Annotated in this window: 55 protein-coding genes and 1 tRNA gene (2 of these 56 cut by a window edge); 36 read left to right on the plus strand and 20 right to left on the minus strand. The window is 66.6% G+C overall.

From position 1 onward, the window contains the following. A protein-coding gene (locus AEB_RS14495) for a phosphoenolpyruvate carboxykinase (RefSeq protein ID WP_119084661.1) crosses the window boundary here: on the minus strand, positions 1–1,369 show its 5' portion. It extends 227 nt beyond the left edge of the window; the window shows 1,369 of its 1,596 coding nt (coding positions 1–1,369); the start codon lies at positions 1,367–1,369; its stop codon lies off the left edge, out of view. A 260-nt stretch (positions 1,370–1,629) separates the two neighbouring features. On the opposite strand from AEB_RS14495, the gene AEB_RS14500 reads away from it, so the two are divergent. From AEB_RS14500 to AEB_RS14530, 7 genes are all read left to right on the plus strand, one after another. After that, positions 1,630–2,379 carry a response regulator transcription factor gene (locus AEB_RS14500; protein ID WP_119083775.1) on the plus strand — a complete coding sequence of 250 codons (750 nt, stop codon included), beginning with the start codon at positions 1,630–1,632 and terminating at the stop codon, positions 2,377–2,379. Then, entirely contained in the window at positions 2,372–3,928 is a 1,557-nt protein-coding gene (locus tag AEB_RS14505; protein WP_119083776.1) for an ATP-binding protein, read from the plus strand. Before AEB_RS14500 ends, AEB_RS14505 begins: the two co-directional genes overlap by 8 nt. Further along, entirely contained in the window at positions 3,925–4,344 is a 420-nt protein-coding gene (locus tag AEB_RS14510; protein WP_119083777.1) for an HPr kinase/phosphorylase, read from the plus strand. The genes AEB_RS14505 and AEB_RS14510 overlap by 4 nt, the downstream gene beginning before the upstream one ends. A gap of 43 nt (positions 4,345–4,387) precedes the next feature. Next, the gene (rapZ, locus tag AEB_RS14515; protein ID WP_119083778.1) at positions 4,388–5,296 is read left to right on the plus strand and encodes an RNase adapter RapZ; all 909 of its coding nucleotides are present in this window, start codon (positions 4,388–4,390) and stop codon (positions 5,294–5,296) included. An 85-nt stretch (positions 5,297–5,381) separates the two neighbouring features. Further along, positions 5,382–5,786, plus strand: a complete 405-nt coding sequence (locus AEB_RS14520; RefSeq protein ID WP_119083779.1) for a PTS sugar transporter subunit IIA — start codon at positions 5,382–5,384, stop codon at positions 5,784–5,786. 17 nt (positions 5,787–5,803) lie between these two features. Then, positions 5,804–6,079 carry an HPr family phosphocarrier protein gene (locus tag AEB_RS14525; RefSeq protein WP_119083780.1) on the plus strand — a complete coding sequence of 92 codons (276 nt, stop codon included), beginning with the start codon at positions 5,804–5,806 and terminating at the stop codon, positions 6,077–6,079. Between the two features lie 31 nt (positions 6,080–6,110). After that, on the plus strand, positions 6,111–6,926 hold the full coding sequence (locus tag AEB_RS14530) for a TrmH family RNA methyltransferase (protein WP_119083781.1): 816 nt from the start codon (positions 6,111–6,113) through the stop codon (positions 6,924–6,926). Positions 6,927–7,081: 155 nt separating this feature from the next. On the opposite strand, the gene AEB_RS14535 is transcribed toward AEB_RS14530, so the two are convergent. Further along, the gene (locus AEB_RS14535; RefSeq protein WP_119083782.1) at positions 7,082–7,789 is read right to left on the minus strand and encodes a hypothetical protein; all 708 of its coding nucleotides are present in this window, start codon (positions 7,787–7,789) and stop codon (positions 7,082–7,084) included. Further along, entirely contained in the window at positions 7,786–9,228 is a 1,443-nt protein-coding gene (gene rmuC, locus AEB_RS14540; RefSeq protein ID WP_119083783.1) for a DNA recombination protein RmuC, read from the minus strand. Before rmuC ends, AEB_RS14535 begins: the two co-directional genes overlap by 4 nt. A 246-nt stretch (positions 9,229–9,474) precedes the next feature. On the opposite strand from rmuC, the gene AEB_RS14545 reads away from it, so the two are divergent. After that, positions 9,475–11,139 carry a formate--tetrahydrofolate ligase gene (locus tag AEB_RS14545; RefSeq protein WP_119083784.1) on the plus strand — a complete coding sequence of 555 codons (1,665 nt, stop codon included), beginning with the start codon at positions 9,475–9,477 and terminating at the stop codon, positions 11,137–11,139. Positions 11,140–11,206: 67 nt separating this feature from the next. Here the strand turns inward: AEB_RS14545 and AEB_RS14550 are convergent, their stop codons facing one another. Next, positions 11,207–11,584 (minus strand): DUF1622 domain-containing protein, encoded by a 378-nt coding sequence (locus AEB_RS14550; RefSeq protein WP_231958754.1) that lies wholly within the window; start codon positions 11,582–11,584, stop codon positions 11,207–11,209. 108 nt (positions 11,585–11,692) lie between these two features. Between AEB_RS14550 and AEB_RS14555 the strand changes: the two genes are divergently transcribed. Continuing rightward, positions 11,693–12,103 carry a four-helix bundle copper-binding protein gene (locus AEB_RS14555; RefSeq protein ID WP_119083785.1) on the plus strand — a complete coding sequence of 137 codons (411 nt, stop codon included), beginning with the start codon at positions 11,693–11,695 and terminating at the stop codon, positions 12,101–12,103. Between the two features lie 30 nt (positions 12,104–12,133). Here the strand turns inward: AEB_RS14555 and AEB_RS14560 are convergent, their stop codons facing one another. Together AEB_RS14560 and recR are read right to left on the minus strand one after the other, a co-directional pair. Next, positions 12,134–12,700 (minus strand): peptide deformylase, encoded by a 567-nt coding sequence (locus tag AEB_RS14560; RefSeq protein ID WP_119084663.1) that lies wholly within the window; start codon positions 12,698–12,700, stop codon positions 12,134–12,136. Between the two features lie 101 nt (positions 12,701–12,801). Further along, positions 12,802–13,398, minus strand: a complete 597-nt coding sequence (gene recR / locus AEB_RS14565) for a recombination mediator RecR (protein WP_119083786.1) — start codon at positions 13,396–13,398, stop codon at positions 12,802–12,804. A 46-nt stretch (positions 13,399–13,444) separates the two neighbouring features. On the opposite strand from recR, the gene fmt reads away from it, so the two are divergent. The 3 genes from fmt to truA all read left to right on the plus strand — a co-directional run bounded on the left by fmt (position 13,445) and on the right by truA (position 19,250). Beyond that, positions 13,445–14,353 carry a methionyl-tRNA formyltransferase gene (gene fmt, locus AEB_RS14570; protein WP_119083787.1) on the plus strand — a complete coding sequence of 303 codons (909 nt, stop codon included), beginning with the start codon at positions 13,445–13,447 and terminating at the stop codon, positions 14,351–14,353. A 127-nt stretch (positions 14,354–14,480) separates the two neighbouring features. Further along, positions 14,481–18,416 (plus strand): autotransporter-associated beta strand repeat-containing protein, encoded by a 3,936-nt coding sequence (locus tag AEB_RS14575; protein WP_119083788.1) that lies wholly within the window; start codon positions 14,481–14,483, stop codon positions 18,414–18,416. A gap of 72 nt (positions 18,417–18,488) precedes the next feature. Then, positions 18,489–19,250 (plus strand): tRNA pseudouridine(38-40) synthase TruA, encoded by a 762-nt coding sequence (truA, locus tag AEB_RS14580; protein ID WP_119084664.1) that lies wholly within the window; start codon positions 18,489–18,491, stop codon positions 19,248–19,250. Here truA and AEB_RS14585 read toward each other — a convergent pair. The 3 genes from AEB_RS14585 to AEB_RS14595 form a co-directional block, all read right to left on the minus strand. Then, the gene (locus AEB_RS14585; protein WP_119084665.1) at positions 19,247–21,367 is read right to left on the minus strand and encodes a transglycosylase domain-containing protein; all 2,121 of its coding nucleotides are present in this window, start codon (positions 21,365–21,367) and stop codon (positions 19,247–19,249) included. The two genes, truA and AEB_RS14585, sit on opposite strands and share 4 nt — an antisense overlap. A 56-nt stretch (positions 21,368–21,423) precedes the next feature. Beyond that, entirely contained in the window at positions 21,424–22,419 is a 996-nt protein-coding gene (cobS, locus tag AEB_RS14590) for a cobaltochelatase subunit CobS (protein WP_172593114.1), read from the minus strand. Between the two features lie 61 nt (positions 22,420–22,480). Then, complete coding sequence (locus AEB_RS14595) at positions 22,481–23,194, minus strand: winged helix-turn-helix transcriptional regulator (protein WP_119083789.1); 714 nt, start codon at positions 23,192–23,194, stop codon at positions 22,481–22,483. An 84-nt stretch (positions 23,195–23,278) separates the two neighbouring features. Between AEB_RS14595 and AEB_RS14600 the strand changes: the two genes are divergently transcribed. From AEB_RS14600 to AEB_RS14630, 7 genes are all read left to right on the plus strand, one after another. Continuing rightward, the gene (locus AEB_RS14600; RefSeq protein WP_119084667.1) at positions 23,279–23,710 is read left to right on the plus strand and encodes a VOC family protein; all 432 of its coding nucleotides are present in this window, start codon (positions 23,279–23,281) and stop codon (positions 23,708–23,710) included. A gap of 22 nt (positions 23,711–23,732) precedes the next feature. After that, positions 23,733–24,407 (plus strand): glutathione S-transferase family protein, encoded by a 675-nt coding sequence (locus AEB_RS14605; protein WP_119083790.1) that lies wholly within the window; start codon positions 23,733–23,735, stop codon positions 24,405–24,407. Continuing rightward, positions 24,404–24,769 (plus strand): DUF1428 domain-containing protein, encoded by a 366-nt coding sequence (locus AEB_RS14610; RefSeq protein WP_231958756.1) that lies wholly within the window; start codon positions 24,404–24,406, stop codon positions 24,767–24,769. Before AEB_RS14605 ends, AEB_RS14610 begins: the two co-directional genes overlap by 4 nt. Positions 24,770–24,800: 31 nt before the next feature. After that, entirely contained in the window at positions 24,801–25,280 is a 480-nt protein-coding gene (locus tag AEB_RS14615) for a VOC family protein (RefSeq protein WP_119083792.1), read from the plus strand. Next, entirely contained in the window at positions 25,277–25,933 is a 657-nt protein-coding gene (locus tag AEB_RS14620; protein ID WP_119083793.1) for a glutathione S-transferase family protein, read from the plus strand. Before AEB_RS14615 ends, AEB_RS14620 begins: the two co-directional genes overlap by 4 nt. A gap of 18 nt (positions 25,934–25,951) precedes the next feature. Next, positions 25,952–26,401 carry an SRPBCC domain-containing protein gene (locus AEB_RS14625; RefSeq protein ID WP_119083794.1) on the plus strand — a complete coding sequence of 150 codons (450 nt, stop codon included), beginning with the start codon at positions 25,952–25,954 and terminating at the stop codon, positions 26,399–26,401. A 61-nt stretch (positions 26,402–26,462) separates the two neighbouring features. Beyond that, positions 26,463–27,104 (plus strand): glutathione S-transferase family protein, encoded by a 642-nt coding sequence (locus AEB_RS14630; protein WP_119083795.1) that lies wholly within the window; start codon positions 26,463–26,465, stop codon positions 27,102–27,104. A gap of 507 nt (positions 27,105–27,611) precedes the next feature. On the opposite strand, the gene AEB_RS14635 is transcribed toward AEB_RS14630, so the two are convergent. Next, positions 27,612–28,199 carry a J domain-containing protein gene (locus AEB_RS14635; protein WP_119083796.1) on the minus strand — a complete coding sequence of 196 codons (588 nt, stop codon included), beginning with the start codon at positions 28,197–28,199 and terminating at the stop codon, positions 27,612–27,614. 65 nt (positions 28,200–28,264) lie between these two features. Here AEB_RS14635 and AEB_RS14640 point away from each other — a divergent pair, with 65 nt between their 5' ends. The 3 genes from AEB_RS14640 to AEB_RS14650 are packed head-to-tail and all read left to right on the plus strand — an operon-like array spanning position 28,265 to position 30,128. Continuing rightward, complete coding sequence (locus AEB_RS14640) at positions 28,265–28,543, plus strand: BolA family protein (RefSeq protein ID WP_119084668.1); 279 nt, start codon at positions 28,265–28,267, stop codon at positions 28,541–28,543. Further along, positions 28,540–29,247 carry a glutathione S-transferase gene (locus AEB_RS14645; RefSeq protein WP_119083797.1) on the plus strand — a complete coding sequence of 236 codons (708 nt, stop codon included), beginning with the start codon at positions 28,540–28,542 and terminating at the stop codon, positions 29,245–29,247. Before AEB_RS14640 ends, AEB_RS14645 begins: the two co-directional genes overlap by 4 nt. Continuing rightward, entirely contained in the window at positions 29,244–30,128 is an 885-nt protein-coding gene (locus AEB_RS14650; RefSeq protein WP_119083798.1) for a pirin family protein, read from the plus strand. The genes AEB_RS14645 and AEB_RS14650 overlap by 4 nt, the downstream gene beginning before the upstream one ends. A 61-nt stretch (positions 30,129–30,189) precedes the next feature. Here the strand turns inward: AEB_RS14650 and AEB_RS14655 are convergent, their stop codons facing one another. Then, complete coding sequence (locus AEB_RS14655; protein WP_231958758.1) at positions 30,190–30,498, minus strand: UrcA family protein; 309 nt, start codon at positions 30,496–30,498, stop codon at positions 30,190–30,192. Positions 30,499–30,667: 169 nt separating this feature from the next. Continuing rightward, positions 30,668–31,732, minus strand: coding sequence for a DUF2332 domain-containing protein (locus AEB_RS14660; protein WP_119083800.1), 1,065 nt, complete (start codon positions 31,730–31,732; stop codon positions 30,668–30,670). Between the two features lie 42 nt (positions 31,733–31,774). On the opposite strand from AEB_RS14660, the gene hisG reads away from it, so the two are divergent. The 3 genes from hisG to nusB are packed head-to-tail and all read left to right on the plus strand — an operon-like array spanning position 31,775 to position 34,181. Then, positions 31,775–32,443 (plus strand): ATP phosphoribosyltransferase, encoded by a 669-nt coding sequence (hisG, locus tag AEB_RS14665; RefSeq protein WP_119083801.1) that lies wholly within the window; start codon positions 31,775–31,777, stop codon positions 32,441–32,443. Then, positions 32,443–33,732 (plus strand): histidinol dehydrogenase, encoded by a 1,290-nt coding sequence (gene hisD / locus AEB_RS14670; protein ID WP_119083802.1) that lies wholly within the window; start codon positions 32,443–32,445, stop codon positions 33,730–33,732. The genes hisG and hisD overlap by 1 nt, the downstream gene beginning before the upstream one ends. Continuing rightward, on the plus strand, positions 33,729–34,181 hold the full coding sequence (nusB, locus tag AEB_RS14675; protein ID WP_231958759.1) for a transcription antitermination factor NusB: 453 nt from the start codon (positions 33,729–33,731) through the stop codon (positions 34,179–34,181). Before hisD ends, nusB begins: the two co-directional genes overlap by 4 nt. Before the next feature lie 25 nt (positions 34,182–34,206). On the opposite strand, the gene AEB_RS14680 is transcribed toward nusB, so the two are convergent. After that, complete coding sequence (locus AEB_RS14680; protein WP_119083804.1) at positions 34,207–35,034, minus strand: S1/P1 nuclease; 828 nt, start codon at positions 35,032–35,034, stop codon at positions 34,207–34,209. Between the two features lie 53 nt (positions 35,035–35,087). Between AEB_RS14680 and thiL the strand changes: the two genes are divergently transcribed. The 5 genes from thiL (at position 35,088) to AEB_RS14705 (ending at position 41,477) form a co-directional block, all read left to right on the plus strand. Then, entirely contained in the window at positions 35,088–35,963 is an 876-nt protein-coding gene (gene thiL, locus AEB_RS14685) for a thiamine-phosphate kinase (protein ID WP_119084669.1), read from the plus strand. Between the two features lie 277 nt (positions 35,964–36,240). After that, positions 36,241–38,331 carry a sodium-translocating pyrophosphatase gene (locus tag AEB_RS14690; RefSeq protein WP_119083805.1) on the plus strand — a complete coding sequence of 697 codons (2,091 nt, stop codon included), beginning with the start codon at positions 36,241–36,243 and terminating at the stop codon, positions 38,329–38,331. A 152-nt stretch (positions 38,332–38,483) separates the two neighbouring features. Continuing rightward, the gene (locus AEB_RS14695; protein ID WP_231958760.1) at positions 38,484–39,656 is read left to right on the plus strand and encodes a GNAT family N-acetyltransferase; all 1,173 of its coding nucleotides are present in this window, start codon (positions 38,484–38,486) and stop codon (positions 39,654–39,656) included. Next, positions 39,653–40,537, plus strand: coding sequence for a cupin-like domain-containing protein (locus AEB_RS14700; protein ID WP_119083806.1), 885 nt, complete (start codon positions 39,653–39,655; stop codon positions 40,535–40,537). The genes AEB_RS14695 and AEB_RS14700 overlap by 4 nt, the downstream gene beginning before the upstream one ends. A gap of 34 nt (positions 40,538–40,571) precedes the next feature. Further along, positions 40,572–41,477, plus strand: coding sequence for an acyl-CoA thioesterase (locus AEB_RS14705; protein ID WP_119083807.1), 906 nt, complete (start codon positions 40,572–40,574; stop codon positions 41,475–41,477). 32 nt (positions 41,478–41,509) lie between these two features. Here AEB_RS14705 and uvrC read toward each other — a convergent pair whose 3' ends face one another. Both uvrC and AEB_RS14715 read right to left on the minus strand, forming a co-directional pair. Then, positions 41,510–43,453 carry an excinuclease ABC subunit UvrC gene (gene uvrC, locus AEB_RS14710; protein ID WP_119083808.1) on the minus strand — a complete coding sequence of 648 codons (1,944 nt, stop codon included), beginning with the start codon at positions 43,451–43,453 and terminating at the stop codon, positions 41,510–41,512. Positions 43,454–43,505: 52 nt separating this feature from the next. Beyond that, positions 43,506–46,364, minus strand: a complete 2,859-nt coding sequence (locus AEB_RS14715) for a TonB-dependent receptor plug domain-containing protein (RefSeq protein ID WP_119083809.1) — start codon at positions 46,362–46,364, stop codon at positions 43,506–43,508. A gap of 212 nt (positions 46,365–46,576) precedes the next feature. Between AEB_RS14715 and infA the strand changes: the two genes are divergently transcribed. The 6 genes from infA (at position 46,577) to AEB_RS14745 (ending at position 50,031) form a co-directional block, all read left to right on the plus strand. Continuing rightward, positions 46,577–46,822, plus strand: coding sequence for a translation initiation factor IF-1 (gene infA / locus AEB_RS14720; protein ID WP_055920719.1), 246 nt, complete (start codon positions 46,577–46,579; stop codon positions 46,820–46,822). A 27-nt stretch (positions 46,823–46,849) separates the two neighbouring features. Then, entirely contained in the window at positions 46,850–47,422 is a 573-nt protein-coding gene (locus AEB_RS14725; RefSeq protein WP_119083810.1) for a Maf family protein, read from the plus strand. Then, positions 47,415–48,389, plus strand: coding sequence for a ribonuclease (locus AEB_RS14730; protein ID WP_119083811.1), 975 nt, complete (start codon positions 47,415–47,417; stop codon positions 48,387–48,389). Before AEB_RS14725 ends, AEB_RS14730 begins: the two co-directional genes overlap by 8 nt. Further along, positions 48,386–48,550, plus strand: coding sequence for a DNA gyrase inhibitor YacG (locus tag AEB_RS14735; RefSeq protein WP_119083812.1), 165 nt, complete (start codon positions 48,386–48,388; stop codon positions 48,548–48,550). Before AEB_RS14730 ends, AEB_RS14735 begins: the two co-directional genes overlap by 4 nt. Before the next feature lie 84 nt (positions 48,551–48,634). Beyond that, a tRNA-Phe gene (locus AEB_RS14740) sits at positions 48,635–48,710 on the plus strand. 112 nt (positions 48,711–48,822) lie between these two features. Beyond that, positions 48,823–50,031 carry a potassium/proton antiporter gene (locus AEB_RS14745; RefSeq protein WP_119083813.1) on the plus strand — a complete coding sequence of 403 codons (1,209 nt, stop codon included), beginning with the start codon at positions 48,823–48,825 and terminating at the stop codon, positions 50,029–50,031. Positions 50,032–50,118: 87 nt separating this feature from the next. On the opposite strand, the gene AEB_RS14750 is transcribed toward AEB_RS14745, so the two are convergent. The 5 genes in view from AEB_RS14750 to AEB_RS14770 are tightly spaced (at most 5 nt apart) and all read right to left on the minus strand, a layout consistent with a single transcriptional unit that may run on beyond the window. Next, positions 50,119–52,224, minus strand: coding sequence for a PQQ-dependent dehydrogenase, methanol/ethanol family (locus AEB_RS14750; protein ID WP_119083814.1), 2,106 nt, complete (start codon positions 52,222–52,224; stop codon positions 50,119–50,121). A gap of 5 nt (positions 52,225–52,229) precedes the next feature. Then, positions 52,230–53,024, minus strand: a complete 795-nt coding sequence (locus AEB_RS14755) for a nuclear transport factor 2 family protein (RefSeq protein WP_119083815.1) — start codon at positions 53,022–53,024, stop codon at positions 52,230–52,232. Beyond that, the gene (locus AEB_RS14760) at positions 53,024–53,743 is read right to left on the minus strand and encodes a nuclear transport factor 2 family protein (protein WP_119083816.1); all 720 of its coding nucleotides are present in this window, start codon (positions 53,741–53,743) and stop codon (positions 53,024–53,026) included. The genes AEB_RS14755 and AEB_RS14760 overlap by 1 nt, the downstream gene beginning before the upstream one ends. Next, the gene (locus AEB_RS14765; RefSeq protein ID WP_119083817.1) at positions 53,740–54,438 is read right to left on the minus strand and encodes a nuclear transport factor 2 family protein; all 699 of its coding nucleotides are present in this window, start codon (positions 54,436–54,438) and stop codon (positions 53,740–53,742) included. Before AEB_RS14765 ends, AEB_RS14760 begins: the two co-directional genes overlap by 4 nt. Further along, positions 54,438–55,348 carry the 3' portion of an SMP-30/gluconolactonase/LRE family protein gene (locus AEB_RS14770; protein ID WP_172593115.1) on the minus strand. It continues 67 nt past the right edge of the window, so the window shows 911 of its 978 coding nt (coding positions 68–978); its start codon lies beyond the right edge, outside the window; the stop codon is at positions 54,438–54,440. Before AEB_RS14770 ends, AEB_RS14765 begins: the two co-directional genes overlap by 1 nt.

Raw genomic sequence — 55,348 nt, forward strand, 5'->3', positions numbered from 1 at the left:
AGCCGTCCAGCGCCGCATTCAGCAGCGCGCGGGTGGCCTTGATCGGCATGCGGCTGCCCGTGCCGTACTTGCCGCCCGTCCAGCCGGTGTTGACCAGCCAGCAGGACACGCCGCCCTTGGCGATCCGCTCCTTCAGCAGATTGCCATAGACGCTGGGGTGGCGCGGCATGAAGGGCGCACCGAAGCAGGTGGAGAAGGTCGCTTCCGGCTCCGTCACGCCGATTTCCGTGCCCGCCACCTTCGCGGTATAGCCGGACAGGAAATGGTACATCGCCTGATCGGGCGTCAGCCGCGCGATCGGCGGCAGCACGGCAAAGGCATCCGCCGTCAGCATGATGACATTGGACGGCACCGGACCGAGGTTCTCTTCCGAAGCGTTCGGAATGAAGTCGATCGGATAGGCACCACGGCTGTTTTCGGCGAGCGAGTTGTCGTCGAAATCCAGCTCCCGCGTATCCTCGTCCATCACCACGTTTTCCAGCACCGTGCCGAACATGCGGCTGGTGGCGTAGATCTCCGGCTCCGCTTCCGCGGAAAGACGGATCATCTTGGCGTAGCAGCCGCCTTCGAAGTTGAAGACCGCCGTGTCGGACCAGCCATGCTCGTCATCGCCGATCAGCGTGCGGCTGGCATCGGCGGACAGCGTGGTCTTGCCGGTGCCGGACAGGCCGAAGAACACCGCCGTCTTGCCGTCCGCGCCGATGTTGGCGGAACAATGCATCGGCATCACGCCCTGCGTGGGCAGCAGGTAGTTGAGGATGCCGAAGACGCTCTTCTTCATCTCCCCGGCATATTTCGTGCCGCCGATCAGGATCAGCTTTTCGGAGAAATTGACGGCGATCACCGTCTCCGTGCGGCTGCCGTGCCGCGCAGGATCGGCGCGGAAGCTGGGCAGGTCGATGATGGTGTATTCGGGATCGAAGCCCTGCAGCTCGTCCGCCGTGGGGCGCACCAGCAGCGTGCGGATGAACAGGTTATGCCAGGCGAGTTCGTTGATCACCCGCACCTTCACCCGATGTTCCGGCTGCGAGCCGCCAAAGAGATCGGCGACATAGAGCTGGTCCTTCTTCGCCAGCTCGGCGAGGAAATCCTGCTTCAGCGTGGCGAAATGCTCCGGCGTCATCGGCACGTTGACCTTGCCCCACCACACGGTGCTCTCGGTCTCGGCATCGCGGACGATGAACTTGTCCTTCGCGCTGCGGCCCGTGTGCTTGCCGGTTTCAACCACCAGCGGCCCGTGCGCGGCGAGCTTGCCCTCCCCGTTGGTCACGGCGTGTTCCACGAGCGCGGCCGTTCCCAGATTGGCGAAGATGGTGGCACCGGTTTCGATGCCTTTGGCGGACAGGGGAACGGAAAGCGGGGCTGTCACGAGCAAAACTCCCTATAGACGTGCGAAAATGCCGCAAACCCCGCGGCATGGGTTCTGTTATGTAATCCGCATAATCGCCGGGGCCAGCCGCGTCAATTTACCATCCGGAATGTGCCGGAATTGACCATGTCGGAAAAAAGCCCTTTCCCGCCAGACCTTTCTCACGGAGTCTACGCGCCAGCCGGTGCGGCATGATTGTTCTTTTCGGGCGTTCGCGTTAGGGCGCAAGCCATGTTCGACGACCCGTGCCGATCAGCAGGATGAGCGAGGACCAGCCCCCGCCCGCGCCGGAGCTTCCGCGCAGCATCGCGCTGGTCGATGACGATCGCAACATCCTCACCACGCTGTCGATCGCGCTGCAGGCGGAAGGTTATGCCGTGCGGGTCTATTCCGACGGCGAGGCGGCGCTGAAGGCGCTGCGCGAGAACCCGCCGGACCTCGCGGTGTTCGACATCAAGATGCCGCGGATGGACGGGATGGAACTGCTCGCCCGGCTGCGCGAATACTCCCAGCTCCCCGTCATCTTCCTCACCAGCAAGGATCAGGAACAGGACGAGGAAGCCGGCCTCGCCCTGGGGGCCGACGACTATATCGCCAAGCCGTTCAGCCAGCGGCTGTTGCTGGCGCGGATCCGCGCGATTTTGCGCCGCGCCGGGCCGGTGCGCGAGGCGGAGCCGGGTTCCCCATCGCCCGCTATCCCGGAAGGTGCGGTGATTGCGCGCGGCCGGCTGGTAATGGATCCGGCCCGCCATCAGGTGACCTGGGACGGGCGCCCGGTCTCCCTCACCGTCACGGAGTTCCTGATCCTCGAGGCACTGGCTCAGCGCCCCGGCGTCATCAAGAGCCGCAACCAATTGATGGACGCGGCCTATCCCGATGACGTGTTCGTGGACGATCGCACGGTGGACAGCCATATCAAGCGGCTGCGGCGCAAATTCCGCGCCGCCGATCCCGAATTCGGCGCGATCTCCACCCTCTATGGTGCGGGCTACAGCTTCTCCGATGTCTGAGGCCCCGGCGGGCGGCGGGCGGCTGGAGCGGCTGGCCTTTCCGCTCAACACCTCGCTCACCGCGCGCATCCTGGCGGTCAATCTGATCCCGCTGATGCTGCTGGCGGGCAGCCTGTTCTTCCTCGATTCCTATCGCCGGCAATTGCTCGACGAGCGGTTCAAGCTCGCACGGATCGAAGCGCAGATCACGGCCGAGGCGCTGGCCGGCGCCAGTCGGGAGCGGCAGGAAGCGCTGCTGATCCAGATCGGCAAGGAACAGCACATGCGGCTGCGCATGTATGACGCCGAAGGCCATCTGTGGGCGGACAGCTTCGCTCTCGACAAGCCGTCTTTCACTCTAGGCGATCCGGTGGCGGCGCCCTGGCCGCAGGATCTGGCCCGGCTGGTCGATCTGGCCGTCGACTTTGCGGTGGGCGCCCCCTCTCCGCCCCCGTTTGTCGATCCGGAGAGCGACCGCGCGGCCGATTGGCCCGAACTGGTCCGCGCGCGTGAGCAGGGCCTCACCCAGATCGAGCTGCGCCGGGCATCCGATCTCACCCCGGTCATCACCGCCGCTGCGCCGGTCGGGCTCAAGGGTTCCACCCTGCTGACCACCCGCAATGCGGCGGACATCACCCAGGCCGTGCGGGATGCGCGCACCTCTTTGCTCGCACTGATGACGGCCGCGCTGGGGCTTTCCATCGTCCTGTCGCTCTATCTCGCGCGCACGATCATCGAACCGCTGCGGCGGCTCGTTCGCGCGGCGGTGCGGGTGCGGCTGGGGCGGGAGCGCGAGGTGGAGGTACCGCGCATGCAATCTCGCGGAGATGAGATCGGCGTGCTCGCCCGCGCGGTGTCCGATATGACAAGCGCCCTGCGCCACCGGATCGACGCAGTGGAGATGTTTGCCGCCGATGTGGCGCATGAAATCAAGAACCCGCTCGCTAGCCTGCGCAGCGCGCTCGAATCGCTGCCCCGCGTGGCCGACCCGGATCTGCGCGAACAGCTGACCGAGGTCGCGGCGCATGACGTGCGACGGATCGACCGGCTGGTGACCGAAATCGCGGAGGCAAGCCGGATCGATGCGGAGCTGAGCCGCGCCACCTTCGAACCGATCGACCTGGCCGAACTCGTCGCCAATGTCGTCGCCGCGCGCGAGGATCGCGGGCTCAACGAAGGCCGCCAGGTCGCCATCGCACTTGGGGATGAGGCCGCGCTGGTGATGGGCGTGCCGATCCGCATCGAGCGGGTGATCGACAATCTGCTGGACAACGCCGTCTCTTTCTCCCCGCCCGGCGGCACCATCTCCGTCGGCATCGAGCGCGATGGAGAGACAGTGCGGGCCAGCGTGTGCGACGAAGGACCGGGAATCCCCGAGGACGCGCGAGAGAAGGTGTTCACCCGCTTCCATTCGGACCGGCCGGCGGCGGAGAGCTTCGGCGACCACAGCGGCCTCGGCCTCGCCATCGCGCGCACCATTGCCGAGGCGCATGACGGCAAGCTGCGCGTGTCCGACCGGCCGGACGGGCATGCCGGCGCCTGCCTGCTGCTGGAACTGCCCGCAGCATGAGCGAGACACTGCACCAGGCGAGTTGCGTGGCCATCGGCGGCCGCGCGCTGCTGATCGAAGGGCCGCCCGGCAGCGGCAAGTCCAGCCTTGCCCTCGCGCTCATCGACCGGGGCGCGCAGCTGGTGGGCGATGACGGCGTGCGGCTGGAGCAGCGTGAGGGGCGGCTGTGGGCCCTGCCCCCGCCGAACATCGCCGGGCTGATCGAAATCCGCAACGTGGGCCTTGCGCAGATGGAGCCGGTGGAAGCACCCGTCGCCTTGGCGCTGGCGCTGGATCCTGCGGCGCCGCGCTTCGTCGAACAGGCCGAACAGGCGACCCGCGGCGGCCTTGCCGTGCCGCTGGTGCGGCTGTGGCCGGAGAGCCCGGTGCTGGGCCTGCGCGCCGAATATGCGCTGGAAATCCACGGCCTGCGCTGAGCCCCTCTTTCCTTTTCGGCGCAGCGCAGGCACAGGCTGGCGCATGGCCGACGCTTCTGCCGAGAACCGCCAGCGCATCCTCCTCGTCACCGGCATGCTGGGGGCGGGCAAGACCACCGCGCTGCGCGAGCTGGAGGACCTGGGCTGGGAAGCGATCGACAATTTCCCGATTCGCCTGCTGCAGCGCCTGCTGGGCGGGGAGCCGGGCGGCCATTCGCTGGCCATCGGCTTCGATTGCCGCACGCGCGGCTTCCTGCCCGAAGAGATCATCGAGCGGGTGAAGAAGCTGGCCGCGCGCGACGATCTGACGGTGACGACGCTGTTCCTCGACTGTGCCGGCACCGAGCTGGAGCGGCGCTTCAACGAAACGCGGCGGCGCCATTTCCTGGCGCAGGATCTGCCCGTCGCCACGGGGATCGCGGCCGAGCGCGAGCTGCTGTCCCCCCTGCGCCGCTGGGCTGACGTGCTGATCGACACCACCCATTTTTCCAGCAACGATCTTAAGCTGCGGATCCGCGAATTGTTCGCCCCCACCGCCCCGCAGGAAATGACCGTGACCGTGTCCAGCTTCGGCTTCTCGCGCGGGATGCCGCCGGTGGCCGATCTGGTGTTCGACATGCGCTTTCTGGACAATCCCCATTGGGATCCGGAGCTGCGCCCGCTAACCGGCCGCGACCCCAGCGTGGGCGAACACATCCGCCGCGACCCCAGCTTCGCGTCGGCCTTCGCGCGGATTCGCGACCTGTTGCTGGAGCTGCTGCCGCGCTATGCCGCGCAGGGCAAAAGCTATGTGAACATCGCTTTCGGCTGTACCGGGGGGAGACACCGTTCGGTATTCATGGCGGAACAGATTGCCGGGGCCTTGCGCGAAGGGGGCTTTTCGCCCACTGTGCTGCATCGCAACCTGGGGTCGCGAGCTGCCGAAATGATCGAAGGGCCGCATCAGCCGTGACCTGTTCCAACCTCCAGCGGGGGCGCCCGGCCACCATGCCATGCGCGACGAATGCGGGCCTTCTGTCGATGAGACGCCACCTTTCATGATCGGACTGATCCTGGTGACCCATGGCCGGTTGGCCGAGGAATTCGTGCACGCGATGGAGCATGTCGTCGGCGGCCAGACCGACGTCGCGACCGTGTGCATCGGGCCGCACGACGATATGGAGGCGCGCCGCAAGGAAATCGCCGATGCCATCAAGACGGTGGATTCGGGCGGCGGGGTCATCATCCTGACCGACCTGTTCGGCGGCACGCCATCCAACCTCGCCATTTCGCTGCTGCAAACAGGCAAGACGGAGGTGATCGCCGGGATCAACCTGCCGATGCTGATCCGCCTTGCCGGCGCGCGCAAGGATATGGAGCTGCGGGCTGCCGCCAATGCCGCGCGCGACGCGGGGCGCAATTACATTACCATCGCCTCCGAGTTCCTCGGCCAGGAGGCGTAAAGTCTGGGAGAGGCGGCATGTCAGAACAACGCCGCGAAGTGATGATCGTCAACAAGCGCGGGCTGCATGCGCGGGCCAGCGCCAAATTCGTCGCCTGCGTCGCTGCCATGAATGATTGCCAGGTGACGGTGAGCAAGGACGGCAACAGCGCCGCGGGCGGTTCCATCCTCGGCCTGATGATGCTGGGCGCCGCCAAGGGCGACCGGATCGAGCTGACGGTGTCCGGTGAGGCGGCGGAACAGCGGCTGGCGGAACTGGTCGCGATGATCGAGGACGGCTTCGGCGAGGATTGAAACTGGCCGCCGGCTGGCGCAGGGGCGACGGATGCGCCGCACCATCTCCGGATTCTCCAACCCCACGGTCAAATATCTGCGCAGTCTGCGCGACAAGAAGCATCGCCGGCGCGAAGGCAAGTTCCTGGCCGAAGGGCTGCGGCTGCTGACCGACGCGCGCGAGAGCGGCATCCTGCCCGACATGCTCGTGATGGCCGAAGGGCGCGATCCCCACCCGCTGGTGGATGCGCTGGAAGGCGCCGTCATCGCCGCTGGCGGCGAAGTGATCGAGACCACGCCCGATATTCTCGCCAAGATCACCGGCAAGGACAATCCGCAGGCGGTGGCGGGCGTGTTCGGGGAATTCGACACCAGCCTTGCCGCGCTGGACCGCGCCGCGGCGCCGATCTGGCTGGTGGCGCAGGCGCTGCGCGATCCCGGCAATCTCGGCACAATGCTGCGCACCGGGGACGCGGTGGGGGCCGGCGGGCTGATCCTGATCGACGATTGCGCCGATCCCTTCTCGGTCGAGGCAGTGCGGGCGAGCATGGGGGCGATCTTCACCCAGCGGGTGGCGCAGGCATCCTGGCAGGAGTTCCTGCCCTGGCTTCGCGGCGGCCCCGGGCAGCTGGTGGCGGCCAGCCTGCGCGATGCCCAGCCCTATCGCGGGGCACCCTATGCCGCGCCATGCTTCATCCTGGTGGGCAATGAATCGCGCGGCCTGCCGGAAGAGTATGAAATGGCCTGCGACCTGCGCGTGACCATGCCCATGCGCGGCCGGGCCGACAGCCTCAATGCCGCGGTCGCCGGGGCCGTTCTGGCCTATCAGGTAGTGGACAGTCTGGAACACGCTGGAACAGGGTTCTAAGCAGGAAAATCCCCTGCCCCGTAACGGACAAAAAATCTCCTTATTCCAGCCCTGTAAAAGCGGAACCTGACAGCAAGCACACGATGGCAAAGAGCAGGAAAGCCCCTGCCCCCGCGCCCTGTCTGTAGGACAGCCGAAAGCCCCCGGCGGGGCCCTCAGTCGCCCGCGATGAAGCTGGTGATGCTCCACTTGCCGTTGCGGCTGGACGCGATCAGGCGATAGTCGATCACGCTGCGCAGCATGGGCGTGGCAACATAGCCGGTGTTCTCGCCGATCTTCACCTGCTGGAACGCGGCATCGGGGTGGAGCCCGTCCACCAGTGCCACGACATCCCAGGAAAGCTGGCGCAGCGCCTTGCCGGTCTGCGGGGAAAGCAGCGGAACATCCTCCCCGGTCACGACCATGTTGGAGAAGGCATCGCCGGGAATATCCTGCGCGAAATACCACGGCATGGTGATGCCGCCCTGCGCATTGCGCGCGCAGCCCAGCTTGATCAGCTTGTCCAGCTGGCTCCACAGGTCGGAATCGGGTGCGCTCAGCCGGGCACGCAGTTCCTGCGTGCCGCCGCCGCCGCCGAAATCGAGCTTGATGTCGCTGGCGGCGAGCGCGGCGAAGCCGTCCACATCGCGCGCCTTCACCACTTCGGCCAGTTTCTGGCGGAAGGCATCGGCGCCTTCCAGCCCCACGCACTCGTCACGCGGGGCGTAAGGCCCTTCGGCCACATGGGGCGTCTCGGTGGGATCGCCCTGCGCCACATCCACGATGTTCTCGGCGGCTTCCTCTACCGTGTCCGACGGCGCGCTTTCCTGGCTGCAGGCACCAAGCACCAGCGCCGCCGCGGCAATCCCAATTCCGAACCTCATCCCGATCCTTCCACTCCCTCCATCGGGCCGTTCTCCACGAGACGCGGACCATCCGTTTCCTCTATATCCGCAGCCGTATAACGCGGCGCGCTTTCGACCAGCTGAACCTCTTCGGCATCGCGTTTGCCGGTTTCGATTCCCTTGTCGCGCAATTTGCGAGCGGAGGACAGGACGTTCCGCTCATAGCTGCCGACAAATTTGTTGTAATTGGTCACGGCAGTTTCAAGGCCCGAACCGACACGTTTGAGATGATCGCCGGCAATGGCGATGCGGTCATAGAGTTCCGTGGCCAGCTGGCCGATTGCCCGCGCCTCCTGCGCCAGCGCATCCTGCCGCCACACCTGCGCCACGGTGCGGGCGATGGCGACGAGATTGGTAGGCGTGGCCAGCAGGACGTTGTTCCTGAAAGCGAAGTCCCACAAATCCGGATCGCTTTCCAAGGCGGCGGCGACGAAATGCTCGCCCGGCACGAACATCACGACATAGTCCGGCGCCTCTTCGAACTGGCTCTGATAGCTCTTCGCGCCGAGCTGCTGCACATGGGTCTTCATGGAGCGCGCATGGGCCAGCAGAGCAAGGCGGCGCACCTCGCCCTCGTCCGTCTCGAAGGCTTCCTGATAGGCCTTGAGCGACACTTTGGCGTCGATCACCAGCATCTTCTTCCCGGGAATTCGCACGATCGCGTCGGGGCGCAGCCGGCCGTCCTCCGTGTCGATCGACTGTTCCAGGAAGAAATCGGTGTGCTGGGTGAGACCGCATTGTTCCAGCACATTCTGCAACGCACGCTCGCCCCACCGCCCGCGCGCCTTGGGCGCATTGGTGAGCGCGCTGGACAGCTTCATCGCTTCCGCCTGCACCGCCTGCTGCCCTTCGCGCATCGACTGGATCAGTCCCGTGAGCTGGCCGAAGGCATCCACCCGCTTCGCTTCCAGCTCGCTCACCTGGCGCTCATAGCTCTTCAGCCGTTCGTCCACCGGGCGCAGCAGCGCCGCCATGGCTTCCTTGCTCGCCTTCTCCGAATTGCCGAAGCGTTCGGTGGCATTCTTCAGGAATTCTTCCTGTGCGCGGCCCAGCACCTTCGTCCCGGTGAGCTGGAACTCCTTCAGCAGTTCCGCCCGCGCGTCCATCAGCAGGCGCTTCTGCTCCTCGAAATTGGCGGCATTAGCCTTCAGCGTGGCGAGTTCGGCGCCGAGCCGTTCGCGTTCCCCCCGCACAGCCTCCAGCTGCTCGGCCAGAGCCTCCGCCCGCTGGGCGCGCACGCTGGCATTTTCCAGATCGACGATCGCCTGGCGGAAGCGGCCGTCCAGCTCCTCTGCCCGCGAATGACTTTCGCCGTGGCGCTGCTTCCACTCCGCCACGGGCCGCGAGCCCATGAACCAGCCGAGCCCCGCGCCCGCCAGAAGGGCGACGATAAGAAGTATGGCGAAGAGGGGATCCATGACACCTGCCGCAAAGGGAACGAAAATGGAACGTAACGGCGACGCATGGTGCCCGCAACCCCGCTGCGGCAACAATCCACCGCCCGCCCGTCATCAGCCCGCAAGAATCGGGCTTGAGCATTCCGCCCGGAAGATTGTATGGACCGCTTACAATTCGTGATTACGAAATTTTCGTGATTGCGAAAAATCTGCGGCACGAGCCGCCGGAATTCGACTTGGCAATTGCCCCCAACGGAGAGGACACCGATGCCCACCGATATCGAGATCGCCCGTCAGGCTACCCTGATCCCCATCACCGAAGTGGCCAAGAAGGCCGGCGTGCCGGACGATGCGCTGATCCCCTATGGCAAGTACAAGGCCAAGGTGGACACGGCGGCGCTGCCCAAGGATTCGAACGGCAAGCTGATCCTCGTCACCGCGATCAACCCGACTCCGGCCGGCGAAGGCAAGACCACGACCTCGGTCGGCCTCAGCGACGCGCTGCACCTGATCGGCAAGAAGACCATGCTGTGCCTGCGTGAGCCGAGCCTGGGCCCGTGCTTCGGCGTCAAGGGCGGCGGCGCCGGCGGCGGCAAGAGCCAGGTCATGCCGATGGACGAGATCAACCTGCACTTCACGGGTGACTTCCACGCCATCACCAGCGCGCACAATCTGCTGAGCGCGATGATCGACAACTCGATCTACTGGGGCAACCCGAACGACATCGACCTGCGCCGCGTGACCTGGCGCCGCGTGCTGGACATGAACGATCGCGCGCTGCGCCAGATCGTCGGCCCGCTCGGCGGCGTGTCGAACGGCTTCCCGCGCGAAACCGGCTTCGACATCACCGTGGCGTCCGAAATCATGGCGATCCTGTGCCTCGCCAGCGATCTCGACGATCTGCAGAAGCGCCTGGGCGACATCATCATCGGCTATCGCCGCGACAAGACCCCGGTGTTCTGCCGCGACATCAAGGCCGACCGCGCGATGACCGTGCTGCTGAAGGACGCGATCCTGCCGAACCTGGTGCAGACGCTGGAAAACAACCCGGCCTTCCTGCACGGCGGCCCCTTCGCCAACATCGCCCATGGCTGCAACTCGGTGATCGCCACCAAGACCGCGCTGCAGATGGCCGACTACGTCGTGACCGAGGCCGGCTTCGGCGCCGACCTGGGTGCCGAGAAGTTCATGGACATCAAGTGCCGCCTCGCCGGCCTCAAGCCCGACGCGATCGTGCTGGTAGCGACGGTCCGCTCGCTCAAGATGAACGGCGGCGTGCCCAAGGCCGACCTCACCAAGGGTGAGAATGTCGAGGCCGTCCGCGCCGGTTCGGTCAACCTCAAGCGCCATATCGAGAACGTGAAGAAGTTCGGCATCACGCCGACCATCGCGATCAATCACTTCTATCTCGATACCGATGCCGAGATCGCCGTGATCAAGGAAATGGCCGAGAGCTATGGCGCCGATGCCGTGATCTGCAAGCACTGGGCCGAAGGCGGCGAAGGTGCGCGAGAACTGGCCGAGATCGTGAGCAAGAAGGCCGATGCCGGCGCCCCCGATTTCAACCAGCTCTATCCGAGCGCGATGCCGCTGGCCGAGAAGATCGAGACCGTCGCCACCGAAATCTATCGCGCGGCCTCGGTCGCCATCCCCACTTCGGTGCGCAAGCAGCTGAAGCAGTGGGAAGAGATGGGCTATGGCGAATATCCGGTGTGCATGGCCAAGACGCAGTACAGCTTCTCGACCGACCCGACCGCGCTCGGCGCGCCCGAAGGTCACGAGATCGCCATCCGCGAAGTGCGCCTCTCGGCCGGTGCCGGCTTCGTGGTCGCCATCGCGGGCGACATCATGACCATGCCGGGCCTGCCCAAGGTTCCTTCGGCCGAGAACATCTATCTCGACGAGAACGGCCAGATCGAAGGCCTGTTCTGAGGCTTCGTCACCGCTGAAACGGGAAAGGGCCGCTCCGCAAGGGGAGGCCCTTTCTGCTTGGACTCACTCAGCCCGCGGGTTTCTGCCAGGGCCAGCGCCCGTCGATCTCCACCTCCAGGCTGAACGACAGGAAGGTGCGGATGATCACGATCAGGCCCAGCACCAGCACGCTCTGCAGCGTGGGCTCCACCGCCACGGTGCGGATGATGTCGGCCGCCACCAGCAGTTCGAGTCCGGTCAGGATCGAGCGGCCCAGCGTCTTGCGGAAGCCGGGAACGAGATCGCCGCGAGCAGCCGATCGGCGCCCGCTGGGAAGGCCCAGCCCGCCCAGCGCGAACTGCACCATGGCGAGCAGCGTTCCCGCGATGATCACGCCGATGCCGGCGAATTCGAACAGCCGGGCGACGCCCGTGGCGAAGGAGAGCATCTGCGCATCGGTGAGCATGAGAGCCAAATCCGCCGGGCGCCCGACCGGTTCCGCAGGTTCACTTCCGCGGCGCGGCCGGAACCGCTCCTGCCCCTCATTCGCTCAATCGGATGAAAGGAGCATGCGATGTCGATCGAGAAGATGATTGCCGAACACCCGCAGGTCGGGGGCGATTACAACCCACAGCTGGGGCAGGCGGTGAAGCACGCCATGTATTGCGCCGCGATCTGCAACAGCTGCGCCGATGCCTGTTCGGCCGAAGAGATGGAGATGCGCCGCTGCATCCGCCTGTGCCTGGATTGCTCGGACGTGTGCACCGCCACCTATCGCGTGGCGAGCCGCCGCACCGATCACAACCGGCAGCTCATCCGCAGCCTGCTGGCGACCTGCATCGCTGCCTGCGAGGTGTGCGAAGCCGAGTGCAGCCAGCATGACAATGCCCACTGCCGCCGCTGCGCGCAGATGTGCCGCGAATGCGCCGAGGATTGCCGCAAGGCGCTGGAAACGCTGAACGACGAGGCGCACGAGGCGGCCTGAACCGCCCCGCCCCTCAACTAAAGACCAGCCTCAGGCCGCCTTGCGCAGCTTTTCCAGCTTCTTCAGCGCCATGCCGCGCTTCAGGCGGCTGAGGTGGTCGATGAACAGAATGCCTTCGAGATGGTCCATCTCGTGCTGGATGCAGGTGGCCATCAGCCCCTCCATCTGCTCTTCATGGACGGTGCCTTGCAGATCCTGCCAGCGCACCCGGCAGCTCAGCGGGCGATCGACGTCGGCATAGATGTCCGGCACCGACAGGCAGCCTTCCTGATAGGTGTTGAACTGCTCGGAAGGATCGAGGATTTCCGGATTCACGAACACGCGCGGTTCCCGCCGGGTCGGCTGATGCGTGTGCTCATGCCCGTCGTGATGGCAGACCTCGGGCTCCGCATCGGGGTCCTCCGGCTGCAGGTCGATCACCAGCACGCGCAGCGGCACGCCGACCTGAATGGCGGCGAGGCCGATGCCATGGGCATGGTACATCGTCTCGAACATGTCCTCGACCAGCGTCTTCAGCTCCGCGTCGAAGGTTTCGACGGGCTTGGACACGGTTTTCAGCCGGGGATCCGGCACTTCAATGATTTCGCGTATGGCCATGCGGCGAAGATAATGCCTCGCGCGACGGCCGGCAAGGTTGGTGCGCATGCTGTTTGCATGGCTCCCTTCCGATCCTCGCTCGCCCTGAGCCGCGCTCCGCGTCAGCCTACGGGCCGCCGCGCGCGCAGCGCCTGCGCCAGTGTGCCCTCGTCGAGATAATCGAGCTCACCCCCCACCGGCAGGCCATGCGCCAGCTGGGTGATCCGCACCGGATAGGTCTCCAGCCGCTCCGCCAGATAATGCGCCGTCGTCTGCCCTTCCAGCGTGGCGTTCATCGCCAGCACCACCTCGTCCACCCCGCCTTCGGCCACGCGATCGAGCAGGCGGCCGATCGACAGGTCTTCCGGCCGCACGCCCTCCAGCGCGGAGAGGCGCCCGCCGAGCACATGATAGCGGCCGGTGAACAGGCGCGCACGGTCGAGCGCCCAGAGATCCGCCACGTCCTCCACCACGCACAGCTGCCGGGCATCGCGGCGCGGATCGGCGCAGATGCCGCAGGGATCGCGCGTATCCACATTTCCGCAGGTGCTGCATTCCACCAGCGTTTCCTGCACCGCCGCCAGGGCCTCCACCAGCTGGCCCAGCGCCGTATCGCGCCGCTTCACCAGCCACAGCACCGCACGCCGTGCGGAGCGCGGGCCGAGGCCCGGCAGCCGGGCCAGCGCGGCGCTGAGCGCCTCGATCTCTTGCGATGCCATGCCCCCGCAGATAGGGCCAGCTGCCGCGGATAGAAAGGGTTGGCACATGCGCATCATCTTCATGGGCACGCCCGAATTCTCGGTGCCGACCCTCCGGGCGCTTCACGAAGCGGGGCATGAGATCGCCGCGGTCTATTCCCAGCCGCCGCGCCCGGCCGGGCGAGGGAAGCGCGAACGCCCCTCCCCCGTGCACCAGGCGGCGCTGGAGCTGGGGCTGGAGGTGCGCACGCCGCAGCGCCTGCGCGATCTGCAGGTGGAGGCCGATTTCCTCGCTCTCGATGCCGATGTGGCGGTGGTGGTCGCCTATGGCCTGATCCTGCCCCCGCCGCTGCTGGAAGGCCCGCGCCACGGCTGCCTCAACGTCCACGCCTCGCTGCTGCCGCGCTGGCGCGGGGCGGCGCCGATCCAGCGGGCGATCCTGGCGGGCGATACCATGACGGGCGTTTGCATCATGCGCATGGAAGCCGGGCTCGACACGGGCCCGGTGCTGGCAACGGCGCGCGTGCCGGTGGAGGACAAGACCAGCGGCGAATTGCATCAGGAACTGGCGGAGATCGGCGGGCGGCTGATGGTGGAGACGCTGGCGCAGCTGCCCGGCCTGCGGGCCGAGCCGCAGGACGAATTCGGCGCCACCCATGCGGCCAAGATCGACAAGGCCGAAGCGCGGATCGACTGGACCAGGCCCGCCGAACTGATCGAGCGCGAGGTGCGCGCCTTCGCCCCCTTCCCCGGCTCGTGGTTCGAGCTGGAGGGCGAACGCGTGAAGCTGCTGCGCGCCCATGTGATCGGCGTGAATGGCGCGCCCGGCACCGTGCTGGACGATGAGCTGACGATCGCCTGCGGCAATGCCGCGATTCGCCCCGTCACGCTGCAGCGGGCGGGCAAACCGGCGATGAGCGCAAAAGATTTTTTGCGCGGCAAGCCTGTGGAAAAAGGGCAAATTCTTCGCTGGTAAGGCGTAAATCGCGGTGTGGTGAACGGCCGGGCTCGCCGGGATGCTGTAGTGTCTCAACACCCCGCGTTAGGATTTCGTGCACCATCGAAGTCTAGCTGCTGAGGGGACAATTCTCTCAGGAGTCCCCATGAAAAGTGCCCGCTTCACGGCCATCTCGGCCGCCCTTCTGCTCGCCTCCGTTTCTGCGCCGGCCCTGGCCGCGAACAATGCTCTGGTTATCGGAAGCTATGGCACGGACGGCCTGACCGACCGGTTGCAGGTCGCCGGCTATGATGTGACCACCGCTAATGACCTTAATGCCATCACTGACCTGAGCACGTTCACGCAGGTCTGGGATCTGCGTTACAGCACCGCCCTATCCACTTCAGAATCCACCATGATGATGGACTATCTCGGCAACGGCGGCGGTCTGTTCCTCATTGGCGAAGACCCCTACTACAACACGCGTAATGACAGCATCGTGTCGTTCATCAACGGCGCAGGGGGCGGTGGTCTCACCTATAGCGGTAACGCGACCCAGACGATCTACGTCACAGACACCTTCAACGGCGATGGAACTGTTGTCAGCAGCACGTCAGAAGGAATCCCAGTCGTTGTCGCTGCGACCTTCGGCAACGCAGGCAATGGCACCTATTTCTTGACCACCCAGCCCAACGGCGGCGGTGAAGGCGTTGGCGTCGCTTTCGGCAAGGGCAGTCTGGCGAACGCGCTTGATGGGCGGATCGTCTCTTATCTGGATGTCGACACCTTCCCGTTGTATTCGCTGCAGCAGTACACCGCGCTGCGAAACCTTACGGATCGCATGATCTCGTTCGTGGCAGGCGGCTTCCAGGTCGATCCCAGCCTTCCGCCGGTAAACGGCGGCCCGACGGTGATCGACGGCAGCCAGCCTTCGTTCGATCTTACCTCCCCGGCGGCAAGCGGCCAGACAGTGACCTTCGACGGGGGCACGCTTGCCATGACCGACGGCGCCGCCGGCACCACCCTGGCAGCGGACGTCGTGCTGAACGACGGTGGCGGGTTCATCGATACGCTCGGCGCTGACACGAGCATCACCGGCAACATTAGTGGCACCGGCGGGCTCAATGCCAATGGCGGCGGAATCCTGCTGCTGTCGGGCACCAACACCCATACGGGTGGCGTCATGGTAATGGGTGGCACGAAGCTGGCCATCACCACTGCCGCGGCGCTGGGCACCGGGGGCGTCGTGCTCAACTTCGGCACGCTCCATGCCATCGACAACATGCGGATCGACAACAACGTCATGCTGATGGGGAGCAACAACGGCTTCGACGTTCGCACCAGCAATGTCGAAATCGCGGGCGTGATCGAAGGGAACGGCGGCTTCATCAAGGGCGGCGCGGGCACGCTAGTCCTGTCCGGTGCGAACACATATCTGGGTAACACGGTAATCGCTGACGGCCGAATTGTCGGCAACACCGGCTCTATCAAGGGCAATGTGGTGAACCTCGCCACGCTGGAGTTCAATCAGGCCCTCAATGGTGTCTTCTCGGGCAACATCTCGGGGACCGGCACGCTGGTAAAGAGCGGCGGCAGCGCCCTCATCCTCACCGGAGAAAACACCTATACCGGCGGCACTCTGATCGCCGGCGGAACGCTGGTGGGCAGCACAAAATCTCTCACGGGCAACATCGTCAACAATTCCGTGCTTCAGTTCGACCAGTCGGATGATGGAACCTTTGCCGGCGACATTTCCGGAAATGGCCTGCTGGTGAAGAATGGTGACGGCACCCTGACGCTAACGGGCAACAACAGCTACACCAACGGCACTGTAATCAATGGTGGGACGCTGGCCGCAAGCACGCAGTCGCTTGGCGGAGACGTGGCGAACTTCGCCACCCTGCAATTCAACCAAGCCACGGACGGCACTTTCACCGGGGAGATCTCGGGCACGGGCATGCTCGTCAAGACGGGCGCAGGAACGCTCACACTGACCGGCGGCAACAGCTATCAGGGTGGCACGAAGATCGTCGAAGGCACGCTGGCGGGGGACACCAATTCCCTGTCCCGCGACATCGTCAACGACGCCACGCTGCAGTTCGACCAGACCTCCGACGGCACCTTCGCCGGCGTCGTGTCGGGCACGGGCATGTTGGTGAAGACCGGCAGCGGGGCGCTCACGCTCACCGGCGCCAACAGCTACACCGGCGGCACGACGATTTCCGAAGGCACGCTGGTGGGCAACACCGCCTCGCTTAGCGGCAACGTCGTGAACAACGCGACGCTGCAGCTCGATCAGGCCACCGACGGCAATTTTGCAGGCAATGTCAGCGGTACCGGCGCGCTGGTGAAGACCGGGAACGGCACGCTGACGCTCACGGGCGCCAACAGCTATACGGGCGGCACCACGATCGCCGGCGGCATGCTGGTGGCGAACGCCGGCTCGCTTAGCGGCACGATCGCCAACGACGCCACACTGCAGTTCGACCAGGCGACCAATGGCACCTTTGCCGGTGACGTCTCCGGTACGGGCGGCATGGTGAAGACCGGCGCGGGCAAGCTCGAGCTGACCGGCACCGGCAGCTACACTGGCCCCACGCTGGTGCAGGCGGGTGCGCTGGCGGTGAACGGCACGCTGGCTTCGACCGTGGACGTACAGGCGGATGCCCGCTTGATGGGCCGCGGCACTATTGGCGGCCTGATCGTGCGCACGGAAGCCACGCTGGCCCCGGGCAATTCGATCGACACGCTGCATGTCGCCACCACGGCGCTGTTCGAAGCCGATTCCATCTATGAGGTGGAAGTCAACGCGGCGGGCGATGCCGATCGGCTGATCGCCGATGGTGCGGTGACGATCGAGGGCGGCCAGGTGGCCGTGCTGGCGGAGAATGGCGACTATGCGCCGCTTTCCACCTACACGATCATCACGGGCGCCTCGGTGAACGGCACGTTCGAAGGCGTGACCTCCAATCTCGCCTTCCTCAGCCCTTCGCTCAGCTACACCGGCACCGACGTAACGCTGCAGCTGCTGCGCAACGACCTTGCCTTCAGCGCGGCCGCCGCCACGGCAAACCAGCGCGGAACAGCACTGGCAATCGACACCGCCTTCGCGGCGGACACCCCGCTTTATGACGCGCTGGTGGGCGAAAGCGCAGCAGGTGCGCGGGCAGCGTTCGACAGCCTCTCGGGCGAAGTCCACACCGCGGCCATCCGCTCGGTGATGGAAGACAGCGAGCGGTTCCGCCGCTCGATCCTCGGCCGTTTCTCGGCGGATGATGCGGCGGCCGGCGGCGTGTGGGTCCAGGGCGCCGTGGCGCGTGACGAGGTCCGCACGGACTTCAACGCGGCGAAGTTCGACCGTTCGACCACCTCGCTCTTCGGCGGCGTGGAATTCGGCGCGGGCCCGGCGAAGTTCGGCATCGCCGGCGGCTACACCGATGGTGACGCAAAGGTGGCGGGGCGTGCCTCCACCGCGGCCGTGCAGGGTACGCAGGTGGGTGCCTATGCCGGCACCGACGCCGGTCCGCTGGCCCTGACGCTGGGCGCGACCTACGGCGGCTTCGACGTGGACACCACGCGCGACATCGGCGTGGGCGCGATCGATCAGACCGCCCGGGCGAGCTATTCGATGGAAACCTTCGAAGCCTTCGGCGAAGCGGGTGTGCGCCTGCAAGACGGCCGCAACCTGTTCGTGCCCTTCGTGGGCCTGAACAAGCTGTGGATCGACCGTGACGGCGTGACCGAAACCGGCGCCAGCCTGGGCGTGCGGGCGGCATCGCAGGACGATAGCTGGCTGTGGTCGACCGTGGGCGCCAAGGCTTTCGTCCCGCTGGGCGCGTCGGATAGCGTGGCGCTGAACCTGGCGGCTCGCTGGCAGCACGCGCTGGATGGCCGGGCGGTGGACACCGACCTCGCCCTCCTCGCAGGTGGTCCGGCCTTCACCGTGGCCGGTGCGCCGCTGGCGAAGGACACCGGCATGGTGGACGTCGGCCTCAGCTGGCGCATGGCCAAGGGGCTGACCTTCGGTCTCGAATATAACGGCGCCGCCAGCAACGCCCACGAAAGCCACACCGGCAAGGCCACGCTGGCCTTCCGCTTCTAAGTCCCTCTAACCCCCCGGGGCGCGCGCCGCTTTCTCTTGATCGCGGCGCGCGCTTCGCGGATGGCGCGGGCCATGACCCGCTTTGCCCTCACCCTCGAATTCGACGGCGGCCCCTTCATGGGCCTGCAGCGGCAGGATCACGGCCCCAGCGTGCAGCAGGCCGTGGAGGATGCAGCCTTCGCCGTCACCGGCGAACAGGTGACGCTCCATTCCGCCGGCCGTACCGACAGCGGCGTGCATGCGCTGGGAATGCGCAGCCATCTCGACATCGAAAAGCCGATCGAGCCCTTCCGGCTCATGGAAGCGCTCAACGCGCTGATGCGGCCGGCTCCGGTGGCCGTGATCGCCTGCGAGATCGTGCCGGACGACTGGCATGCGCGCTTTTCCTGCGTCGGCCGCCGCTATCTCTATCGCATTCGCAACCGGCGCGCCCCGCTGACGCTGACGCGGGGCCGCGAATGGCTGGTTCCCGGCCCGCTCGATGCCGAAGCCATGCACCGCGCCGCGCAGGCGCTGGTCGGGCGGCACGATTTCACCACCTTCCGATCGGCCCATTGCCAGGCGAAGGATCCAGTGAAGACGCTGGACCGGCTCGATGTGCGGCGCGACGACGAATGCGTGCTGATCGAGGCGGCGGCGCGCAGCTTCCTGCATCATCAGGTGCGCTCCATGGTCGGCACGCTGGCGCTGGTCGGCCTCGGCCGCTGGCAGGTGGAGCAGGTTGCCGAAGCGCTGGCGGCACGGGAACGGCAGAAACTGGGCCTAAACGCACCGCCGGACGGGCTCTATTTCGTGGAAGCGATCTATTTGGCGCCCGGCGAGAGCGCGGGCTAGTTTCCGGGCGGAGCGGGCGCCGGCGTAGGCGGTGCGCCGCTCGCACCCGCACCCGGCGTGAGGCTGAGGCCCTGCTGGTCCAGCCGTAGGTCGAGTGGCACGCCGTCGACGCTGGTGGAGATCGTCGCACCGCCCTGTTCGATGCGCAGGCGCGTGCTGTCATCCCCCAGCGGAATGTCGCCAAGGTTCGGCACGTCGAGCGGCTGCACGGGGCCGCTGGGGTCAGGGGTAGGCTCGCTGCGCGGGCGCGCGGGCAGCACCTGCTCACCCAGCGCCTGACGCATGAAGTCGCGCCAGATCCGCGCCGGCAGCCCGCCGCCATGCACGCCGTCCAGCGGCGAATTGTCGTCATTCCCGACCCACACGCCGACCACCAGATCGCCCGCATAGCCCACGAACAGCGCATCGCGGTTGTCCTGGCTGGTCCCGGTCTTGCCGAAGTTGGGCACGGCCAGCATCGCCGCGCGGCCGGTGCCCTGGTTGACCGCGGCGCGCAGCAGCCGCTCCATCGCCTTGTGCTGCGAGGAGGAGAGGCTGTGGTGGGAATTCCATACCCAGTCGAGCCAGCCGGGCTTGTCCGCCTTGAAGGCGCGCGGCACCACCGGAAACTCGTTGCCGGCAACCCCGGCATAGGCGGCGGTGAGTTCCATCAGCGTCATGGTCGAGGTGCCGAGGGCCAGGCTGGGATCGCCCTCCGCCAGCGGAGAGCGGACGCCGAGCGCGCGAGCGGTGCGGATCACCGCATCCGATCCCACTTCCCCCATCAGCCGCACCGCGGCGACGTTGCTGGAGCGTGCGAAGGCCTGCTCCAACGTCAGGCTGTCGGAATAATGCCCACCCGAATTGCGCGGGCGATAGCCGCCTTCCTCGAAGGGCGAATTGTCGATCCTGTCATCGGGCGACCAGCCGTCCTCCAGCGCCGTAAGATAGACGAACAGCTTGAAGGTGGAGCCCGGCTGGCGGCGCGCCTGTGTGGCGCGGTTGAAGGGCGATTTGGCGTAGTCCTTGCCGCCGATCATGGCCACGACTTCGCCATTGGGCCGCATCGCAACCAGCGCCACCTGCGCCTTGCCCAGCGGCGCGCGTTCCACAGCGCGGCGGGCTGCCGCCTGCAGGCGGGCGTCGAGCGTGGTGGTGATCGTCTCCCGCGAATAGCCGACATCGCTGAGCTTGCGCGCGGCGGGAAGCGCCCAGTCCGCGAAATAGGTGCCGGTGGGCAGATCGCTGCCGTCGCGCACATCGAGCCGAGGCGTCGGCATCGCATGGGCCTGCGCCTGCGTGAGGTATCCCGCATCCACCATGGCCTGCAGCACCGTGCGCATCCGTTCGCGCGCGAGGCCGGGATTGCGCGTGGGCGCATAGCGCGACGGCGCCTGCAGCAGCCCCGCCAGCATGGCAGCCTGTTCGGGCTTCAGCTTTTCCGGCTGCCGATAGAAATAATGCAGCGAAGCGGCCCGCAGGCCATAGGTGTTGTCGCCGAAATAGGCGTTGGAGAGGTAGCGTTCGAGGATCTCGTCCTTGCTCAGCCATGCTTCCAGCCAGAAGGCGATCAGCGCCTCCCGCGCCTTGCGGCCCAGGCTCTGTTCGGGCGTCAGGAAGGTGAACTTCGCCAGCTGCTGGGTGATCGTGCTGCCGCCCTGCGTGCGCCCGGTGGTGAGGTTGCTCCAAGCCGCACGCGCAATGCCCCGCGGGTCCACGCCCCAATGGCTGTAGAACCGGCGATCCTCGACCGCGAGGAAGGGCTGGTACACATGCGGCGGCAGGTCGGCCAGATGCACCGGCCGGTCCACCACCGCGCCATTGCGGGCGATGGGCGTGCCGTCCGCGGCCAGCAGGGTGAAGACGAACAGCATGGCCGCGAGGCCGCGTGCCGCCCAGCGCCAGCGGCTGGTCTTGCGGGCCGGCGGCGGCGGCGGTGCACCACCGGGATAGGGCCAGTCATGCACCCGCAACCGCTCCGGATCGCCCGGCACGGAATCGTAGAGCGGCGAGAGCGGCCGCTCATCCTCTTCAGGATCATCGAAGATCGGCCGCCGGGGCGCCGGGGCGCGGCGCCATGGCCAGCCGACCAGCCGGGCCAACAGCCCGCGCTTCTCACGCGATTGACGGGACTGCATATCCATCGCGGCGCTGTATTAGCGCAACAACACAGCCTTGGCGAGTGCCTTGCGCGTCAGGCCTTGGCCACGACGCTTTCGGGCAGATCCTCGCCAAACACGCGCTGGTAGTATTCCGCCACCAGCAGGCGCTCCGACTCGTCGCACTTGTTGAGGAAGCTCAAGCGGAAGGCGAAGCCCACATTGCCGAAGATCTCGGTGTTCTGGGCCCAGGTGATCACCGTGCGCGGGCTCATCACCGTGGAGATATCGCCATTGATGAAGCCCTGCCGCGTCAGCTCCGCCACGCGGATCATGTCCGCCACGGTCTTTTCGCCGAGCTTCGTCTTGGCGCCGACGATCGCCCGCTCCGTCTCTTCCGGCAGATAGTTGAGGCCGACGACGATGTTCCACCGGTCCATCTGCCCCTGATTAATCGCCTGCGTGCCGTGATACAGCCCGCTGGTATCGCCTAGCCCCACGGTGTTCGCCGTAGCGAACAGGCGGAAATAGGGGTTAGGCCGGATCACGCGGTTCTGGTCCAGCAGGGTCAGCTTGCCTTCGGTTTCCAGCACGCGCTGGATCACGAACATCACGTCGGGCCGGCCGGCGTCATATTCGTCGAACACCAGCGCCACCGGATGCTGCAGTGCCCAGGGCAGCAGGCCTTCGCGGAATTCCGTGACCTGCAGCCCGTCACGCAGCACGATGGCATCGCGCCCGACCAGATCGATGCGGCTGATATGCGCGTCGAGGTTGATGCGCACGCAGGGCCAGTTCAGCCGCGCGGCCACCTGTTCGATATGGGTGGACTTGCCCGTGCCGTGATAGCCCTGCACCATCACCCGCCGGTTGAAGGCGAAGCCGGCCAGGATGGCCAACGTGGTGTCCGCATCGAACACATAGTTCTCGTCGCGATCGGGCACCCGCTCGTCCGCCTTGGAAAAGCCGGGGACCTTCATGTCGATGTCGATGCCGAAGGCTTCGCGGACATCCACCTCGATATCGGGAGCGGAAAGCACGGTGCCGGAATCGCCCTGTGCGCTGGTCTGTTTGCTGGTCATTTCGTTCATCTCGAGTGGTGCCTATACGCGCTGCACGGGCCCTGCAACAAGCAAAGCCAGCCACGCGCGTTCAGGCTGCGGGAGGCGGCGCCACCTTGGGCGGCAGGGAGAAGATGCGCGCGAAGCGGGCGGCCAGATCACGATCGCCCTCCACCCGCAGATCGCTGCTCGCCTCCACCTCCACAATCGGCTGATGGCCGTAGATCACCCGCAGGATCGGCAGCGGCGCGGCGGCGCGGAACACCGCCTGCCCTTCCGCCGCCGGGGCGCGCCGCACGGGCAGTTCGCCGCCCGCCAGTTCGGCCAGGAATTCCTCCCCGGCCACCGCAAAGCCGATCCGTGCCTCCAGTGCGGCAGCCGGGCCGGGCAGCAGCATCGTGCGCATGGACAGCATGAGCGACACGGGCGACAGCGGCAGCTGCGGATTATGCTCCGGCGACCGCGCCGCCCAGCGCCCCAGTTCCTGGATCGCCGGCTCGGCCAGATAGCCCCATTCGGTGAGTTCGTAGACCTGCGTCGCCGCGGGAGGCGGCAGCTTGCGGCGCAGCAGCACGCCCTGTTCCTCCATCCGGGCCAGCCGCTCGGTCAGCACCTTGGCCGAAATGCCCGGCAGGCTGGCGCGCAGGTCGGAAAAGCGCCGCCCGCCCAGCATCAGCTCGCGCACGATGAGGAGCGACCACCGCTCCCCGATCAATTCCAGGGCGAAGGCCGTGCCGCAGGCATCGCCATACCATTTGCCGTGACTGACCGCTTCGCGACCTGTGGTTTCTTTTTGTAACTTCATGGTTGCCTTTGGTAACTGAACGGGGCAGGAATCGCAAGTCGCGAGTCGCCCCTGCCCCCGGGCTGCTCCGAAGGGGAGGACATGATGGAACGAGCGATTTTCGTGAACCTGCCGGTCACCGACCTGCCGCGTTCGGTAAAGTTTTACGAAGCACTCGGCTTCACCAACGATCCGCGCTTCACCAACGATCAGGCCGCCGCAATGGAGTGGTCCGGCACGATCAAGGTGATGCTGCTGACCCATGATTTCTGGCGCACCTTCACCAGCAAGGCGATCGTCGATGCCCACGCCGCGGCGCAGGTCGCCCTGTGCGTGAGCCGCGCCAGTCGGGACGAGGTGGATGCGATGGTTTCCACCGCGGCGCAGGCCGGCGGCAAGGCCGATCCCTCCCCCGCCCAGGATATGGAGCTGATGTACTGCCGCAGCCTGGAAGATCCCGACGGCCACGTTTGGGAGCCGATGTGGATGGACCCGGCATTCGCCGATGCCGCACCGGCCGATCACCAGCCGGCCTGACCAGAAGAGGAGCGAGAGGAATATGAGCGAGACCAAGGAACGCCCCGTCGTCACCGCCTTCGGCTGGGTACCCGATTTTGCGCGCGGGCTCGTCCGCGATCTCAGAGTGCGCTGGGCGTTCGAGGAAATCGGCCGGCCCTACGACTCGCAGCTGCTCAACGCGATGGAGCCGCGACCGGAGGGCTACCTGCAATGGCAGCCGTTCGACCAGGTGCCGGCCTTTGCTGACGGCCCGGTGAAGTTCTTCGAAAGCGGCGCCATCCTGCTCTATCTCGGCGAGCAGGACGAACGGCTGCTGCCCGCATCCGGCCAGTCGCGCTGGTCCGCGATCTCCTGGCTCTTCGCCGCGCTCAACAGCGTGGAGCCCTCCATCGGGGCAATGGTCAGCTTCGACCTGTTCCATGCCGACAAGCCCTGGGCCGAAGGCGCCCGTTCCGCCACCGCATCGCTGGTGGAGCGCCGGCTCAAGCGGTTGAGCGATGCGCTGGGCGACACCGAGTGGCTCGCGGGCGACTTCTCCATCGCCGATATCGCGATGGTCACCGTGCTGGAGAACCTGCGTCATACGGACATGGTCGCCGGCTTCCCCAACCTTGCCGCCTACTCCGAACGGGGCCGGCAGCGCCCCGCCTATCGCCGCGCGCTCGATGCGCAGCTCGCCGATTTCTCCGATCAACCACCCCATGCGGGAGAATGACCATGTATGTGACCGGATTTGTCCTCGCCGTGCCCGAGGGGAACAGGCAGGTTTACAAGGATGTGGCCGAAGGCTTCTGGGACATCGCCCGCGAATATGGCGCGCTGTCGCAGGTGGAATGCTGGGAAGTGGATGTGCCGGACGGCAAGACCACGGACTTCCGCCGCGCCGTGAAAGCGGAAGACGGCGAGCGCATCGTATTCGCCTGGATGACCTGGCCCGACAAGCAAACCGCCGAGGCCGGCCATGAGAAGATGATGACCGATCCGCGCATGGAGGGGATGGCCAAGGACGTACCGTTCGACGGTACGCGCATGATCTATGGCGGGTTCGAACCGCTGGTGATGAAGAGCGCCGACTGATCCCGCGCCGGGCAAGCGGAAGGAACACACGATGAGCGACAAGGTCAGGCTGTGCCTGTGGTTCGACAAGGCAGCGCGGGAGGCGGCGGAATTCTATGCCGCCACCTTCCCCGAAAGCCGCGTCGGCGAAACGCAGCTCGCCCCGGCGGACAATCCTTCCACCCGCGCCGGGGAGCCCCTGACGGTGGAGTTCACCCTGCTCGGCATCCCCTGCCTCGGCCTCAATGGGGGGCCGGCCTTCCGGCCGAACGAAAGCGTTTCCTTCCAGCTGGCGACAGAGACGCAGGAAGAGACCGACAGATACTGGCACGCGATCGTCGATGGCGGCGGACAGGAGAGCATGTGCGGCTGGTGCAAGGACAGATGGGGCTTTTCCTGGCAGATCACGCCCCGCGCCCTCACCGAGGCGATGAGTAGTCCCGACGCCGGGGTGCGGCAGCGGGCCTTCGAAGCTATGATGGGCATGAAGAAGATCGACATCGCTGCGATAGAAGCCGCGGTGGCCGGATGAGTACCCTCGCACTCTACGGTCATCCGTTCTCGTCCTATACCTGGAAGGCGCTGATCGCGCTGTATGCCAACGGCACCGTCTTCGAATTTCGCGAGGTGGGGCCGGCGCATGCCGACTACGCGCAATTCGTCATGGCCGCCCATCCCTCCGGCAAGTTCCCGGTACTGAGGGATGGCGCGGCCACGGTGGTCGAGGCCACTGCGATCATCGAGCATCTGGCGCTGCATCATCCCGGCCCCGCGCCGCTGATCCCGGCCGACTCCGCCGCCGCAGTAACGGCTCGGATGCTCGACCGGGTGTTCGACAATTACGTGATGGCGAATATGCAGCGGGTGGTGGCGGCCTTTATCGCCGATCGCGAGTGCCCCGATCCGCGCGAGGTGGACGGCGGCAAACAGGGGCTCGCCCGTGCTTATGACTGGCTGGAGGCCTGGCTCGGGGCCAACACCCTCGCCCCGCATGTCTCGCTGGTGACCTGCGCGGCGGCGCCCTCGCTGTTCTATGCCGATTGGGTGGCACCGATCGGGGCCGGGCGGCCGCGCCTGTCGCAACTGCGCGCCGAACTGCTCGCCCTCCCCGCCGTCAGCCGCTGCGTCGAGGATGCCCGCCCCTTCCGTCCCTATTTCCCGCCCGGCGCGCCCGACCGGGATTGACCCTCGAAAGGATTGCCCATGGCTGAAACGAACGAGCTTTCCGTCACCTGCCATATCGCCGCCCCGCCCGAGCGAGTGTGGGACGTGCTGGTCAACCGGCAGGAGGAATGGTGGTGCCCCGCCCCCTGGCGCGTGGAGATCGTGGCGCAGGATCGCCGCCCCGGCGGACGCTGCGCGATGACCATGCTTGGCCCCGATGGTGAAGTGATGCCGCAGGAAGGCATCTATCTGGCGTGGGAGGACGGCCGCCGCTTCGTCACCACCGACGCGGTGACCGGCGAACTGGAACCCTCCGGCCCCTTCATGATCGGCTTCTGGGAAATCGAGCCCGAGGGCAGCGGCACCCGCTACACCGCCCGCGCCCGCCACTGGACGGCGGAGGCCCGCAAGCAGCACGAGGGCATGGGCTTCGAAGCGGGCTGGGGCGCCGTGGCGCAACAGTTGAAGGCGCTGTGCGAAGGCGGTTGAACGGCCTTCTTTGTTCACGTAACGTTCCGCCTGGCCGCGAGTCGTGCCGGGGAGATATGCGATGGCTGAGTTCACCTTCTTCACCAATCCCATGTCGCGCGGGCAGATTGCCCGCTGGGCCCTGCATGAGGTCGGCGCCGATTATGAGCAGGTGCTCGTGCCGTGGGACAACCGCCCGGCCGCGCTGCTGGCGATCAATCCGCTGGGCAAGGTGCCCACGCTGATCCACCACGCGGCCAGCGGCGACCGGGTTATTTCCGAAGGCGCGGCGATCTGCGCCTATCTGGGCGACGTACTGCCCGGCGCAGGGCTGGCGCCGCTGCCGGAAGAGAAGGCCGATTTCTACCGCTGGCTGTTCTTCGCCGCCGGGCCGATCGAGCAGGGCGTCACGGCCCGGCACCTCGGCTTCGAACCCAGCGACGCGCGGCAGCGGATGACGGTGGGCTTCGGCGATCTGGATGTGGCGCTGAGCATGCTGGAGGCGCATCTGGCCGGCCGGGACTGGGTGTGCGGCGCGCGCTTCAACATGGCGGACGTCTATGTCGGCAGCCAGGTGGACTGGGGCCTGCAGTTCGGGACTTTTCCCGATACGCCAACCTTCACCGCCTATGCCGAAAGATGCCGCGCCCGCGAGGGCTATCGGTCAGCCAAGGCGGTGGATAATGCCCTGATCGCCGAAGCCGAAGGCGCACAGAAGGACTGAGCGGGCACTGCTCCGGCCCGGTTCTTCCTGAGCCTGCGGAGGATTTGCGCGGCGGTGGCCCCGCTCTACCCCGCTCGTCCTGAGCTTGTCGAAGGACCCGCGCGACGGTGGCCCCGCGCTGGATTCCCGCCTCCGCGGGAATGACGAAGCTAGAGGTGGGGTGGTCAAGGTTGGATGGCGCTCACGACGTTTCCTACATCAGCCCGGCGAGCTACCCCCGAAGCCGCTCTTTCCATCGTGCATCATCCGCGAAGCACCTCCCGGAGGCGCTTTATCGCGCGCTGTTGGAAAGCCCGGTTTTCCGCGAATAAACCCTGTTCCACGGCGTTCCAAGCGTGGCTTACGTGCGACGAACCGAGTAGGCGTCCCCACCGCAGGCGAGCCACTCCACCCCAACCCGCTCGTCCTGAGCCTGTCGAAGGACGCGCGCCACGTAGCCGCGCTGGATTCCCGCCTTCACGGGAATAACGAAGGTGGGAAGCAACACGTGCAACGCCCGCATCGCGCTCAGGCGAAGGCATGCGCCTTGCGCAGCAGCTGATAGGCTTCGACCACCCGTTGCAGCTTGCTTTCGTGGCTTCGGTCGCCGCCGTTCCTGTCCGGGTGAAAGCGACGAACGAGCTGCGAATAGCGCTGGCGCAGGGCAGAGCGATCCGCCTGCGGCCCCAGTCCCATCACGTTCAGCGCCTCCCGCTCGCGAGGCGTAAAGCGGGCAAAACCGGCGTTGTTCCCCTGCGCTCTCGCCCTGATGTCCGCAGCGCGTGCGCCGATCGCATCCAGCGGATCGTTGAAATCGGCCCAGCGCGGCATGCCATCCACCCCCGCGTCGGGGCGGAAGGCGCGGGTCTGGTTTGCCCAGCCGGACAGGGGCGATTGCGCGGCAAGGATTTCCTCCGCCGACATCCCTTCGAACCAGTCATAACCCGAATTGAATTCGCGCACATGCTGGAGGCAGAACCAGCGGTAATCCCCGGGTCCGTCAAAGCTGGCGCCGCGATTGCCGGGGGCGCGAAACTCCCCTTCTTCCCTGCATCCGGGCGCCTCGCACTCGCGGCCCGCCCCCTCATATCGTCCGTGGAACTTCTCTCTGCGCATTCGCTTAAGGATGGTGATAGAGCGGGCGAATGGGAACCCCTGAAACGCATTCCGAAGGACAGATGATGGCTGGAAAGCTGCAGCACGAAATCGAAACCCTGCTGGAGCGTGCCTTCGCCCCGCAACAGCTGCGCGTGGTGAATGAAAGCGCCAATCACCACGGCCATGCCGGGGACGATGGGAGCGGCGAATCCCACTTCGCGGTGATGATCGAAAGCGCCGCCTTCGCGGGGAAGAACCGGCTGGAACGGCAGCGCATGGTCAACCGCGCATTGGGCGATATTCCGGGCGAGCGGGTCCACGCCCTCGCCATCCGCGCGACGGCGCCCGGCGAAGCGGCGTGAGCCTGGATCTTTGGTACTGGCCGGGCATCCCCGGCCGCGGCGAATTCATCCGCCTGCCGCTGGAAGCCGCCGGTGTGCCCTATCGCGATGCCGCGCAGGAAGATGGCGTGGAGGCGCTGCTGGCGGACATGGAGGCGCGCGGACCGGGCGCGGTGTTCGCCCCGCCCTATGTGGCTGAGGGCGATTTCACCATCGCGCAGACGGCCCATATCCTCGCCTGGCTGGCCGACCGCCACGGCTTCGGCGCGGACGATCTCACCACCGATCTGCGGCTGATCCAGCTGCAGCTGACGGTGATGGACATCGTGGACGAGGCGCATGCGGTGCATCACCCGATCTCGGGCAGCCTCTATTATCACGAGCAGAAGGCGGAAGCGGCACGTCGGGCAGTGGATTTCCGCAACAGCCGCATTCCCAAGTTCCTCGATCATTTCGAAGCGGCGGTGGCGCAGGGCGACGGCCCCTTCCTGCTGGGCGAGCGGTGGAGCTATATCGACACCTCGCTGTTCCAGCTGATCGAAGGGCTGCGCTACGCCTTCCCCCGCCGCATGGCCGCGCTGGCTGGCGATTACCCCTGCCTCGGCCGGCTGCATGAAGCGGTGGCAGCGCTGGATGGGCTGGCCGACTATCTTTCCTCTTCCCGCCGCCCCACCTTCAGCGAAGACGGCATCTTCCGCCACTATCCGGAGCTCGACCCCGCATGAGCATCTTGAAGACCGTAACCCCCGTGACCCACGATCTCGGCTCCTTCGAGGTGCGCCGGGCGGTCCCCAGCCTCAATTGCCGGATGGTGGGACCTTTCGTCTTCATCGACCAGTTCGGCCCCGCCCGGCTGGAACCGGGCCAGGGCATGGACGTACGGCCGCACCCGCATATCGGCCTCGCCACCGTCACCTGGCTGTTCGACGGCGCGATCGAGCATCGCGACAGCGTGGGCAGTTTCTCCACCATCAGCCCGGGCACGGTGAACCTGATGACCGCAGGCAGCGGGATCGTCCATTCCGAACGCAGCCCGGTGAGCGAGCGCACGGGCGGCCCCGCCCTCTATGGCATGCAGACCTGGCTCGCCCTGCCCGACGGCAAGGAAGAGATCGATCCCGCCTTCGAATCCGTCAGCAAGCTGCCGCTTGTGGAGGATGGCGGCGCGCGGGCGCGGATCATCATGGGGACGCTGTGGGGGCAGACGGCGCCGACCACCACCTATGCCGAAACGATCAATGCCGAGATCGCCCTGTCCGCGGGGGGCTCGATCCCGATCGACGCCGAGGCAGACGAGCGGGCGCTGATGCTGGTGGGCGGCGATGCCAGCCTGGATGGCCAGCAGATGGTGCTGCACGAGTTGGTGGTGCTGAAACCGGGTGAGCCGATGATGCTCGATTCCGAACGCGGCGGGCTGGTGTTCCTGATGGGCGGCGAAGCCTTCCCCCGGCGGCGGCACGTCTACTGGAATTTCGTCAGCTCCAGCAAGGAGCGGATCGAGCAGGCGAAGGAGGATTGGGTGAACCGCCGCTTCGCCCCCGTCCCCGGCGACGACGAGGAATTCATCCCCCTGCCCGAGCGGCCCAAGACCGTCTCCTACCCCTGAACGCGAAACCGGCCGCCCTCCCCGCGGAGGCCGGCCGATTTCGCAGCCAGTGGTGTGCCGCTCAGCTTTCGAACCGAACGGTGCCCTGCTGAACGCCCTGGCTCTGCAGCTGTTCGATGGCAGAGGTGCGCGCAGTTTCGCGGCATTCCTGCCAGTTCACCATCCCCTTGAGGTCGCGGATGAACGGGCGCTCGCACACCCGGTCCACACCGGCATCGACCCGCAGGGCCAGGGTATGGGCGCCGGCAGGCGAGGAAAGATCGAGATCGCCGTAGGACACGGTGTAGGCGCCGTCCTCCGCCTGGGCGGGCGCGATGGCGAGGATGGAAAGCGAAGCGGCGGCAAGCGCCATGATCGGAGTGGTCTTCATGTGATCGCCCTTTGCGAATTGCGTGAACGCCTGCTTGGCGTGATCGTTGGATAGGGCGGCTTCGTCGCAGGAGTATGCCGGGGCTGCACCAAATTGTCTCATTGTGTATGCTGCGCCGCACAATCACCTGAGTGCTGCGCGACGTCCGTTACATCTCGCGAAGGCTTGCCTAGGCGCCGCGCCACTCCACCCAGGCGCCATGCGGATGCGCTTCGGCCGGGATCACCGCCTCTTCCCCGCCCGGCCAGTAGCGGATCGAGAGTTCGTGGCGGAAGGTGGCGCGGTTGGTTTCCAGCCTGATCCACGCCAGCGGTCGCTCCGCCGTAGCGCGGGCGCCGGCCTGCTCCATGGCACTGGTGATCGCTTCCCGCGTGTGGGCGGGCAGATATTGCCACATTACCGAATGGAACAGCACGCGGGTGACGCCCTCCTCCTGCGGCGCGGCGAGCATATCCTCCACGAAGGCGCCGGCATCGGCGCGCACAAGATCAGGCGCGGCCGTTTCTGCCATGGCGATCGCCGTATCCAGCCGCGCCATCCGTTCGGCCGCGTCGGCCCAGACATAGGCCTTGAGGCGCAGCGCCTGCGCCGGATCGGTCAAATCCACCGGGGCGATGTCGCAGCCCTTGATCGCGACGATCTCCACACTTGCGGAGGGCGGCGGAGCCCCACGCCATTCAGGCGTGATCCGCATGCGCGACAGGCTGGGCCCCGCCGTCACGCCGCCCAGATCATAGAAATAGCGGCCCATCATGGTGTTGATGCCGGCGCTGGCGCCGATCTCGTTCAGCTCGAAGCGCGGCCCCAGCTGCTGCGACAGCCACAGCAGCCCCGCCATGATGCTGGCAGACCGGCCCGCCTCGTTCGTCTGCGGCGGATGATCGAGCCAGGGCATGAGCCGCGCGTCATATTGCCGCGCCAGATCGGCGACGATCGCGTCCACCGCCGCCTGATCGGTGGTCAGCCCGGCATAGACCGGTTCCAGCCGGCGGTCCTCTCCGGACAGGAACAAATGGTGCAGCCCGCCCGCCACGCGCAGCGGCATCGCATCCTCCAGGCTCAGGCCCTGCCAGTTGTTCATCCGCCGGGCGAGGCCGGTATCGGTATCGAGGATCGCGCCCTCCGCGCGGATCACCCGCGCTGTGCGAGGCGCGAAGGCGCGCTCGGCGTGATCCGCCTGCCACGCGATCGCCTCGCGCACATCGGTGATCTCCATGATCCGCCCGTCAGCCATCGCCGTTGCCCTTTCCCCTGCCCGCGCCTACATGCCCGCGCCATGAGCGGAACGTCCACATCGCAGCTGACATTCGCCGTGCCGAAAGGCCGCATCCTCGACGAGGCGCTGCCCGTGATGGCGCGCGCGGGCGTCGTGCCGGAAAGCGGCTTTCACGACAAGGCCAACCGCGCGCTCAGCTTCGCCACCGATCGGGGCGATATGCGGATCATCCGGGTGCGCGCCTTCGACGTTGCTACCTTCGTGGCCTTCGGCGCCGCGCAGGCGGGCATCGTCGGCTCCGACGTGATCGAGGAGTTCGACTATTCGGAGCTCTATGCCCCGGTCGATCTCGATATCGGGCATTGCCGCCTTTCTGTGGCCGTGCCGCAGGATGAAAGCGGCTATGCCCCCGGCCATGCCAGCCACCTGCGCATCGCGACCAAATATCCCAATATCACCAGCCGCTGGTTCGAGCGACAGGGCATCCAGGCCGAATGCGTCAAGCTGAACGGCGCGATGGAGCTGGCCCCCTCGCTCGGGCTTTCGCGCCGGATCGTGGATCTCGTCTCCACCGGCCGCACGCTGAAGGAAAACGGGCTGGTGGAAGCTGACGTGATCATGCCCGTCTCCGCACGCCTGATCGTCAACCGCGCCGCGCTGAAGACGGATGCGCGCGTAGCCGATCTGGTCGAGCGGTTCCGTGCCCTTGCCAGTGCGGAGGCGGCGTGATGCTGCGGCTGTCAACGGCGGATGAGGATTTCGAGCGGAAGTTCGCGCGGCTAGTGGACGACCGGCGCGAAAGCGAGGCGGATATCGCCCGCACCGTAGCCGATATTCTTTCCGAGGTGCGCCAGCGCGGCGATGCGGCGCTGACCGAATATACACAAAGGTTCGACCGGCATACGCTGGGCACGGAAGAGGAATGGCGCGTGGCGCCGGAGGCCTGCCGCGCCGCCTTCGACGCGCTGGAGCCGGACCTGCGCACCGCTCTGGAGCTCGCGGCGGAGCGCATCCGCGCCTATCACGAGGCGCAACTGCCCGCCGATCGCGACTATGTGGACAATGCCGGCGTGCGGCTCGGTGCCCGCTGGCGGGCCGTGGATGCGGCGGGGCTCTATGTCCCGGGTGGCCGCGCGGCCTATCCCTCGTCCCTGCTGATGAACGCCATCCCGGCCAAGGTTGCCGGGGTCGAGCGCCTTGTCGTCACCACGCCCACGCCGCGCGGGGAGGTGAACCCGCTGGTTCTCGCCGCGGCCCATCTGGCCGGCGTGGACGAGGTGTGGCGGATCGGCGGCGCGCAGGCGGTGGCCGCCCTCGCCTATGGCACCGATCGGATCGGCCGGGTGGATGTGATCACTGGCCCCGGCAATGACTATGTCGCCGAAGCCAAGCGCCAGCTGTTCGGCGTGGTCGGCATCGACATGGTCGCCGGGCCGAGCGAGATCCTGGTGATCGCCGACAACAAGAACGATCCGGACTGGATCGCCGCCGACCTGCTGAGCCAGGCGGAGCACGACCCGTCCTCCCAATCCATTCTCATCACTGACGATGCCCTGTTCGCCGCCGAAGTGGCCGATTGCGTGGACCTGCAGTGTTCCATGCTGGCCACGGAAAAGGTCGCCCGGCAGAGCTGGGACGACAATGGCGTGCTGCTGATCGTGCGCGACCTTGCGGAGGCCCCCGCCCTCGCCAACCGGCTCGCCGCCGAGCATGTGGAACTGGCGGTGGAAGAGCCCGAAGCGCTGTTCGACCAGCTGCGCCACGCCGGCAGCGTGTTCCTCGGCCGCCACACGCCGGAAGCCGTGGGCGATTATGTCGCGGGCCCCAATCATGTCCTGCCCACTGGCCGCCGCGCGCGCTTTGCCAGCGGGCTTTCCGTGCTGGACTTCATGAAACGCACCAGCTTCATCTCCATGGGCGAAGGCTCGCTGGCGAAACTCGGCCCGGCCGCGATCGCTCTGGCGAAGGTCGAAGGCCTGCCTGCCCATGCCAAATCCGTGGAATTGCGCCTGAAATGAATATGTCCGCCCGATCCCGTTCGCGTTCCGCCGCCCGCCTTGCCGCGGTGCAGGCGCTGTATCAGAAGCAGATGGAAGGCACGCCGCTGGCCCGCCTGCTCGACGAATTCCACCAGCACCGGCTCGGCCGCGAGATCGAGGATGTGCAATTCGCCGAAGCGGACGTGCCCTTCTTCGACGACATCGTGCGCGGCTTCGATGCGCGAGCCGAGGAAATCGACGCCCTGCTGAGCGAGAAACTGGCCCAGGGCTGGAGCCTCCAGCGGCTGGACAAGACCATGCTGCAAATCCTCCGCGCCGGCGCCTATGAGCTGATCGCCCGCCCCGATGTGCCGGTGGGCACGGCCATCAGCGAATATGTCGACGTAGCCCACGCCTTCTTCGAAGAGCGCGAGGCCAAGTTCGTGAACGGCGTGCTGGACGCGGTGGCAAAGGCCGCGCGCGCATAGGCATCGGCGGGGCCCTCCACGCCCGTCACAGCCCGGCGAACACCCAGTCGAGATAGGCGGCGATGCGGATGCCGGCCTGCTGCAGCCGCTCCTCCTCCGGCGGGGTCCAGTCGTAACTATATTGCCATGAGAGGACGAAGGGGTCCTCCTGCGTGCCCTGCCCGCGCACCTGCCCCGGCTGAGGATAGATTCGATCGCGCAGCGCGACGCTTTCGGCGATCCAGGTCGCGGGATCGGTGTTCCACCAGGCGATGACCTGCTGCGGCGTCATGCGCCGTTCCAGCCGCGCGGCATATTCGCTGTAGCTCAGCTGCTGTCGCTCGATCAGCCCTTCGTCCCACACCCAGTGGAGGTTCTGCGGCGCATCGAACCACAGCACCTTCACGTCGTTCCCCCCGCGGTCGCTGCCGGCGCCGGCGTGAAGCGGCTGGTGCAGATCGCCCACGATATGCACCACGAAGCGCAGCGCCCGCGCCTTCTCCTCCTGCCCGGCCGCCGGATCGCGCAGCACGGCGGTGTAGGTCCGCAGCGCGGTGATCCCGTCCCCCTCTGGCGGGTGGGGGAAATCGGCGGGATCGGCGCCCGCCGGCACGGTGACATAGTGCCAGGGGGAGGCTTCCTTCTGCCAGAAGGGCGCCGGGTTCGATCGCTGCTCGTCCGGCCAGGTGGCGCCTTCCGCCAGATCCTCCGTCCCCAGAATCGCCCGGACATGCGCCATGGTGCGGCCGCTGACATTGTCCTCGGCAATCTGCGCCGTGATGCGGTGGCCGATCGGCCCCCAGGCGGCGGCGGGGGCGGCCCAGGCGCAGCCGGCGGCAGCGAGCAGGGCAGCGGCGGAGATGCGTTTCGTCACGGTCTGCGATCCTTCTATTGGCTTTCGCCCTGGCCTATCGCAATGACAGGACGATGGAAGGAGAATCCGGCTTTATCGCGGCAATGCGCGCGCTGGCGCACCACCCCGCCGCGCGCGGTCTGGCGGACGATGCGGCGGTGCTGGAGCTGGGCGCCGAAGCGCTGGTGTTGACCCATGACATGATGGTGGAAGGCGTGCACTTCCTGCCGGATCAGGACATGGCTGATGTCGCCTGGAAGCTGGTGGCCAGCAATGTCTCCGACCTCGCGGCAAAGGGGGCCGAACCGATCGGCGGGCTGCTGGGCCATATGCTGGGCGCGGATGACGAAGGCTTCGCCAGCGGCTTGGCCGATGCGCTGGAACATTACGGCATGCCGCTGCTGGGCGGCGACACGGTGGGCGGCGGCAGCCCGCGCGCCTTCGGCCTCACCGCCATCGGCCGCGCGATGCACCGCCCCGTGCCATCGCGCAGCGGCGCGCGGCCGGGGGACGGGCTGTTCGTCACCGGCGCACTGGGCGCGGCGATGATCGGCTTCGAAACGCTGCGCGACGGCGGGGCTGGAGACAGCACGGCCTATCGCCGCCCGCTCGCCCGGCTGGCCGAAGGGCAGGCCCTCGCGCCGCTGGCCACGGCCATGATGGATATTTCGGACGGGCTGCTGCTCGATGCCTGGCGCATGGCCGGGGCCAGCGGCGTGGCGCTGGCGATCGAGGGCGGCTCCGTCCCGCTGGCCGCGCCAGAAGAGCGGCGGCTGGATGCGCTGCGCTGGGGCGATGATTACGAACTGCTGTTCACCCTGCCGGAAGGCGTGGAGCCACCCGTGGCGGCCACCCGCATCGGCCGCGCGGAGCCACTGGGTTTCGCCCCCCTGTTCCTCGACGGAGAGGCGATCGTGAATGCCGAAGGGCTTGGCTGGCAGCATCGCTAGCGGGCGATTCGCGGGGCCGCTGGAACACGCTGGAACAGGGTTCATGCCAAAAGTGTAACCCACCCGGATTCCGCCCCTGAATCGTGCAATATCATGGGGATGGAAGTAGAGCGCGGCCTGCATGCGGGAAAGGCTGCAAACCTTTCCTGCTGTAGGAAAGGCCACAAGGCTCGCGGCTTTGTCCTTGCGCCGGCCTTACTTGCCCTATAGCCATCTTGACTTGGCGGACCCGGCGAAAAGTTCGGGCTGCCCAAATGGAGAGAGGGGGAGGTCAAATATGGACCTTGTATCCATCGCAATCGCGCTGGGGCTGCTCGCCGTCGTTTACGGCTTCGTCACCAGCCGCCAGGTGCTCGGCGCAAATGCCGGTTCTGAAAAGATGCAGGAAATCGCCGGCGCCATTCAGGAAGGCGCGCAGGCTTATCTCAAGCGCCAATACACCACCATTGCCATAGTCGGCGTGATCATGGCCGTGATCGTCGCCCTGTTTCTCGGCGCGATGAGCGCAACCGGCTTCGTGCTGGGGGCGGTCCTGTCCGGCCTCGCCGGCTTCATCGGCATGAATATCTCCGTCCGGGCCAATGTGCGCACGGCGGCGGCGGCGCAGGCGGGCCTGCAGCAGGGCCTCACCCTCGCCTTCCGCGCGGGGGCGATCACCGGGATGCTGGTGGCGGGCCTCGCCCTGCTGGCGATTGCCGGCTTCTTCTATGTGCTGATCGGCCCCATGGCCCTGCCGGCGAATGACCGGGAGGTGACCCGTGCGCTGACCGCCCTCGCCTTCGGCGCCTCACTGATCTCCATCTTCGCCCGACTGGGCGGCGGCATCTTCACCAAGGCAGCCGATGTGGGCGCCGATCTGGTGGGCAAGGTGGAAGCGGGCATTCCCGAGGACGATCCGCGCAACCCGGCGGTGATCGCGGACAATGTAGGCGACAATGTGGGCGATTGCGCTGGCATGGCGGCCGATCTGTTCGAAACCTATGTGGTCACCGTGGGGGCCACCATGGTGCTCACTGCCCTGCTGCTGGGCAGCGCAGGCACGCTGCTGCTGCCGCTGATGGCGCTGCCGCTGCTGATCGGCGGCGTGTGCATCGTCACTTCGATCATCGGCACCTATTTCGTGCGCCTTGGCGGATCGAACAATGTGATGGGGGCCATGTACAAGGGCTTCCTCGTCACCGCGGTGCTTTCCATTCCCGCCATCTGGCTGGCCATCTCGGCGGCGCTGGGCACGATGAACGAGACGATCGGAAACCAGGCCTTCACCGGCATGGACCTGTTTTGGTGCTCGCTCCTTGGCCTGGTCATCACCGGGCTCATCATCTGGATCACCGAATATTACACCGGCACCAATTTCCGCCCGGTGCGGTCCATCGCGCGGGCTTCGGAAACCGGGCATGGCACCAATGTGATCCAGGGGCTGGCGATCAGCCTGGAAGCGACCGCGCTGCCCACGCTGGTGATCGTGGCGGGCATTGTCATCGCCTACCAGCTCGCCGGACTGATCGGCATCGCCTACGCCGCCACGGCCATGTTGGCTCTGGCGGGCATGGTGGTGGCGCTGGACGCCTATGGCCCGGTGACCGACAATGCCGGCGGCATCGCCGAAATGGCCGGGCTGGACGATGCGGTGCGGGAAAAGACGGACCTGCTGGATGCCGTGGGCAACACCACCAAGGCGGTGACCAAGGGCTATGCCATCGGCTCGGCGGGGCTGGCCGCGCTGGTACTTTTCGCCGCCTATACCACCGATCTCAGGGAGTTCTTCCCCGCGCTGCGCGTCGATTTCAGCCTGGAGAACCCCTATGTCATCGTGGGCCTGCTGCTGGGGGCGCTGCTGCCCTATCTGTTCGGCGCCATGGGCATGACGGCGGTGGGCCGCGCGGCGGGCGATGTGGTGAAGGACGTGCGCGACCAGTTCGCCGGCGATCCGGGCATCATGGCCGGCACCAGCCGACCCAATTATGCGCGCACGGTGGACCTCGTCACCAAGGCGGCGATCAAGGAAATGATCGTGCCCAGCCTGCTGCCGGTGCTGGCGCCGATCGCGGTCTATTTCGTGATCCGCTGGGTGGCGGGCCCCGCCAATGGCTTCGCCGCGCTGGGTGCGCTGCTGCTGGGGGTGATCGTGAGCGGGTTGTTCGTGGCCCTGTCCATGACATCCGGCGGGGGCGCCTGGGACAATGCGAAGAAGTTCATCGAGGACGGCCATCACGGCGGCAAGGGCAGCGAAGCCCACAAGGCCGCGGTGACGGGTGACACGGTGGGCGATCCCTACAAGGACACCGCCGGCCCGGCGGTGAACCCGATGATCAAGATCACCAATATCGTGGCCCTGCTGCTGCTGGCGGCGCTGGCTGCTGCCTGACCGGCGGCCGCGCGGCCGCCGACATATCCCACCCGGCGGGGGGCGCCGGGTGGGGTTTTCTTTACCCTCCGGATTAAGCCTTCCTTCGCTCGGCCTCGCTAGAAGCGCCGGCAATTCGCCCATAAATGCTTCCTGCGAAGGTTAACGCCCGCTTGGTCCGCCACGCTTCCACCCTGACCATGCCCGATGCCGCCCTGCCCGGCAGCGGCCGGCCTGTGCCCGCGCTGGCGCTGATGGCGGAAGACTGGCGCCGCTTCGATAGCGCGGCAGAGCGCACACAATGGGATGCGCTGGCCCAATGGGCGGCAGAGCCCAATCCGTTCCACGAAAGCTGGTATCTCCTGCCGGCGCTACGCGCGCTGGACACGACAGGAGAGGTGAAACTGCTGTGCCTGACGGCGGATGGGCAGCTTGCTGGCCTGCTGCCGGTGAAGCGGCAATCGCGATATTACGGCCATCGCCTGCCGCATTGGGCGAACTGGATCCACGACAACGCCTTTCTGGGCACGCCGCTCGTCGCCCCCGGCTTCGAGGGGATATTCTGGCGGCAGGTGCTCGCCTGGTGCGATGCGCGCGCGGGCTGCGCCACCTTCCTCCATCTCTCCCAGCTGCCCACCGAAGGGCCGCTGCATCGCGCACTTGCTGCCGCCTGCGCCAGCAGGAAGCGCCCCGCGGCGAGCGTGTGGCAGGAAGAGCGCGCCATGCTCGCCTCCCCCCTCTCGCCGGAGGAGTATCTGGAGCAGGCGCTTTCGGGCAAGAAGCGCAAGGAATTGCGCCGCCAGCACCGCCGGCTGGCCGAAGAGGGCGATTTGACGGTGGAACGCACCGCTTCGGCCGCGGGCCTGCATGGCTGGGCGCGCGAATTCCTGGAGCTGGAACGCGCCGGCTGGAAGGGGACCGCGGGCTCCGCCCTCGCCTGCGCGCCGCAAACGCGCGATCTCTTCCTCAGCGCGCTGGCAGGCGCTGCGCGGCATGGCCGGCTGGAACGCCTCGCCATTCGGCTGAACGGGCGCCCACTGGCGATGCTGGTGAATTTCCTCTGCCCGCCCGGCGCCTTCTCCTACAAGACGGCGTTCGATGAAGGCTTCGCCCGCTTCTCCCCCGGGGTGCTGCTGCAACGGGAAAACCTGGCCCTGCTGGCGCAGCCCGGCATTGCCTGGGCGGATAGCTGCGCGGCGGCGGATCACCCGATGATCGACCATTTCTGGCGCGAACGCCGCGCCATCGCCCGCTACAATGTCGCCATCGGCGGTGCCGTGCATCGCATGGCCTTCCGCATGCTGGCGAAGAAGGAAACCGGCTCTTTTCCCAGAGGGATCGCATGACCAGTCACGGCCCCATCCATCCCGCCGGCCCAGCGGGGAGCGGCGCGGTGTTCCCGCCCGCATCGCATGCGGATTTCGCCGCCTCCTACCCCGAGGGCCCGCATAAGCTGCGCCACGCGCTGGGCGACCACCCGCTGCTGGCGCTCGATGCGCTGGCCGAACTGGGAGAAAGCCTGCCGCCGCGCTCCATCGAGTACAATCGCGGCGACCTGCCGATCAGCGTGGACGGCAAGCCCGGCGCCACGGGGCTCACCATTGGGGAGACGATCCGCCGCATCGACACCAGCAACAGCTGGGCGGTGCTGAAGAACATCGAACAGCAGCCCGCCTATGCCGCCCTGCTGGCCGATCTGCTGGGTGAGCTGACCGCGGATGTGGTGGGCCGCACCGGGCGTATGATGAAGACGCAGGGCTTCATCTTCGTCTCCAGCCCCGATGCGGTGACGCCCTATCACTTCGACCCGGAACACAACATCCTGCTGCAATTGCGCGGACAGAAGGCGATGACGATCTTCCCCGCCGGCGATCCGCGCTTCGCCCCCGACCGGGTGCACGAGGCCTATCACACCGGCGGCGCGCGCGAACTGGCCTGGGACACCGCGCTGGAACCCGGCGGCCTGACCTTCCGGCTCGATCCCGGCGAAGCCGTCTATGTTCCGGTGATGGCGCCGCATTATGTGCGCAACGGCCCCGCGCCTTCCATCTCGCTGTCGATCACCTGGCGCAGCGAATGGAGCTTTGCCGAAGCCGATGCGCGCGCTTTCAACAGCTTGCTGCGCCGCTGGGGCCTCGATCCCGCGCCGCCGGGGCGGTGGCCGCGGAGCAACAGGGCCAAGGCAATCGGCTGGCGAATTGCACGGCGAATCCCCGGGATTTGTTGACTGGGGGCCAACTGCCGCGCATGGCGCTTTACCAATGGCGAGCATGTCCCCGTACAATCCCACGCCCGAAGAGCTGGTGGCCGAGCTCACCCTGCTGCTCGATCTCGAGCCGCGCGGCGGTGATCGCTTCATCGGCCGGCGGCAGAAATTCGGCATCGGCCGCGTATTCGGCGGGCAGGCGATCGCCCAGGCGCTGGGCGCGGCGCGGCGCACCGTGCCGCACAGCCGCCACACCCATTCGCTGCACGCCTATTTCCTGCGCGGCGGTACGGACGATCTGCCCATCGAATTCCGCGTGAAGCGCGATTTCGACGGCAGCAGCTTTTCCAACCGGCGCGTGGTGGCGAGCCAGCAGGGCGAGCCGATCCTGAACCTCATCACCTCCTTCCAGGAACCGCAGCAGGGCCTGTCGCACCAGCTGGCGACCATGCCCGACGTGCCGCCCCCGGAAGAGCTGGAATCCGACACCGTCGTGCGCCGACGCATTGCCGAAGGTTTTCCCGAAGGCGTGATGCGCGACCGGCTGATGCAGCCGCGCGCGATCGACATCCGCTCCATCGAACCGCGCGACTGGCTCGATCCGCAGAAGCGCGAACCCGTGGCCCATTGTTGGTTCCGTACCGTGGCCGCCCTGCCCGACGATCCGCCGGTGCACCGCGCGGTGCTGGCCTATGCCAGCGATTTCCAGCTGCTGCCCACGGCGCTGATGCCCCACGGGCTGAGCTTCCACCTGGGACAGGTGAAGGCCGCCAGCCTCGATCATGCGATCTGGTTCCACGGCCCCTTCCGCGCGGACGACTGGCTGCTCTATGTCACCGACAGCCCCTGGTCCGGCCTCGCCCGCGGCTTCGGGCGCGGGCAGATCTTCACGCGCGACGGCCGGCTGGTCGCCAGCGTGGCGCAGGAAGGCATGATGCGCGCCGTCCCCCAGCAGGGCTGACGGCGGGCGATCAACGCAGCGGGTCCGGCGGTTCAGCCGCGCGCGTGATAGAAATCGTAGATCTTCTGGGCCACGCCCTCGCTGATGCCCGGCGCCCGCTTCAGATCGTCCAGCGCCGCCGCGCGCACCTTGCCCGCCGTCCCGAAATGCAGCAGCAGCGCCCGCTTGCGCGAAGGGCCGATGCCGGGAATCTCGTCCAGCGGAGAGGCGGTGATCGCCCGGCTGCGCTTGGCCCGATGCGCGCCGATGGCGAAGCGATGCGCCTCGTCCCGCAGCCGCTGGAGGTAGAAGAGCACCGGAGAATTGACGGGCAGCATCTTCTCCCGCCCATCGGGGAAATGGAACACCTCTCGTCCCTCGCGCCCGTGGTGCGGCCCCTTGGCGACACCGATCAGCGGCACGTCCTCGATCCCCAATTCCTCCAGCGTGTCCCGGGCGGAGGACATCTGCCCCTTCCCGCCGTCCAGCAGCACCAGATCGGGCCATAGGCCGCCTTCGCGGTCGGGGTCTTCCTCCATCGCGCGGGAGAAGCGGCGGTTCATCACCTCGCGCATCATGGCGAAATCGTCATTGGTCTGCGCAGTGCGGATGTTGAACTTGCGATACTGGTTCTTCAGGAAGCCTTCGGGCCCCGCCACCACCATGGCGCCCACGGCCTTGCTGCCCTGAATATGGCTGTTGTCATAGATCTCGATGCGGGCAGGCACGTCGGAAAGCTCGAGGAATTCGGTCAGCTCGCGCATCACCTTCGCCTGCGTGCCGCTTTCCGCCATCCGCCGGTCCAGCGCTTCCATCGCATTGCGGCTGGCCTGCTCCATCAGCCGTCGCCGGTCACCCCGCTGGGGCACGCTGATCTCCACCGATCGGCCAGCAAGCTCTCCGAAAGCCTGCTCCAGCAGCTCGCGATCGGGCAATTCGCGGTCCACCAGGATCGTGCGCGGGGGCGGCACCTCTTCATAGAATTGCGCAAGCACGCGGCTGAGCACCTCTTCCGCCGCCACGCCGCTGGTGTGGCTGGGGAAGAAGGCGCGGTGGCCCCAGTTCTGCCCGCCGCGCACGAAGAAGCCCTGGATGCCGACATGGCCGCCCTTCTCCGCCAGCGCGAAGACATCCGCATCGCCCACGCCGCCGGCATTCACGGCTTGCGTGCCCTGGATGAAGGTCGCGGCGCGCAGCCGGTCGCGCAGCATGGCCGCGCGCTCGAAATCCAGCGCCTCCGCCGCTTCCTGCATCTGCACTTCGATTTTCTTCTGCACCGCGCCCGACCGGCCGCCCAGGAAATCCTTCGCCTCGCGGATCAGCTCGGAATAGCCGGCCGCATCGATGCGGCCCACGCAGGGGGCGGAACAGCGCTTGATCTGGTAGAGCAGGCAGGGCCGGTCCCGCCGGCTGAAGAAGCTGTCGGTGCAGGATCGCAGCAGGAACAGCTTCTGCAACGCATTGATCGTCGTGTTGACGGAGCCGGCACTGGCGAAGGGCCCGTAATAGCTGCCCTTGGCCTTGCGCGCGCCGCGATGCTTCATGATGCGCGGGAAATCATGCCCTTCGCGCAGCAGGATGAAGGGGAAGCTCTTATCGTCGCGCAGCAGCACGTTGTACGGCGGGCGGAAGCGCTTGATCAGCTGCGCTTCGAGCAGCAGCGCCTCCGCCTCGCTGTTGGTGGTGACGATCTCCATGCCGCGCGTCTGGCTGACCATGCGCTGCAGCCGGATCGGCAGGCGGTCCACCTGCGTGTAATTGGCCACGCGGTTCTTCAGCACCCGCGCCTTGCCCACATAGAGCACATCGCCCCGGGCATCGACCATGCGATAGACGCCGGGCCGCGTGGGCAGCGTCTTCACCACCGCGCGGATCGCGGCCACGCCCGCCTCTATGTCGGGCTGGGACGATCCGCGCAGCGTGTAGGACGCGCGATCCTCATGAAATCTCTCGGCGCCCTTCGGGTTGGGCGGGGTTCCGGCAGGCGTTCGGGACATCGCGCCCAGATAGGCACAATTGCCCCGCCCGTCATCCCGCCTGCGCGCGCAATCAGAAGATCTTGCGCAGCTCGATCTCGAAGAAGCGTCCCACCGGATCGACCAGATAAGGCTGGTAACGGATCGGCACCGTACCGGTGGAATCCTCCACCCGCTGCCGTGCATCGAAGATGTTGTCCACGCTGAACGACAGGCGCGTGTTCTTCAGCAGCGGCACCGATTTCAGCAGCTTTTCCTGCTGGTTGAAATCCACGAACAGCCGGATGTCGAAGGTGACGAGATCGTTGAAATGCAGATCCTCGCTGCCTGGCAGGCCGCTGCCGGCGATGTTGGACGAGCCGGTGTACTTGCTACTGAGGAAACTGCCGAAGCCGTCATAGAACAAGCCCACGCGGGCCGTGGCGGAATGGCGCGCCAGCCCGTCGGCAGAGATGGATTCGCCATTCAGCGCATCGAGCACCGGCCCGCCTTCGGCGACCTCCACCTTGTTCTTGATCTCATAGCTGTAGGTCAGATTGGCGAACCAGCGCCCGGTGGCGCCACTGCCGCCGCCCGGCGGGCCGAAGCCGCCCCCACGCGGGCCGCCGCCAGCGCCCGGTGCCCTGCCCCCGGGTCCGCCCCCGCCAGCCGCATCTCCGCGCGGCGGCGCGCCATCGGCAGCCGGACCGCGCGAGGCCGGGCCACGCCCGAAGCCGTCATTGCTGCAGAAGCGCGTGCGGAACTGCGCCACCCGCTCCGGATCGATCGTACCGTCTTCACGCTTCAGCCGCTGCACCAGCATCGGCGGCAAATCGGCCAGTTGCTCTTCGGTAAGGGTGGGCGTGGAGCCATCCGCGCTTTGTGCGCAGAACTCCTGCCTCAAGGCCTGCAGCTTGGCCGGATCGAAGCCCGGCCGGCCTTCGCCATTCGCCTGTCCTCCGCCGCCGCTCTGGCCCTGGCCCGCCCCGCCCTGTCCGCCGCCAGCGGCCGCTCCGCCAAAGCGGCCCATGAAGCCACCGCCCCCGCCGCCCTCGCTCGCCTTGCCGATCTGCCCGGATAGGTTGAGGCCGAACTGCAGCCGCTGCGAATCCTGCGCGGCATAGGTGACCGGGCGCTGATCGATCGACACCAGCCGCCCGCTGGCATCGCGCACCACGCGGCCGGGGAAGGCCGCTTCCACCGCCGGCGTCAGCACCGGGAAAGTGGAGGTCACATCCTCCGAATGATTGATGAAATAGTCGATCGAGAAGTTCGACCGGTCAAGGAACGGCAGTTCCACGATCGCGCCGAACTTCCAGTCCTGCTGCTTCTGCGCCGGCAGGTTGGGATTGCCGCCGGTTATCAGCGTGGCCAGCACCGTTTCGCCATTGGTGAGGTCGAACACCGGCACATTCGGCGTCGCGATTTCAGGATTGCCCAGCTGCGCCAGCGTGGGCGCCGCTTCCTTGACGATGCGGCTGCCGGTCAGGGTCAGGATGTCGAAGGGCGACCAGGTGAGGCCGGCCGACCAATCCGTCAGCGTGCCGAAGTCCGACAGGTGGTTGAGCCCGGCGCTGGCGTTGAAGCTAAGATCGCCGATCGCGGCGCCGAAATCATCGCGCACGCTGGTGATCGGCACGCCAAGATTGACGCCGGCCGACAGATCGCCCCGCTTGAGCTCGGTGCGATCCACCTCGGTACGGCTGTCCTCGCTGCGGATGCGGGTCCAGTCATACCCGGCATCGAACGTCACAGAGACGGGGCCGGCCGGCGCGTAAAGCGGGCTGCCGGTGATCGTGACGAGACTGGAAGCGGAATCCGTCTTCGTCAGCGCGGTGTCCACGCCGGCATCGGCCAGCTGCGGCAACGCCGCGTCAATCGGCAGCGCGCCTGCGGCGGCTGCGTCGATCAGATCCTGTGTATCGGCACGGCGGCGGATCAGGCTGCGCGCGTCGACACGGCTGCCGTCCACCGTCGCCGTCAGCTGCCAATCGCCTAGCGGCGCGTTCAGTGCGCCACCTAGCGAATAGGTATCGGTGCGCGAATCCACCGTGAGCGGCCGCTGTTCGTTCAAGGTGCGAAGCGCACTGGCGCCGCCGGGGGCGGTGAGCACCACCGTATCCAGCCCCTGCAGACGCAGCGTATCGCTGCGTTCGAAGCCGCCGTTCAGCGTCAGCGATGTGCCGTTGTCCGCCAGCTTCGTCGTCCAGGTGCTTTCCGCCGTCAGTTCGGAGGAATCGCTCACCAGGCTGCGGAAGCGCGCAGGATCGGGATCGGTGGCGTAGGTCGGCGGGGTGGATTGCACCACGCCGCGATCCGCCTCCGTCAGCAGGCCGGAATCGTTCCATTCCAGATTGACGTTGAAGCGCGAGGGGCCGCTGAGCTTCAAATAGGTGGCTTCCGCCTCCTTGGTGGAATAGCCGCCTTCCCATGGCTGGCCATATTCCAGCTCCACCTCGCGGCTGGAGTAATTGCGCTTGAGCACGAAGTTGACGACGCGCTGATCGGCCGAGAAGCCATAGCGCAGCGCCACTTCCTCGGGGAACACCTCCACCTTCTCGATCGCTTCGGGCGGGTAGGACCGCAGCTCGCGGAAGCTGGCAATCCGCACGCCGTTCACCAGAATGGCGGGCGGACCGCTGCCGCGCCCGCGACCACTGTTCACCTGCGGCCCCAGTGCTTCGATCAGATCGGCCACGGAGCTGACGCCATAGGCGGCGATATCTTCGGTGGTCAGTTCCAGGATCGGGGGCTGCGGCGCCTCCACAGTCCCGCGCAGCGCATCGGCGATGACCAGGATTTCGCCCTCGGTCGAATCCCGCCCGTCCTCCGCGCCGGTGTCGGGCCCGTTGGATTGCTGCTGCGCTGTCGCGTCCTCTGCCCACGCGGGCGTGGCGGCAAGAGACAGGACGAGGGACAATGCGGAGAAGGTGCGGAAACGGGTCGGGCGCAAATGATGATCCTTGTACTTGACTGCCTCGCCCCTTCTACCGCCGCCTATCGCGACAGGCTGGTCTCTTCGCAAGCCGCGCTGGGTAATAAAGTGTCGCAAACGCTACAATCTCCTGGAGAATAGAGACCAGTTGCGCGCAGGCTTCCCTTTTTCGACTGTCGCAGCTATGGCGCGCGGCCAATGGCAATCCAGTTCACGGAACAAGCGATTTAATGGCTAAAGAAGAACTCCTCGAGATGCGCGGCAAGGTGGTGGAATTGCTGCCGAACGCGATGTTCCGGGTAGAGCTCGAAAACGGCCATGAAGTTCTCGGCCATACTGCCGGGCGGATGCGCAAGAACCGCATTCGCGTGCTCGTGGGGGACGAAGTCCTGTGCGAACTGACGCCCTATGATCTTACCAAGGCCAGAATCACCTATCGCTTCATGCCCGGCCGGGGCGGCCCGGGGCCGCAATAGCGCCGCGGCGTGACTGCACGCCACGCCATGCAACCCGATCTCATCCTTGCTTCGGCCAGCCCCCGGCGGCGTGAACTTCTCGCGCGGCTGGGCGTCGAGCCGGCCCGCGTAAACCCCGCCGATATAGACGAAACGCCGCTGAAGGGCGAACTCCCCCGCGCCTATGCCCAGCGAATGGCGCGCGAAAAGGCTCAGGCGGCAAGCGATAGTGCCGCGCATGTGCTGGCGGGCGACACGGTTGTCGCGGTCGGCCGTCGCATCCTGCCCAAGGCGGAGGACGAGGAGACGGCGCGGCGCTGCCTCAAGCTGCTGTCCGGCCGTCGCCACCGGGTGCTGTCCTCCGTCGCCCTGCTGGCGCCTGACGGCACGCTGCGCGAACGGCTGAGCGAAACGCAGGTGCGCTTCAAGCGGCTCTCGCCCGAAGAGATCTCCGCCTATCTCGCCGGGGGCGAATGGCACGGCAAGGCGGGCGGCTATGCCATCCAGGGCAGCGCCGAAGGTCTGATCGCCTGGATTGCGGGCAGCCATTCGGGTGTGGTTGGCCTGCCGCTGTTCGAAACCCGCGCGCTGCTGCGCTCCGCAGGCTTTCCCCTTGGCTGAATGGCTTCTCGAAGACGGGATCGGCGAAGAGCGTGCGATCCTGATCGAACAGGACGAGATTGTCGCCGCGCGCTTGCGCTGGCCCGGCGCGCTTGAAGCCGGCGAGATCGCTGATGCCGTGCTGATTGCACGCACCGCCGGCGCACCGCGCGGCACCGCCCGCTTCCCGAATGGCGAGGAAGCCCTGGTCGATCGCCTGCCCGCTTCCGCTGCGGAGGGCTCCGTGCTGCGGCTGGAAGTGCTGCGTCCGGCCATGGCGGAACGGGGCCGGATGAAGCGCGCACAGGCACGGCCGAGCGAGCAGGCCCCGCGCCCCGCCCCCTCCCTGCTGCAGTCCCTTCGCGCTGAAGGCCACGAAGCCCGCCCGGTGCATCGCTTCCCCGTCTCGGTGTGGGATGAACTGGTGGCAGAAGCCTTCGCCGCCCAGGTGGATTTCGCCGGTGGCGCGCTGCTGTTCAGCCCCACGCCGGCCATGCTGCTGGTGGATGTGGACGGCACGGGCAGCGCCCAGGCGCTGGCGCTCGCGGCCATCCCCTCGCTGGCTGCAGCCCTGCGGCGGTTCGACGTGGGGGGCGCGATCGGCGTCGATTTCCCCACGCTGGCGAGCAAGGCAGACCGGCGCGCGGTGGACGAGGCGCTGGAGGCGGCACTTGCCGGCTGGCCGCATGAGCGCACGGCAATGAACGGCTTCGGCTTCGTGCAGATCGTTGCGCGGCTGCGGCGGCCCTCGCTGCTGCAGCGCGCCCATCTGCGCCGCTCGGAAATGGCCGCCCGCCTGCTACTGCGCCGGGCCGAGGGGCTGCAGGGCGCGGGCGCCGTGGAGCTCACCGGGCACCCCGCCCTCGCCGCCGCTATCCGTCCCGAATGGCGCGCCGAACTGGCCCGTCGCACCGGGCGCGAGCTGCGCTGGCGCGCCGATCCCGGCCTTGCGATCGAGGCACCGCATGCCCAGCTTGTACCCCTATGACGAAGCGCTCCTGCCCTATCTGCTCCAAGCCCCGAAGCGAGGAGTTCAGCCCCTTCTGCTCCAGCCGCTGCCGTGACCGCGACCTGGCCCAGTGGCTGAACGACGGCTATGCCGTGCCCGGTCCGCCGGCGGACCCGGAGGACATCGCAAGAGAGGAATAACCCTCTTGCAAAGCCCGCGGCCCTTCGCCATAGGCGCCACTCCAACCGCTCGCCGGGCCTTTCGGGGCCTGTGGCAGAGGCGATGCCCAGGTAGCTCAGTTGGTAGAGCATGCGACTGAAAATCGCAGTGTCGGTGGTTCGATTCCGCCCCTGGGCACCATTACCCTCCCAGACCAAAAACTGATCTCCTAACGGAGAGGCCAAGTGTCGATAAGGACATTGGGTTACATAGCTAAGCCTCTGTTCAGCATTACACCTGCCAAGGTTTGAACATGCCTATTGTCAGCCCTGAAGTCGCACTGCTGTCGGTCGGCATCTTGCTCCTCCTGACCGTCCTGGCCGGGACGCTTTCAAGTCGCTTCGGCCTTCCGGCCCTCATCGGTTTTCTCGCCCTGGGGATGCTCGCGGGTGTCGACGGCCCAGGCGGGATCTCATTCGATGACTATCTGGTCACCCAGGGGATCAGCGTCGCGTGCCTGATATTCATCCTTTTCTCGGGCGGTCTCGATACGGAGTGGCGAAACGTTCGTCGCGTGGCGGTTCCGGCGCTGCTTCTTGCAACGCTGGGCGTATTGCTGAGCGCAGGGGTCGTCGGAGCTGCCGCCATGCTGATCCTCGGCTTCGGGCCGTTTCAGGGTTTTCTCCTTGGCGCGATCGTTGCGTCGACAGACGCCGCTGCCGTGTTCGCCATTTTGCGTTCGAGCGACATGAAGCTGAACGCCGATGTGCGAGCGCTGATTGAGGTCGAGTCCGGTTCCAACGATCCGATGGCGATTTTTCTGGTCGGTGCGGCGCTCCTTTTCCTGACCACGCCGGACGTGTCCGTGCTGACGCTCGGGTCAGACTTCATTGTGCAGATGGCTGCGGGAGCAGCCATCGGAACGGCTGCCGGCTGGTTGATGCCGGAGATACTCAAGCGTTCAAAATACGCCCACGGAGGGCTTGCCTTCGTAATTTCGATCGCGACCGCGCTTATCGCATACGGCTGCGCCCAGATCGTGGGCGGAAACGGCTTTCTCGCCGCCTATGTGGCAGGCCTGATGGCGGGCAACCGCGGCTATGCGGCGAAGCCGATCGTGGCGACCTTTCAGGACGGCATGGCATGGCTTGCACAGGTGGCCATGTTCCTCACGCTGGGCTTGCTCATCGCGCCATCCAATCTGGTCCATGTCATCGGCCCCGGCCTGGCCATAACCTTTATCCTCATGCTGGTTGCCCGCCCGCTGAGCGTATTCCTGTGCCTTTTGCCGTTCCGCCAGTTTGGCTGGCGGTCCAAGCTCTTCATCTCGTGGGCAGGATTGCGCGGAGCGGTGCCGATCGTTCTGGCGACGTTTCCGATTGTCGCGGGCGTGCCCGGCGCATTCGCGATCTTCAACATCGTGTTCTTCGTCGTTTTGCTATGCAGCTTGATACAGGGCCCGACGATCAACTGGCTCGCCAGAAGACTTGGCGTCGTGCCTGCCGAAGAGCAGCGGGCCTAGGCAGGCATCTGCTTCTTGAGGCAGAACAGGAGCCGGAAAGAACAACCGGTCACGGTCAGCCCTGACTGAGGAATGTCCAAGTCGATCTCACTCGGTCTGCGTGTTTCGGCCCCAGTCCTCATTGGCCCGCGCGATGAGATAGGCGTGAATTGCGTCGACCTGTTCCTTGTCGAGAATGTCGTCGAAGGCGGCCATGCCCTTGTCCACATAGGCCCCGCCCAGCACGATCTCCTCAAATCGGTCGTGCGTCGCCGGGGTCATATGGCGCAGGTCGGCGACGCCGCCGATCGCATTCTGCCCGTGGCAGACAGAGCAGGTCTGGGCAAAGAGCTGCGCGCCGCGCGTCACAGTCGCTTCGGGCGCACGGAGCGGCGGGGGCGCCGGCGGCGAGCTTGCCCGCTCGGGCAAAGGCGGCAGGCTCTGCGTTCCACCTAGCTTGAAAACCAGCAGCCGGGCTGGCGCCCGCGGCATTTCCGTGCCCGCGCCGCGCTCGATCTGCGCAGCGCCGCCGCCCCAACCGGCATTGATCGCGATATATTGCTCGCCATCCAGCATGTAGGTGATCGCGCCTGCCACAGGCGCGCTTTGCGTTGGAAATTCCCACAGCACGGCACCATTGCGCGCATCGAAGGCGGTGAAGGTCTGCTTCGTCGTGCCCTCGAACACCACATCCGACGCGGTCACCAGGACGCCGCCATTGCCATGGCGCGGCAGTTCGTGTTGCCAGGCGATCTTCTGCTTCACCGGGTCATATGCGGTCAGCCAGGCCCGCTCCAGCTTGTTGCCTTCTGCCTGCAACTTCGCCCGCTGCTTGCCGACCTCTCCCGTATAGCCGCCCCAGCCGCTGTTGGAGCGCATGGGCTGCGGTTTCCAGTCCGGCTGCAAGGCATAGACGAGCGCCGACTGGTAGGCCGGGAAATAGGCCAGCCCGGTACGCGGGGAGTAGGCCATGGGAAACCAGTTGTGCGCGCCGCCCGGCCCGGGCGCCACCAGCCTCGGGTCGAAGCCGTAGCGCACCCTCTCGCTGGTGACGGGGCGCCCTTGCTTGTCGAAACCCTCGTTCCAGTTCTGGTAGACATGCGGCGCCGCGCTGATGAACTCGCCCGTTTCACGGTCGAGCACGTAAAAGAAGCCGTTCTTGGGCGCCTGCATCAGCACCTTGCGCATCTTGCCGTCTATCTCGAGATCGGCGCTGATCATGGATTGGGTGCAGGTCCAGTCCCATTCCTCGCCCGGGTTCATCTGATAGTGCCAGCGATAGGCGCCCGTATCTGCATCGAGCGCGACGATGGAGCATACGAAGAGATTGTCGCCCTTGTTCTGCGAGCGGTAGTAACGGGAATGCGGCGTCGCGTTGCCGGTGCCGACATACACGAGATTGAGATCGGGATCATAGGCGATCGCGTCCCAAGGGTTGGCCCCGCCGCCCAATTGCAGATAATCGGTGCCGAACCAGGTCTTACGGATCATGTCCATGACGGGATCGGAGGCGACCCCATCCGGTCCGGCGGCCCAATCGCCCGGGGTGAGGAAGAACTTCCATTCCTGCTTGCCGGTCTCGACATTCCAGGCGGCCACGAAGCCGCGCACGCCAAAGTCCCCGCCCGACTGGCCCACCACCACCTTGTCTCCGAAGACGCGCGGCGCACCAGTGATGGTGTAGGGAAAATTGTCCCCGAAGGTCCGCGTGGACCAGATCGGCTTGCCCCTCTTGCGGTCGAGCGCGATAAGGCGCCCGTCGAGCGTGGCGATGATGACCTTGTCCCCATGCAGCGCCAGGCCGCGGCTCACCGGCTCGCAACAGGCGTAGCGGCCCATTTCGCGCGGGGTTTCAGGATCGTAGGTCCACAGCCTTTTGCCGGTGCGGGCGTCATAGGCGATGGTGATGTTGAACGGCAGCGTGTTGTACAGCACGCCATCGGCATAGAGCGGCGTCGCTTCCACCCCGCGATAGGTGCCCAGATCGTCATACCAGGCGAGGCCGAGCGTCGCGACATTGTCCCTGTCGATCTGCGTGAGCGGGCTGTAGCGCTGCGCGGAATAGGTCCGGCCGTCCATCAGCCATTCCTCGCCCGCAGGGGCGGAGAGCGCATCGTTGGCCTGCGCGGATACGGTCGCCGGACCATCCGCGGCCACGCAGGATGCGAGGAAAAGCGCCCAGAGGGGTGCGGCAAGCCGGATCCAGCGGTTCATGTCAGTCAGTTCTCTGGCGGAGTGGCGATAGGCTGCGTGCCATCGGCAAGGCGGCCAATATTGAGGGCGCTTTCCTGCTCCGGCGTGCCGGGAGGGTGATGATAGGCACCGGCCTGCCCAGGCGAAGGCCGGAAGACCTCTCCCGTCACCGGATTGGGATAGTGAAACGGAGCGATGTAATAGGCCGGATACGTCAGGTAGACCGTGCTCGGCGGCAGATCCGGCGGCGGGTCGAACTTGTCCGGCCAGGTATTGTTGAGCGCGTTCTTACCCCAGCCCTCCCAGTTGGTGTACATGGTGAAGGGGCCGGAAAGGCGCGCGATTTTCCACACGCCATCTTCTTTCATGAATTCGTCCTCGTACAGAGGCAGGCCCCAGCCGGCACTGCTCATCACGAAGGCGCGCCCGCGAAGCCAGCCCGTCTTGCCGTCGGGCGAGACGTTGACGACCGGCTGGAACTGCATGTGATTGGCGATGATGCCCTTGGGGGCGCCATCGGGCCCGAAGGCTGTCTGCATATATTCGAGGACGCGATCCTTGCCGATGAAGATGCCCTTCCCGCCGATCTCCAGCGTCGCATTCTCCGCAAACAGATTGGCGAGATGGGTCCACTGGCCCTTGTCGACGAAATAGCCATAGGTTCGCTGCAACCGCTCGATGTCGTTCAGATCCTCGAGACGGGTTATGCGGCGGTCGAGCGCGTCGAGCTGGTCTTCGACGCTCGCTTCGTCCTGTGCGCTGGCGGGAAGGCTCGCGGCCAAGCCCAGGATCAGCAAGGTGGATGCTGCAAGCCTGCGCATCAGTCCCTCCCCACGACGTCATCCGCCGGTTGCACCACGGTGATTTCCTCGCCCGTTACCGGATGCCGGAAGCTGAAGGGCGGGATGTAATTGCTCGGCAGGGCACGATAGACTTCGGTCGGCGGCCGGTCTGGCGGGTAAAGCGCACTCGGCCCTTCCATCGGCAGCTGCGACTTGAGCCAGCCCTGATCGTAATCGGTCCAGGCGGTCGGATAGAAATGCAGGCTGGCGATCAGCCATGTCCCGCCTTTCTTCACATATCGGTTTTCGTAGATGCCGACGCCCCATCTTGCCTGGGCGCCCGGTTCGGACAGCATGACCGGCCCCTGGAAACGGCCCGTGGCGGTGCGGCCATCCTTCGCAACCTCGATCACCGCCTGCAATTGCATGTGATTGTTCAGCCGCTTAGGCCCCAGCCCTTCCGGGCCGAACAGCAGCAGCGCCCGCTCGATGCGCTGCCGCCCGACGTAGACGCCGCGCTGGCCATATTCGAACGTGCCCTGATCGGCGAAAAGGTCGGCCACTTCGGACCACATGCCCTTGTCGAAATAATAGCCGTAGAGCGATTGCAGCTTCTCAATCTCGGCCTGATCTTCCAGTCGCTCGACCCGCTGGCGATAGGCGGCGATCCGCTCCTCGACCGAAGCCTGTGCGATTGCAGGGACGGACGGCAGAAGGGCGGCAGCGATCACGGCGGATGTCATGATCCTGCGCATCATCGAACCTCCACCTTCTTGCCGGTTACCGGGTGCGGCGCGCTGAAGGGAGGAACGCTACGCTGCGGGAAAGGCGCCGGGATGCCGCGCGGCTCGATGTCGGGCGGCAAGTCGAGCGAGGCCTGGGAACGCTGCACGCCCTCGCCTTCGTCAAGCCGCGCCCAGCCCTTCTGATAGGGAGCCACGAAATTGACGTAGAGATGCAGCGTGTCGATCTTCCACACGCCGTCTTCGCGCACATAGCTGTTCTCGTAGATGCCGTCGCGCCAGCTGGCTTGATGCTTGTACTGGCCGAGCATGCCCAGGTCGCGCCAGCGCGCGGTGGCTGTCCTGCCATCCGGCCCCATGGTGATGGCCGGCTGCAGGGTGATCCATTCGTTGAGCTGGCCGTAGATCAGCCCTTCCTGCCCGCCGTGCAGACGGCGCAGATACTCGGCGATCCGATCCCGCCCGCGATAGATGCCGTCCGCGCCGATTTCGATCGTGCCGTCGTCGGTGAACAGGTCAGCCGCCTGCTGCCACAGGCCCCGATCCACGTAATAGCCGAAGGCGCGTTGCAGATTCTTGATCGCCCTGATGCCTTCCAGCGTCTTCACCCGCTCGGTCAGCTCGGCGATCTCCCGCTGGGGATCCTGTGCCTGCGCAGAGCCGGCGACAAGGAGCAGCGCGGCAGGGGCCGCAAGGATGGCGCGGCGCATCACAGATCCTCCGGCAGGGCGAAGGCGCGAATGGTGAAGGTGCCGGGATCCTTCCCTCGCAGCGCCGGGTCGATCCGGTAGCGGATCTTGCCCTCGGTGGCATAGGCGACATCACCCACGCGCGTTACCGCGGCTGACGAATCCAGCCCGTCCCGCAGCGTGGTTACCTGCGCTCTGTCACCGTCCACTTCGACCAGCGCCACGCGCCCGGCCGTTCCTTCGGCCTGGAGGAAGCGATGGCCACCCAGAGGGCGCAGCCCGTCCGGGCCGCCGACCGCCTGCGAGAGGTGGAGCGTGGTCAGGCCCCCATAAGCACCGCGGCTATCCAGCTCGACACGCTGGACGAGGTTCTGGCGCACATTGTTGATATACATCGTCCCATCATCGGCGAAGGCGATGCCGTCCACACCAATCAGGTCCTGCCCATCCGCGAACAGTTCCAGCTCTCCTCCTGGCGCTCGCCGGAAGATGCGGCCCGATGCGGTGTCGGTGGCGTAGACCGTCCCGTTCGCCGCCACGGCGATATCGTTGCACGCCGTGGGTCGGCCTTCCGGAAAGGCGAGGCTTTCAATGAACTCGCCAGAGTGGAGCTCGAACGCAACCAGATGGGAGGCGCCCTTTTCGCCCGCGAACATGTCGGGGTTGGAGCATGTCCAGAGCCGCCCGCCGGCATCGTCCGCCAAAACGCCGAACAGCGAATTGAGCGTGTTGGCCGCGCTAGCCCGGATCCAGGGCTGCGCCGTATCGGCGCCCGGAGCGGCGCGATAGATCGTCCCGTGGCCGCTGCCGACATAGATGTTGCCTGCCGCGTCGGAGGTGATGCTTTCGGGAAAGACATTTTCGCCAGCAATCACGATATCTTGCGGCACCGCCGGTGCCGGCGCGGCGCGGCCGGGCGTATTCGCGCTGC

The sequence above is a fragment of the Altererythrobacter sp. B11 genome, from assembly GCF_003569745.1.
GTDB lineage: Bacteria > Pseudomonadota > Alphaproteobacteria > Sphingomonadales > Sphingomonadaceae > Croceibacterium_C.

Excerpts from the sequence above, each read along its gene's own strand:
- AEB_RS14500 (WP_119083775.1), top strand. The coding sequence starts at position 1,630 with ATGAGCGAGGACCAGCCCCCGCCCGCGCCGGAGCTTCCGCGCAGCATC.
- AEB_RS14505 (WP_119083776.1), top strand. The coding sequence starts at position 2,372 with ATGTCTGAGGCCCCGGCGGGCGGCGGGCGGCTGGAGCGGCTGGCCTTT.
- AEB_RS14510 (WP_119083777.1), top strand. The coding sequence starts at position 3,925 with ATGAGCGAGACACTGCACCAGGCGAGTTGCGTGGCCATCGGCGGCCGC.
- rapZ (WP_119083778.1), top strand. The coding sequence starts at position 4,388 with ATGGCCGACGCTTCTGCCGAGAACCGCCAGCGCATCCTCCTCGTCACC.
- AEB_RS14520 (WP_119083779.1), top strand. The coding sequence starts at position 5,382 with ATGATCGGACTGATCCTGGTGACCCATGGCCGGTTGGCCGAGGAATTC.
- AEB_RS14525 (WP_119083780.1), top strand. The coding sequence starts at position 5,804 with ATGTCAGAACAACGCCGCGAAGTGATGATCGTCAACAAGCGCGGGCTG.
- AEB_RS14530 (WP_119083781.1), top strand. The coding sequence starts at position 6,111 with ATGCGCCGCACCATCTCCGGATTCTCCAACCCCACGGTCAAATATCTG.
- AEB_RS14535 (WP_119083782.1), bottom strand. The coding sequence starts at position 7,789 with ATGAGGTTCGGAATTGGGATTGCCGCGGCGGCGCTGGTGCTTGGTGCC.
- rmuC (WP_119083783.1), bottom strand. The coding sequence starts at position 9,228 with ATGGATCCCCTCTTCGCCATACTTCTTATCGTCGCCCTTCTGGCGGGC.
- AEB_RS14545 (WP_119083784.1), top strand. The coding sequence starts at position 9,475 with ATGCCCACCGATATCGAGATCGCCCGTCAGGCTACCCTGATCCCCATC.
- AEB_RS14550 (WP_231958754.1), bottom strand. The coding sequence starts at position 11,584 with ATGCTCACCGATGCGCAGATGCTCTCCTTCGCCACGGGCGTCGCCCGG.
- AEB_RS14555 (WP_119083785.1), top strand. The coding sequence starts at position 11,693 with ATGTCGATCGAGAAGATGATTGCCGAACACCCGCAGGTCGGGGGCGAT.
- AEB_RS14560 (WP_119084663.1), bottom strand. The coding sequence starts at position 12,700 with ATGGCCATACGCGAAATCATTGAAGTGCCGGATCCCCGGCTGAAAACC.
- recR (WP_119083786.1), bottom strand. The coding sequence starts at position 13,398 with ATGGCATCGCAAGAGATCGAGGCGCTCAGCGCCGCGCTGGCCCGGCTG.
- fmt (WP_119083787.1), top strand. The coding sequence starts at position 13,445 with ATGCGCATCATCTTCATGGGCACGCCCGAATTCTCGGTGCCGACCCTC.
- AEB_RS14575 (WP_119083788.1), top strand. The coding sequence starts at position 14,481 with ATGAAAAGTGCCCGCTTCACGGCCATCTCGGCCGCCCTTCTGCTCGCC.
- truA (WP_119084664.1), top strand. The coding sequence starts at position 18,489 with ATGACCCGCTTTGCCCTCACCCTCGAATTCGACGGCGGCCCCTTCATG.
- AEB_RS14585 (WP_119084665.1), bottom strand. The coding sequence starts at position 21,367 with ATGCAGTCCCGTCAATCGCGTGAGAAGCGCGGGCTGTTGGCCCGGCTG.
- cobS (WP_172593114.1), bottom strand. The coding sequence starts at position 22,419 with ATGAACGAAATGACCAGCAAACAGACCAGCGCACAGGGCGATTCCGGC.
- AEB_RS14595 (WP_119083789.1), bottom strand. The coding sequence starts at position 23,194 with ATGAAGTTACAAAAAGAAACCACAGGTCGCGAAGCGGTCAGTCACGGC.
- AEB_RS14600 (WP_119084667.1), top strand. The coding sequence starts at position 23,279 with ATGGAACGAGCGATTTTCGTGAACCTGCCGGTCACCGACCTGCCGCGT.
- AEB_RS14605 (WP_119083790.1), top strand. The coding sequence starts at position 23,733 with ATGAGCGAGACCAAGGAACGCCCCGTCGTCACCGCCTTCGGCTGGGTA.
- AEB_RS14610 (WP_231958756.1), top strand. The coding sequence starts at position 24,404 with ATGACCATGTATGTGACCGGATTTGTCCTCGCCGTGCCCGAGGGGAAC.
- AEB_RS14615 (WP_119083792.1), top strand. The coding sequence starts at position 24,801 with ATGAGCGACAAGGTCAGGCTGTGCCTGTGGTTCGACAAGGCAGCGCGG.
- AEB_RS14620 (WP_119083793.1), top strand. The coding sequence starts at position 25,277 with ATGAGTACCCTCGCACTCTACGGTCATCCGTTCTCGTCCTATACCTGG.
- AEB_RS14625 (WP_119083794.1), top strand. The coding sequence starts at position 25,952 with ATGGCTGAAACGAACGAGCTTTCCGTCACCTGCCATATCGCCGCCCCG.
- AEB_RS14630 (WP_119083795.1), top strand. The coding sequence starts at position 26,463 with ATGGCTGAGTTCACCTTCTTCACCAATCCCATGTCGCGCGGGCAGATT.
- AEB_RS14635 (WP_119083796.1), bottom strand. The coding sequence starts at position 28,199 with ATGCGCAGAGAGAAGTTCCACGGACGATATGAGGGGGCGGGCCGCGAG.
- AEB_RS14640 (WP_119084668.1), top strand. The coding sequence starts at position 28,265 with ATGGCTGGAAAGCTGCAGCACGAAATCGAAACCCTGCTGGAGCGTGCC.
- AEB_RS14650 (WP_119083798.1), top strand. The coding sequence starts at position 29,244 with ATGAGCATCTTGAAGACCGTAACCCCCGTGACCCACGATCTCGGCTCC.
- AEB_RS14655 (WP_231958758.1), bottom strand. The coding sequence starts at position 30,498 with ATGAAGACCACTCCGATCATGGCGCTTGCCGCCGCTTCGCTTTCCATC.
- AEB_RS14660 (WP_119083800.1), bottom strand. The coding sequence starts at position 31,732 with ATGGCTGACGGGCGGATCATGGAGATCACCGATGTGCGCGAGGCGATC.
- hisG (WP_119083801.1), top strand. The coding sequence starts at position 31,775 with ATGAGCGGAACGTCCACATCGCAGCTGACATTCGCCGTGCCGAAAGGC.
- hisD (WP_119083802.1), top strand. The coding sequence starts at position 32,443 with ATGCTGCGGCTGTCAACGGCGGATGAGGATTTCGAGCGGAAGTTCGCG.
- nusB (WP_231958759.1), top strand. The coding sequence starts at position 33,729 with ATGAATATGTCCGCCCGATCCCGTTCGCGTTCCGCCGCCCGCCTTGCC.
- thiL (WP_119084669.1), top strand. The coding sequence starts at position 35,088 with ATGGAAGGAGAATCCGGCTTTATCGCGGCAATGCGCGCGCTGGCGCAC.
- AEB_RS14690 (WP_119083805.1), top strand. The coding sequence starts at position 36,241 with ATGGACCTTGTATCCATCGCAATCGCGCTGGGGCTGCTCGCCGTCGTT.
- AEB_RS14700 (WP_119083806.1), top strand. The coding sequence starts at position 39,653 with ATGACCAGTCACGGCCCCATCCATCCCGCCGGCCCAGCGGGGAGCGGC.
- AEB_RS14705 (WP_119083807.1), top strand. The coding sequence starts at position 40,572 with ATGGCGAGCATGTCCCCGTACAATCCCACGCCCGAAGAGCTGGTGGCC.
- uvrC (WP_119083808.1), bottom strand. The coding sequence starts at position 43,453 with ATGTCCCGAACGCCTGCCGGAACCCCGCCCAACCCGAAGGGCGCCGAG.
- infA (WP_055920719.1), top strand. The coding sequence starts at position 46,577 with ATGGCTAAAGAAGAACTCCTCGAGATGCGCGGCAAGGTGGTGGAATTG.
- AEB_RS14725 (WP_119083810.1), top strand. The coding sequence starts at position 46,850 with ATGCAACCCGATCTCATCCTTGCTTCGGCCAGCCCCCGGCGGCGTGAA.
- AEB_RS14735 (WP_119083812.1), top strand. The coding sequence starts at position 48,386 with ATGACGAAGCGCTCCTGCCCTATCTGCTCCAAGCCCCGAAGCGAGGAG.
- AEB_RS14745 (WP_119083813.1), top strand. The coding sequence starts at position 48,823 with ATGCCTATTGTCAGCCCTGAAGTCGCACTGCTGTCGGTCGGCATCTTG.
- AEB_RS14750 (WP_119083814.1), bottom strand. The coding sequence starts at position 52,224 with ATGAACCGCTGGATCCGGCTTGCCGCACCCCTCTGGGCGCTTTTCCTC.
- AEB_RS14755 (WP_119083815.1), bottom strand. The coding sequence starts at position 53,024 with ATGCGCAGGCTTGCAGCATCCACCTTGCTGATCCTGGGCTTGGCCGCG.
- AEB_RS14760 (WP_119083816.1), bottom strand. The coding sequence starts at position 53,743 with ATGATGCGCAGGATCATGACATCCGCCGTGATCGCTGCCGCCCTTCTG.
- AEB_RS14765 (WP_119083817.1), bottom strand. The coding sequence starts at position 54,438 with ATGCGCCGCGCCATCCTTGCGGCCCCTGCCGCGCTGCTCCTTGTCGCC.